General features: G+C 67.3%; 60 protein-coding genes (1 of these 60 running past the window's edge). 39 read left to right on the top strand and 21 right to left on the bottom strand.

Annotated elements, in window-relative coordinates; translation table 11 throughout:
• Window positions 1–524 carry the start of a PLP-dependent aspartate aminotransferase family protein gene (locus NMD1_RS04460; protein ID WP_125953866.1) on the bottom strand. It extends 685 nt beyond the left edge of the window, so the window shows 524 of its 1209 coding nt (coding positions 1–524); the start codon lies at window positions 522–524; the stop codon falls past the left edge of the window.
• 96 nt (window positions 525–620) lie between these two features.
• Between NMD1_RS04460 and NMD1_RS04455 the strand changes: the two genes are divergently transcribed.
• Window positions 621–1952, top strand: a complete 1332-nt coding sequence (locus tag NMD1_RS04455; protein WP_125953865.1) for a phospholipid carrier-dependent glycosyltransferase — start codon at window positions 621–623, stop codon at window positions 1950–1952.
• A gap of 21 nt (window positions 1953–1973) precedes the next feature.
• On the opposite strand, the gene NMD1_RS04450 is transcribed toward NMD1_RS04455, so the two are convergent.
• The 4 genes from NMD1_RS04450 to uvrB all read right to left on the bottom strand — a co-directional run bounded on the left by NMD1_RS04450 (window position 1974) and on the right by uvrB (window position 5502).
• Window positions 1974–2582, bottom strand: a complete 609-nt coding sequence (locus tag NMD1_RS04450; protein WP_125953864.1) for a hypothetical protein — start codon at window positions 2580–2582, stop codon at window positions 1974–1976.
• 21 nt (window positions 2583–2603) lie between these two features.
• Complete coding sequence (locus tag NMD1_RS04445; RefSeq protein ID WP_125953863.1) at window positions 2604–2888, bottom strand: addiction module antidote protein; 285 nt, start codon at window positions 2886–2888, stop codon at window positions 2604–2606.
• Complete coding sequence (locus NMD1_RS04440; RefSeq protein ID WP_125953862.1) at window positions 2869–3237, bottom strand: type II toxin-antitoxin system RelE/ParE family toxin; 369 nt, start codon at window positions 3235–3237, stop codon at window positions 2869–2871. Before NMD1_RS04440 ends, NMD1_RS04445 begins: the two co-directional genes overlap by 20 nt.
• 75 nt (window positions 3238–3312) lie before the next feature.
• Window positions 3313–5502: an excinuclease ABC subunit UvrB gene (uvrB, locus tag NMD1_RS04435; RefSeq protein WP_125953861.1), complete on the bottom strand. Its 2190-nt coding sequence runs from the start codon at window positions 5500–5502 to the stop codon at window positions 3313–3315.
• Window positions 5503–5677: 175 nt separating this feature from the next.
• On the opposite strand from uvrB, the gene NMD1_RS04430 reads away from it, so the two are divergent.
• Window positions 5678–6247, top strand: coding sequence for a DUF3617 domain-containing protein (locus NMD1_RS04430; protein WP_158453909.1), 570 nt, complete (start codon window positions 5678–5680; stop codon window positions 6245–6247).
• 128 nt (window positions 6248–6375) lie between these two features.
• A complete protein-coding gene (locus tag NMD1_RS04425) occupies window positions 6376–7188 on the top strand; it encodes an esterase/lipase family protein (protein WP_375600788.1) in 813 nt (270 codons plus the stop codon).
• A gap of 24 nt (window positions 7189–7212) precedes the next feature.
• Here the strand turns inward: NMD1_RS04425 and NMD1_RS04420 are convergent, their stop codons facing one another.
• Window positions 7213–9291 carry a molybdopterin oxidoreductase family protein gene (locus NMD1_RS04420; RefSeq protein WP_125953859.1) on the bottom strand — a complete coding sequence of 693 codons (2079 nt, stop codon included), beginning with the start codon at window positions 9289–9291 and terminating at the stop codon, window positions 7213–7215.
• A 208-nt stretch (window positions 9292–9499) separates the two neighbouring features.
• Between NMD1_RS04420 and NMD1_RS04415 the strand changes: the two genes are divergently transcribed.
• The 6 genes from NMD1_RS04415 (at window position 9500) to NMD1_RS04390 (ending at window position 15239) form a co-directional block, all read left to right on the top strand.
• A complete protein-coding gene (locus NMD1_RS04415) occupies window positions 9500–10942 on the top strand; it encodes a circularly permuted type 2 ATP-grasp protein (protein ID WP_124810962.1) in 1443 nt (480 codons plus the stop codon).
• Between the two features lie 48 nt (window positions 10943–10990).
• A complete protein-coding gene (locus NMD1_RS04410) occupies window positions 10991–11938 on the top strand; it encodes an alpha-E domain-containing protein (RefSeq protein WP_125953858.1) in 948 nt (315 codons plus the stop codon).
• Between the two features lie 13 nt (window positions 11939–11951).
• On the top strand, window positions 11952–12836 hold the full coding sequence (locus tag NMD1_RS04405; protein ID WP_125953857.1) for a transglutaminase family protein: 885 nt from the start codon (window positions 11952–11954) through the stop codon (window positions 12834–12836).
• 120 nt (window positions 12837–12956) lie between these two features.
• Window positions 12957–13724 (top strand): proteasome-type protease, encoded by a 768-nt coding sequence (locus NMD1_RS04400; RefSeq protein ID WP_125953856.1) that lies wholly within the window; start codon window positions 12957–12959, stop codon window positions 13722–13724.
• A 254-nt stretch (window positions 13725–13978) separates the two neighbouring features.
• Window positions 13979–14599 (top strand): response regulator transcription factor, encoded by a 621-nt coding sequence (locus tag NMD1_RS04395; RefSeq protein WP_124810966.1) that lies wholly within the window; start codon window positions 13979–13981, stop codon window positions 14597–14599.
• Window positions 14600–14750: 151 nt separating this feature from the next.
• Window positions 14751–15239 carry a CHAP domain-containing protein gene (locus tag NMD1_RS04390; RefSeq protein WP_124810967.1) on the top strand — a complete coding sequence of 163 codons (489 nt, stop codon included), beginning with the start codon at window positions 14751–14753 and terminating at the stop codon, window positions 15237–15239.
• A 42-nt stretch (window positions 15240–15281) separates the two neighbouring features.
• Here the strand turns inward: NMD1_RS04390 and NMD1_RS04385 are convergent, their stop codons facing one another.
• The gene (locus NMD1_RS04385) at window positions 15282–15956 is read right to left on the bottom strand and encodes an extensin family protein (protein WP_124810968.1); all 675 of its coding nucleotides are present in this window, start codon (window positions 15954–15956) and stop codon (window positions 15282–15284) included.
• A gap of 238 nt (window positions 15957–16194) precedes the next feature.
• Here NMD1_RS04385 and NMD1_RS04380 point away from each other — a divergent pair, with 238 nt between their 5' ends.
• From NMD1_RS04380 to NMD1_RS04360, 5 genes are all read left to right on the top strand, one after another.
• Window positions 16195–17322, top strand: coding sequence for a phosphoserine transaminase (locus tag NMD1_RS04380; RefSeq protein WP_125953855.1), 1128 nt, complete (start codon window positions 16195–16197; stop codon window positions 17320–17322).
• A gap of 121 nt (window positions 17323–17443) precedes the next feature.
• Window positions 17444–19027 carry a phosphoglycerate dehydrogenase gene (gene serA, locus NMD1_RS04375; protein ID WP_124810970.1) on the top strand — a complete coding sequence of 528 codons (1584 nt, stop codon included), beginning with the start codon at window positions 17444–17446 and terminating at the stop codon, window positions 19025–19027.
• Window positions 19028–19223: 196 nt separating this feature from the next.
• Entirely contained in the window at window positions 19224–20348 is a 1125-nt protein-coding gene (locus tag NMD1_RS04370) for an ATP phosphoribosyltransferase regulatory subunit (RefSeq protein ID WP_125953854.1), read from the top strand.
• Between the two features lie 14 nt (window positions 20349–20362).
• Window positions 20363–20914 (top strand): hypothetical protein, encoded by a 552-nt coding sequence (locus tag NMD1_RS04365; RefSeq protein ID WP_124810972.1) that lies wholly within the window; start codon window positions 20363–20365, stop codon window positions 20912–20914.
• 166 nt (window positions 20915–21080) lie between these two features.
• Window positions 21081–21890 carry a mechanosensitive ion channel family protein gene (locus NMD1_RS04360; protein WP_199558067.1) on the top strand — a complete coding sequence of 270 codons (810 nt, stop codon included), beginning with the start codon at window positions 21081–21083 and terminating at the stop codon, window positions 21888–21890.
• Between the two features lie 175 nt (window positions 21891–22065).
• Here the strand turns inward: NMD1_RS04360 and NMD1_RS04355 are convergent, their stop codons facing one another.
• On the bottom strand, window positions 22066–22998 hold the full coding sequence (locus NMD1_RS04355) for an alpha/beta hydrolase (RefSeq protein ID WP_125953853.1): 933 nt from the start codon (window positions 22996–22998) through the stop codon (window positions 22066–22068).
• Between the two features lie 258 nt (window positions 22999–23256).
• Between NMD1_RS04355 and NMD1_RS04350 the strand changes: the two genes are divergently transcribed.
• The 3 genes from NMD1_RS04350 to NMD1_RS04340 all read left to right on the top strand — a co-directional run bounded on the left by NMD1_RS04350 (window position 23257) and on the right by NMD1_RS04340 (window position 26166).
• A complete protein-coding gene (locus NMD1_RS04350) occupies window positions 23257–24546 on the top strand; it encodes an adenylosuccinate synthase (protein WP_124810974.1) in 1290 nt (429 codons plus the stop codon).
• 1 nt (window position 24547) lies between these two features.
• Window positions 24548–25048, top strand: coding sequence for a murein L,D-transpeptidase family protein (locus NMD1_RS04345; protein WP_125953852.1), 501 nt, complete (start codon window positions 24548–24550; stop codon window positions 25046–25048).
• Between the two features lie 104 nt (window positions 25049–25152).
• Window positions 25153–26166 carry a winged helix DNA-binding protein gene (locus tag NMD1_RS04340; protein WP_125953851.1) on the top strand — a complete coding sequence of 338 codons (1014 nt, stop codon included), beginning with the start codon at window positions 25153–25155 and terminating at the stop codon, window positions 26164–26166.
• Between the two features lie 44 nt (window positions 26167–26210).
• Here NMD1_RS04340 and NMD1_RS04335 read toward each other — a convergent pair whose 3' ends face one another.
• Window positions 26211–28322, bottom strand: a complete 2112-nt coding sequence (locus NMD1_RS04335; RefSeq protein WP_233497354.1) for a TonB-dependent siderophore receptor — start codon at window positions 28320–28322, stop codon at window positions 26211–26213.
• Window positions 28323–28406: 84 nt separating this feature from the next.
• Here NMD1_RS04335 and NMD1_RS04330 point away from each other — a divergent pair, with 84 nt between their 5' ends.
• Both NMD1_RS04330 and NMD1_RS04325 read left to right on the top strand, forming a co-directional pair.
• Complete coding sequence (locus tag NMD1_RS04330; protein ID WP_233497353.1) at window positions 28407–28928, top strand: hypothetical protein; 522 nt, start codon at window positions 28407–28409, stop codon at window positions 28926–28928.
• Window positions 28928–29908, top strand: a complete 981-nt coding sequence (locus tag NMD1_RS04325) for a cytochrome-c peroxidase (RefSeq protein ID WP_125953850.1) — start codon at window positions 28928–28930, stop codon at window positions 29906–29908. Before NMD1_RS04330 ends, NMD1_RS04325 begins: the two co-directional genes overlap by 1 nt.
• Here the strand turns inward: NMD1_RS04325 and NMD1_RS04320 are convergent.
• Together NMD1_RS04320 and NMD1_RS04315 are read right to left on the bottom strand one after the other, a co-directional pair.
• Window positions 29905–30276: a winged helix-turn-helix domain-containing protein gene (locus NMD1_RS04320; RefSeq protein ID WP_124810978.1), complete on the bottom strand. Its 372-nt coding sequence runs from the start codon at window positions 30274–30276 to the stop codon at window positions 29905–29907. The two genes, NMD1_RS04325 and NMD1_RS04320, sit on opposite strands and share 4 nt — an antisense overlap.
• A gap of 42 nt (window positions 30277–30318) precedes the next feature.
• Window positions 30319–30948 (bottom strand): TlpA disulfide reductase family protein, encoded by a 630-nt coding sequence (locus NMD1_RS04315; protein WP_233497352.1) that lies wholly within the window; start codon window positions 30946–30948, stop codon window positions 30319–30321.
• A 16-nt stretch (window positions 30949–30964) separates the two neighbouring features.
• Here NMD1_RS04315 and argH point away from each other — a divergent pair, with 16 nt between their 5' ends.
• The 4 genes from argH to NMD1_RS04295 are packed head-to-tail and all read left to right on the top strand — an operon-like array spanning window position 30965 to window position 34697.
• Complete coding sequence (gene argH, locus NMD1_RS04310) at window positions 30965–32341, top strand: argininosuccinate lyase (protein ID WP_125953873.1); 1377 nt, start codon at window positions 30965–30967, stop codon at window positions 32339–32341.
• Window positions 32342–32351: 10 nt separating this feature from the next.
• Window positions 32352–32633 carry a hypothetical protein gene (locus NMD1_RS04305; protein ID WP_223806816.1) on the top strand — a complete coding sequence of 94 codons (282 nt, stop codon included), beginning with the start codon at window positions 32352–32354 and terminating at the stop codon, window positions 32631–32633.
• A 21-nt stretch (window positions 32634–32654) separates the two neighbouring features.
• The gene (gene lysA / locus NMD1_RS04300; protein WP_125953849.1) at window positions 32655–33917 is read left to right on the top strand and encodes a diaminopimelate decarboxylase; all 1263 of its coding nucleotides are present in this window, start codon (window positions 32655–32657) and stop codon (window positions 33915–33917) included.
• 6 nt (window positions 33918–33923) lie between these two features.
• Window positions 33924–34697, top strand: a complete 774-nt coding sequence (locus NMD1_RS04295; protein WP_125953848.1) for a bifunctional precorrin-2 dehydrogenase/sirohydrochlorin ferrochelatase — start codon at window positions 33924–33926, stop codon at window positions 34695–34697.
• Between the two features lie 12 nt (window positions 34698–34709).
• On the opposite strand, the gene NMD1_RS04290 is transcribed toward NMD1_RS04295, so the two are convergent.
• From NMD1_RS04290 to pyrE, 9 genes are all read right to left on the bottom strand, one after another.
• Window positions 34710–35159: a PaaI family thioesterase gene (locus tag NMD1_RS04290; protein ID WP_125953847.1), complete on the bottom strand. Its 450-nt coding sequence runs from the start codon at window positions 35157–35159 to the stop codon at window positions 34710–34712.
• The gene (locus NMD1_RS04285) at window positions 35144–35632 is read right to left on the bottom strand and encodes a PaaI family thioesterase (protein WP_375336184.1); all 489 of its coding nucleotides are present in this window, start codon (window positions 35630–35632) and stop codon (window positions 35144–35146) included. The genes NMD1_RS04290 and NMD1_RS04285 overlap by 16 nt, the downstream gene beginning before the upstream one ends.
• A 77-nt stretch (window positions 35633–35709) precedes the next feature.
• Window positions 35710–36177, bottom strand: a complete 468-nt coding sequence (gene ruvX, locus NMD1_RS04280) for a Holliday junction resolvase RuvX (protein WP_124810931.1) — start codon at window positions 36175–36177, stop codon at window positions 35710–35712.
• Complete coding sequence (locus NMD1_RS04275) at window positions 36174–37301, bottom strand: DUF3089 domain-containing protein (protein ID WP_125953846.1); 1128 nt, start codon at window positions 37299–37301, stop codon at window positions 36174–36176. The genes ruvX and NMD1_RS04275 overlap by 4 nt, the downstream gene beginning before the upstream one ends.
• A gap of 13 nt (window positions 37302–37314) precedes the next feature.
• Window positions 37315–38388, bottom strand: coding sequence for an AI-2E family transporter (locus NMD1_RS04270; RefSeq protein WP_125953845.1), 1074 nt, complete (start codon window positions 38386–38388; stop codon window positions 37315–37317).
• Between the two features lie 3 nt (window positions 38389–38391).
• Window positions 38392–39306: a signal peptidase I gene (lepB, locus tag NMD1_RS04265; RefSeq protein WP_223806802.1), complete on the bottom strand. Its 915-nt coding sequence runs from the start codon at window positions 39304–39306 to the stop codon at window positions 38392–38394.
• Window positions 39303–39737, bottom strand: coding sequence for a holo-ACP synthase (gene acpS / locus NMD1_RS04260; RefSeq protein ID WP_124810922.1), 435 nt, complete (start codon window positions 39735–39737; stop codon window positions 39303–39305). The genes lepB and acpS overlap by 4 nt, the downstream gene beginning before the upstream one ends.
• A 255-nt stretch (window positions 39738–39992) precedes the next feature.
• The gene (locus NMD1_RS04255; protein WP_125953844.1) at window positions 39993–40751 is read right to left on the bottom strand and encodes a pyridoxine 5'-phosphate synthase; all 759 of its coding nucleotides are present in this window, start codon (window positions 40749–40751) and stop codon (window positions 39993–39995) included.
• Window positions 40751–41335, bottom strand: a complete 585-nt coding sequence (pyrE, locus tag NMD1_RS04250; protein ID WP_124810920.1) for an orotate phosphoribosyltransferase — start codon at window positions 41333–41335, stop codon at window positions 40751–40753. Before pyrE ends, NMD1_RS04255 begins: the two co-directional genes overlap by 1 nt.
• 295 nt (window positions 41336–41630) lie before the next feature.
• Between pyrE and coxB the strand changes: the two genes are divergently transcribed.
• The 16 genes from coxB to NMD1_RS04175 all read left to right on the top strand — a co-directional run bounded on the left by coxB (window position 41631) and on the right by NMD1_RS04175 (window position 54473).
• Window positions 41631–42668, top strand: coding sequence for a cytochrome c oxidase subunit II (gene coxB / locus NMD1_RS04245; protein WP_233497351.1), 1038 nt, complete (start codon window positions 41631–41633; stop codon window positions 42666–42668).
• A gap of 22 nt (window positions 42669–42690) precedes the next feature.
• Window positions 42691–44382 (top strand): cytochrome c oxidase subunit I, encoded by a 1692-nt coding sequence (ctaD, locus tag NMD1_RS04240; protein WP_125953843.1) that lies wholly within the window; start codon window positions 42691–42693, stop codon window positions 44380–44382.
• Between the two features lie 125 nt (window positions 44383–44507).
• Window positions 44508–45419: a hypothetical protein gene (locus tag NMD1_RS04235; protein ID WP_125953842.1), complete on the top strand. Its 912-nt coding sequence runs from the start codon at window positions 44508–44510 to the stop codon at window positions 45417–45419.
• A 67-nt stretch (window positions 45420–45486) separates the two neighbouring features.
• Complete coding sequence (locus NMD1_RS04230; RefSeq protein ID WP_124810917.1) at window positions 45487–46404, top strand: heme o synthase; 918 nt, start codon at window positions 45487–45489, stop codon at window positions 46402–46404.
• Window positions 46401–46565: a hypothetical protein gene (locus tag NMD1_RS21190; RefSeq protein WP_158453908.1), complete on the top strand. Its 165-nt coding sequence runs from the start codon at window positions 46401–46403 to the stop codon at window positions 46563–46565. Before NMD1_RS04230 ends, NMD1_RS21190 begins: the two co-directional genes overlap by 4 nt.
• Window positions 46566–46567: 2 nt before the next feature.
• Window positions 46568–47143 carry a cytochrome c oxidase assembly protein gene (locus tag NMD1_RS04225; protein WP_125953869.1) on the top strand — a complete coding sequence of 192 codons (576 nt, stop codon included), beginning with the start codon at window positions 46568–46570 and terminating at the stop codon, window positions 47141–47143.
• A 132-nt stretch (window positions 47144–47275) separates the two neighbouring features.
• The gene (locus NMD1_RS04220) at window positions 47276–48100 is read left to right on the top strand and encodes a cytochrome c oxidase subunit 3 (RefSeq protein WP_124810916.1); all 825 of its coding nucleotides are present in this window, start codon (window positions 47276–47278) and stop codon (window positions 48098–48100) included.
• Window positions 48100–48474 (top strand): DUF983 domain-containing protein, encoded by a 375-nt coding sequence (locus NMD1_RS04215; protein ID WP_124810915.1) that lies wholly within the window; start codon window positions 48100–48102, stop codon window positions 48472–48474. Before NMD1_RS04220 ends, NMD1_RS04215 begins: the two co-directional genes overlap by 1 nt.
• On the top strand, window positions 48471–49064 hold the full coding sequence (locus tag NMD1_RS04210; RefSeq protein ID WP_199558066.1) for an SURF1 family protein: 594 nt from the start codon (window positions 48471–48473) through the stop codon (window positions 49062–49064). Before NMD1_RS04215 ends, NMD1_RS04210 begins: the two co-directional genes overlap by 4 nt.
• A gap of 35 nt (window positions 49065–49099) precedes the next feature.
• Window positions 49100–50521, top strand: a complete 1422-nt coding sequence (thrC, locus tag NMD1_RS04205) for a threonine synthase (protein ID WP_125953841.1) — start codon at window positions 49100–49102, stop codon at window positions 50519–50521.
• 18 nt (window positions 50522–50539) lie between these two features.
• On the top strand, window positions 50540–51433 hold the full coding sequence (locus NMD1_RS04200; protein WP_125953840.1) for a class I SAM-dependent methyltransferase: 894 nt from the start codon (window positions 50540–50542) through the stop codon (window positions 51431–51433).
• A gap of 195 nt (window positions 51434–51628) precedes the next feature.
• A complete protein-coding gene (locus tag NMD1_RS04195) occupies window positions 51629–52003 on the top strand; it encodes a dihydroneopterin aldolase (RefSeq protein ID WP_124810912.1) in 375 nt (124 codons plus the stop codon).
• Entirely contained in the window at window positions 52000–52776 is a 777-nt protein-coding gene (locus tag NMD1_RS04190; protein WP_125953839.1) for an SDR family oxidoreductase, read from the top strand. The genes NMD1_RS04195 and NMD1_RS04190 overlap by 4 nt, the downstream gene beginning before the upstream one ends.
• Window positions 52773–53789: a GTP 3',8-cyclase MoaA gene (moaA, locus tag NMD1_RS04185; RefSeq protein WP_125953838.1), complete on the top strand. Its 1017-nt coding sequence runs from the start codon at window positions 52773–52775 to the stop codon at window positions 53787–53789. Before NMD1_RS04190 ends, moaA begins: the two co-directional genes overlap by 4 nt.
• Window positions 53790–53791: 2 nt before the next feature.
• Entirely contained in the window at window positions 53792–54031 is a 240-nt protein-coding gene (locus NMD1_RS04180; protein ID WP_125953837.1) for a MoaD/ThiS family protein, read from the top strand.
• A gap of 1 nt (window position 54032) precedes the next feature.
• The gene (locus NMD1_RS04175; RefSeq protein WP_125953836.1) at window positions 54033–54473 is read left to right on the top strand and encodes a molybdenum cofactor biosynthesis protein MoaE; all 441 of its coding nucleotides are present in this window, start codon (window positions 54033–54035) and stop codon (window positions 54471–54473) included.
• Here the strand turns inward: NMD1_RS04175 and NMD1_RS04170 are convergent.
• Window positions 54474–55130 (bottom strand): hypothetical protein (locus NMD1_RS04170; RefSeq protein ID WP_233497350.1); only part of this gene is annotated, 657 nt, incomplete at its 5' end.

Below are 55130 nucleotides of genomic sequence, written 5' to 3'. Positions count from 1 at the left end.
ATGTCGACGATGTCCATCGTCGGGTTGGCCGGCGTTTCGAAGAAGAACACCTTGGTGTTGGGGCGGATCGCTGCTTCCCACGCCGCGTTGTCGCGGGAATCGATCACCGTGCCTTCCACGCCAAAGCGCGGAAGCAGGCTGTCCACCAGCCAGCGGCACGATCCGAACGCGGCCTTGGCGGCGACGATGTGATCGCCGGCGGAAAGCTGGCAGAGCAGCGCTGCGGTCATCGCCGCCATGCCGCTGGCCTGCGCGCGGCAGGCTTCGGCGCCTTCCAGCATGGCGATGCGTTCTTCCAGCATCGCCACCGTGGGGTTCTGGAGGCGCGAATAGGTCATGCCCGGCTGTTCGCCGGCGAAGCGCGCGGCAACCGTGGCGGCATCGTCGTAGCTGTAGCCTGATGTCAGGAACAACGCTTCCGACGTCTCGCCCATCTCCGAACGCCAGGTGCCAGCGCGCACGGCGCGGGTTGCGGGGCGCCACTTGGCGGTGATCGAGCGGTCCTGGCCTGTCGTCCGTTTCATGGCGCAGGGCCTTACGCCGCGCGCGTTGACGGTGCAAGGCGTGCCCCGTCACCTCCCATTGCGTGGTTCCGCGCATCGGCCTATCTGGCGATGGGCATGGCCTCGCTTCTCCACAACGCCCCCGCTTTCGATCGTGCCTACCGTTCCGGCCGGGACCGCGATCCGCTGGGCTGGTGCGTGCTGCTGGCGTTCGTGTTCTGGGTGGTGGTGCTGCACCGGCTCGGCATCCCGTCGAAGCCGATGTTCGATGAAATCCATTATCTGCCCGCCGCGCGCCGGCTGATCGAACTGTCCAGCCGGCTCAATCCCGAACACCCGCTGGTGGGCAAGGAACTGATCGCGCTGTCGATGAAGCTGGTGGGCGATACGCCGTTTGGCTGGCGTCTGCCCTCGGCGATCGTGGGCACGCTGGGCCTGTTCGCGGCCATGCGCGCGATGTGGTGGGCCACGCTCTCGCGCCGCGCGACGCTGGTACTCGGCGTGCTGATGGCCACCAACTTCATCTGGTTCGTGATCGCCCGCATCGCCATGCTGGACATGGCGATGGGCGGCGCGATGGCGCTGGCGTTCTGGCAATGGGCGTTGGCCTGGCGCAGGGGCGGGGAGGGCCGGCCCGGACGCGCGCGGCTGCATCTGGCGATGACGGGCGTGTTCCTGGGCCTTTCGCTCGGCGCCAAGTGGAACGGCGCGCCGCTGCTCGCCGCGCCGGGCCTGCTGTTCGCGTGGGACCGCTGGCGCGCGCTGGCCGGCCGGCGCGGGCACTTCCTGATTGCGCACGATGCCGCGCCGGTGCCGGGCGTCTCGCTGCTTGAAGCCGGGCTGTGGCTGGGCCTGCTGCCGATCCTGACCTACCTCGCCACGTTCGCGCCGGCCTTTTTCTACAAGGTCCAGCCGATGACGCTGCACGGGCTGCTGCCCTGGCAGAAATACATGCTGCAATTGCAGGACAGCGTGGTGAAGCCGCACACCTACATGAGCCGGTGGTGGCAGTGGATGTTCAACCTGCGGCCGATCTGGTTCCTTTATGAAAAGGTCGATGGTGCGCAGCGCGGCGTGCTGATGCTCGGCAATCCGTTCACGATGCTCGCCGGGTTGCCCGCGCTGCTGTTCTGCCTGTGGGACGGCCTGCGCGGCAACCGCCTGCGCGCAGGGCTGTTCGCGCTCTATTTCCTCAGCCTGGTGTTCTGGGCGGTGAACGGCAAGCCGGTGCAGTTCTACTACCACTACATGCTGGCCAGCCTGTTCCTCACCGCCGCGCTGGCGGTGGTGCTGGCCGACTGGTGGGATCTGGGCGTGCACTGGCCCGGCCGGATCGCGCTGCTGCTGGCGGTGGGCCTGTTCATCGGGTTCTACCCGATCCTGTCGGCGGGCCGGTTACCGGCGAAGAACGCCTATACCGCCTATACCTGGCTGCACAGCTGGCGCTGACCGCAACGGCTGCCGGCGTCCTCAGGTCGCCGCGTGTTCGGCCGGCTTCGGCGGGGGCGGCGCCGATGGCAGGGGCAGGGGCGATGGGTCCTCGTCGGCGGCCCGGCTCCGGCAGCGGCGCACCACTTCGCGCGCGACATCGCTGCCCGCTACGGTGATCTTGCCCGCGCCCGGAAGGGTGCCGTCGAAGCCGCTGCCGGTAAACACGGCGGCGCGCGGATCGTCGGCCGCGATCGTGCCCTGCCAGATGTAGCCGCGCTCGCCGGGCAGATTGGTGGCATCGACCGGCAGGCGCAGGATCTGCCCTCCGCCGATCAGCGCGAACAGCGCCTGCGCGCCGATCTCGGCGGGCACCGGGCGGGTGACGATCAATTGCCCGCCATGGCAGGCCAGCATCAGCAGCGGCGGCTGCCCCGGAAAACCATAGCGCGCCGCCTCCCCGCCGGCATGGGCGCTCCACCCCGCTTTGGCATCGGGTGCGGGTGGTCCCGGCATCGGCTCGTTGGCGGGAATGGAAAAACGCACCGCCCCCAGCGGCCCGCCTCCGTCAGCGGGCTGTGGCGCCGGTTTGGAACAGGCGGCAAGCGACAGGGCGAGAGCGGCGCCGAACAGCAGCGGACGGGTGAGCATGGTTGCGTTGGTGCTAGACGATCAGGCGGCGCGCTTCTGCACGGTGAGTTCCAGCCCGAGCGCATGAAGTACCGCGACCAGAGTTGCCAGCGTCGGATTGCCGTCTTCGGACAAGGCGGTGTAAAGCGCTTGCCGGCCCAACCCGCTCTTGCGCGCGATTTCGCTCATGCCCTTCGATCGGGCAACGTTTCCCAAAGCGGCGGCGATATGCTTGGGGTCGTTTCCTTCCATCGCGGCTTCGAGATAGAAGAGGATGTCCTCCTCGGTTTCCAGATAAGTGGCCGGATCAAATGGACGAAGTTCCATCGCTGCGCTCGATTTCTTCCTTCAGCCGCTTTGCGGAAGCAATGTCGGCCTTCTGCGTGCGCTTGTCGCCTCCGCAGAGGAGAATGACAAGCTCCTTACCCCGCTGGAAGAAATACACCCGGTAGCCCGGCCCGTAGTCGATGCGAAGTTCGTGAACGCCGCCTTTGACGGACTTGCAGTCACCAAGATTCCCATCGGCCAGGCGTTCAAGGCGAACCACGATCCTCGCTCGCGCCCGCCGGTCCCGCAAGGAGCCAATCCATCCCGAGAAGTCGGGCGTTTCCGACAGCTGGAAGGCTTGTCCTTTATGGAGGACGCTTTCGATTTTATCAATCGGCTTTTGCGACATGTTGCCTCGATACGTTTCCGTTCGAAGCATTTCAGGGGATCGGCAACTTCAGAACAAGGCGCTTTGAATGGCCCCCTACCGCCCCCACTTCGTCTTCTGGCTCTTCCCGAACCGCGTCTTGCGCGTCCCCGGCTTGCCCTCGTTGCTGCGGCCCACCAGTGGCGCTTTCCGTTCGTCCTCCGGCAGACCAAGCTCGGTCGCTTCCAGCTTGCGGATCTCGTCGCGCAGGCGGCCGGCTTCCTCGAACTCCAGGTCGGCGGCGGCGGCGCGCATCTTCTTTTCGAGTTCCTCGATATAGGCGCGCAGGTTGTGGCCGACGAGGTTGTTGGCGCCTTCCGCGTCCACTTCCACCAGCACGCCGTCGCGGCTCGCGGTATCGGCCACGATATCGTGGATGTTGCGCTTGATCGTGGCGGGGGTGATGCCGTGCAGCTGGTTGTATTCGTGCTGCTTCGCCCGGCGGCGGTCGGTTTCGGCGATGGCGCGCTCCATGCTGCCGGTCATGCGGTCGGCATAGAGGATCACGCGCCCGTCCACGTTGCGCGCGGCGCGGCCGATCGTCTGGATCAGCGAGGTTTCGCTGCGCAGGAAGCCTTCCTTGTCGGCATCGAGAATGCAGACGAGGCCGCATTCGGGAATGTCCAGCCCCTCGCGCAGCAGGTTGATGCCCACCAGCACGTCATAGACGCCCAGGCGCAAGTCGCGGATCAGTTCAATGCGTTCCAGCGTCTCCACGTCCGAATGCATGTAGCGGACTTTCAGCCCCGCCTCGTGCATGAACTCGGTCAGGTCCTCGGCCATGCGCTTGGTCAGCGTGGTCACGAGAGTGCGATAGCCCTTCGCCGCCGTCTCGCGGCATTCGTTGATGCAGTCCTGCACCTGGTCTTCGACCGGGCGGATCAGCACCGGCGGGTCGATCAGGCCGGTGGGGCGGATCACCTGTTCGGCGAAGACGCCGCCCGCCTGCTCCATCTCCCACGATCCGGGCGTTGCTGAAACGGCGATGGTCTGCGGCCGCATCGCGTCCCATTCGTTGAAGCGCAGCGGGCGGTTGTCGATGCAGCTGGGCAGGCGGAAGCCGTATTCGGCCAGCGTCAGCTTGCGGCGGTGGTCGCCGCGCGCCATCGCGCCCACCTGCGGCACCGTCTGGTGGCTTTCGTCGATGAACAGCAGACAGTTGTCGGGCAGGTATTCGAACAGCGTCGGCGGCGGTTCACCCGGCAGGCGGCCGGTCAGGAAGCGGCTGTAGTTCTCGATCCCCGCGCACGATCCCGTCGCCGCGATCATCTCGAGGTCGAAGTTGGTGCGCTGTTCGAGCCGCTGCGCTTCCAGCAGGCGGCCTTCCTCGGTCAGTTCCTTCAGCCGTTCGGACAGCTCGAAGCGGATCGCCTCGGCCGCCTGCTTCATCGTCGGCCCCGGCGTCACATAGTGTGAATTGGCATAGACGCGCACGTTGCCCAGCTTGGTCCCGGCCTTGCCGGTCAGCGGGTCGAACTCGACGATGCTTTCGATCTCGTCGCCGAAGAAGCTGATGCGCCAGGCGGTGTCATCGTAGTGCGACGGGAAGATTTCCAGGTTGTCGCCGCGCACGCGGAACGTGCCGCGCTGAAACGCGGCATCGTTGCGCTTGTATTGCAGCGCCACCAGCTTGCGGATGATCTCGCCCTGATCGACGCTCGTCCCCACCTTGAGGTCGAAGATCATCGCCGAATAGGTTTCGACCGAGCCGATGCCATAGATGCAGGAAACCGAGGCGACGATGATGACGTCATCGCGTTCCAGCAGCGCGCGCGTGGCCGAATGGCGCATCCGGTCGATCGCCTCGTTGGTCGAGCTTTCCTTCTCGATATAGGTGTCCGACCGGGGAACGTAGGCTTCGGGCTGGTAATAGTCGTAGTACGAGACGAAGTATTCCACCGCGTTTTCGGGGAAGAAGCTCTTGAATTCGCCATAGAGCTGCGCGGCAAGGATCTTGTTGGGCGCCAGGATCAGCGCCGGGCGCTGCAGTTCCTCGATCACCTTGGCCATGGTGAAGGTCTTGCCCGAACCAGTGACGCCTAGCAGGACCTGCGTCTTCTCGCCCTCCCGCGCGGTGGCCACCAGATCGGCGATGGCGCCGGGCTGGTCGCCCGCGGGGCTGTATTCGGACACGATCCGGAACGGCTTGCCGCCTTCGACCTTGTCCGGCCGTTGCGGCTTGTGCGGCACGAAGGTGCCGGATGTGTCGGGCTCTTCCAGCCCCCTGCGGATCACGAGTTCAGCCATGCAGGCAGATATGGCTGTTCATGCTGCGTTCCGCAACCGGTGCCGGCCGTCGCGCGCGGCTATCGGGCATTTTGGGTGATTTGCATCATTGGCGCGCAACACAACCGGGTTATAGCGTACCCGTGGTCATGGCGCCTCCCGCTGCGGAGGCCCGGTTGTTCCGAGGGGAATGTTCATGCGTCGAATCCTGTTGCCCGCGCTGGTCGCCGGTATGTGCATTTCGCTGGCGGCGTGCAGCGACGAGAAGAAGGTCGAGGCGAAGAACGAGAGCGTGGCGGAAGTAGCCAAGAAGGTGGCGGCATCGGATATCCGCTTCACCCCGGGCCGCTGGGAAACCACGGTGAAGATCGAGAAGATGGAAATCGACGGGATTTCGCCGGAAGCCAAGGCGGCGATGCAGCAGGCCATGGGGCAGGCGCGGACGATGTCGAGCTGCCTCACCAAGGAGCAGGTGGAAAAGCCCAACAGTGAATTTTTCGGCCAGGTGGGCGATGGCTGCAAGTATGATTCGTTCACGATGGCGGGCGGCAAGCTCGACGCCAAGATGACCTGCAAGACCGCGAGCGGCGAACAGGTGGTGACGATGGGCGGCACCTATACGCCCGAAAGCTACGACGCGACGATGAACATGGATGGCAAGGGGCCGAACGGCAAGGCGATGGCCATGGCCATGTCGATGAAGTCGAAGCGCGCGGGCGAATGCACCGGTGCGGAAGATGTGACGCCTCAGCCCCCTGCCAAGTAACGTTTCTGCCAGGTAGGCGCAGCTGACGGAAAATTGACGGCGGCGCGCAGCGATTGACGCGAAACTGAAACAATTGCGATTGCCGTGCGTTCATCGGAGGTTGATCCCGGTGAGTGCAGGAAGGCGCGATGATCCAGATGGCGGACTTGACGCGACAGGGCATGGACGGCTTTCGCCAGGCGGGCGAACGGCTGGCCGCCTGGCGCGCGGAAGTGGCGCGCCGGGCCGCGCTGGCGCGCCAGCCGCAGCCCGAAGGCGCGCGGCCGCCGTCGGTCCGCCGCCTGCTGGCGGAACTCGGCTCGCCGGCGGAACTGTGGCGCGAAGCGGGCAAGGTGCGCCGCGCCGGTGGCCTGGAACTGCCGCGCGGCACATCGCGCGCGGTCATGCTGGTGCCGGGCTTCGGCGCGCACCCCATGCGGATGCGCGGGCTGGCGCGTGCGCTGGAAGGCGCCGGGCACCGCGTCAGCGATTGGGGCATGGGCTGGAACCTCGGCGCGGACGAGGACCGTTTCGCGCGCCTGTGCGAACGGGTCGATGCCATGGCGCGCAAGGAACGCGAACCGCTCACGCTCGTCGGCTGGAGCCTGGGCGGGCTCTACGCGCGCGAAGTGGCCAAGATCATGCCCGAAAACGTGGCGATGGTGGTGACGATGGGCACGCCCTTTTCGGGCGACCGGCGCGCCAATAACGCCTGGCGCGCCTATCAGGCGGTCACCGGCCACACGGTCGATCACCCACCGGTAGGCGAAGACCTGGCCGAAAAGCCCCCGGTGCTCACCGTGGCGCTGTGGAGCCCGCGCGACGGCATCGTGGCGCCACGCTCGGCCTGCGGCTGGCCCGGCGAACGCGATCGCGCCATCGCCGTGCGCTGCACGCATCTGGGCTTCGCTGGCCATCCGGACGTGACCCGCGCGGTGGCGGCGCTTCTCACCGAAGGCTGACAGGCGGCCGCCGCGGGCTCCGGGTTATGCCGTTGCCTCCTCGAACGCGCTCACTTCCACGCGCACGCCCGATAGCGCCGCGTTGCCGGAAAGCGGATCGATCGCGGTTTCGTCGGTCAGGTCGTTCACGCTGACGCCGGCGTGGGCTTTCGCCGTCTGCATGGCGATCCCGGGCAGGCCGTGCCCCCAGCCATGCGGGATGGAGACGGTGCCGGGCATGATGTCCTCGGTCACTTCCGCCGGCAGGGCAATCGACCCGGCGCGGGAACGCACCGTGGCCGTCTCGCCATCCGCAATGCCCCGCGCGGTTGCGTCGTCGGGGTGGATCATCAGCGTGCAGCGATTGGGGCCCTTGGTCATGCGGCGGCTGTTGGCGAGCCACGAGTTGTTGGTGCGCAGATGTCTGCGTCCGATCAGCAGCAGCGCGCCATCGTGCCCGGCGGACGTTTCCGGCACTTCCAGCGCGGCCAGCGCTTCCAGGCATTCGGGATCGGCGCAGGCCACGGTCTTGTGCGGTGTGCGCAGCCTTTCGGGCAGGCGCCCTTCCGCGGGCGGACCGAAATCCAGCCCGGATGGGGCCGCTTCCACATCGGCCAGCGAGACGGCGTAAGGCCCCGAGCGCAGCAAGGCGTCTAGCGTCTCGCGCGGGGTGGGTGCCTGCACCGGCTCGCCCGTGATCGCGCCGGCCAGCCCGCGCAGGATTTCCCAGTCCTGCAAGGTGCCGTCTTCGGGCGCGAGCGTCGGCGGCGAATAAGCGGCGATGGTGCGCACGGCCATAGGCAGCAGGAACAGGCCATAGTGATCGCGTTCGAGCGGGCCGACGGGTGGCAGGATGTAGTGCGCGCGCCGGCTGGTCGCGTTGCGGTACATGTCGATCGACACCATCAGGTCCAGCTCGCTCAGCGCCTTGTCCAGACGGGCGCCGTTGGGCGTGGACAGCACGGGATTGCCAGCGACCACGAACAATGCGCGCAGCCGCCCCGGCCCGGGCGTCTCGATCTCTTCCGCCATCGCGGCGGCCGGCAGTTCCCCCAGCACGGAGCGGTGGCCCGAAACGCGCGAGCGATGCTTGCCGATCGAGCCGGGGGGCAGGATGGCCAGCGTGTCGAGCGCGGGCAGGGGGAACACGATGCCGCCTTCGCGGTCCAGTTGCCCTGCGGCGATGTTGATCAGGCCGATCAGCCAGGCGTTGAGCGTGCCGTGGGCCTGCGTGGCCACGCCCATGCGGCCATAGAGCACTGCCGGCCCTTGCGTCATCCGTTCGGCCAACCCGTCGATGTCCTCCGCCGCGACACCGCAGGCCGCGCCGCAGGCGGCGGCATCGAACCGTTCCAGCGCGGCGGCCACGTCCGCCAGCCCCGTGATGAAGTCCTGAACCGGCCTTGCCGGCCGGCGCGCCAGCACCGCCTTCAGCAGCGCGACAAGGAAGAAGGCATCGGTTGCCGGCCGGATGAACAGATGGCGGTCCGCCACGCGCGCGGTTTCGGTGCGTCGCGGATCGACCACGATCAGCGTTCCGCCGCGCTGGCGCAGTTCGCGCGCGCGGTTGCGGAAATCGGGCACGGTCCAGATGCTGCCGTTTGACGCCATCGGATTGCCGCCCAGGATGATCAGCGTCTGCGTGCGGTCGATATCGGGGATGCCGAACAGGCTGGCGTGCCCGAACAGGCGCAGGTTCGCCACCTGATGCGGCATCTGGTCCACGGTGCTGGCCGAGAACTTGTTGCGGGTGTGCAGCGCTTTGGACAGGTATTCGGCATTGAGCGCGTTGCCATAGCTGTGCGCGTTCGGGTTGCCGATATAGACGGCGGAGGCATCCGGATCTTCGGCCAGGATGGCGCGCGTGCGCTGGCCGATTTCGGCGAAGGCCTGTTGCCAGCTGATCTCGTGCCAGGTTTCGCCCACGCGTTTGACCGGCCGGCGCAGGCGATCCGGGTCTTCCTGAAGATCCTGCAGTGCGGTGGCCTTGGGGCAGATATGCCCGCGCGAGAGCGGATTGTCCGGATCACCCTTGATCGACAGCACGGCGCGGTCTTCCGTTTCGACCAGGATGCCGCAGTTCGCCTCGCAGATATGGCAGGTGCGGTGATGGATCCGGCGCATGGCCACTCTCCCGACTCTGTTTTAATTGACCGGTTAAGAATGCGGCGGGATCGGCATCAAGGCAAGCGGAAACCCCCGGGGCGCCTGCGGACCAACCTTCGTCGCAAATTGCACCAATTCGCGCCAAATTTATTTCGCAGGTGCAACATGAGAGCGCTTGGCAAAGCCCCAATCATATGCAAGCAATGGGCGCAGACGGGATGTGCTTATGACAAACTCCTCGCCCTCGTCCTATGACGAGATGCTTGACGCCGATGGCTCGGTGCGCGCCGCCTACGCGGGCTATTGCAAGTGGTACGAGGAGCAGCCGCCCGACCTGCTGAGACGCAAGAAGAGCGAGGCGGAAGCCTTCTTCCGCCGCACCGGGATCACCTTCAACGTCTATGGCGCGGAAGATGCCGAGGAACGGCTGATCCCGTTCGACATGGTGCCCCGGATCATCACCGCGAACCAGTGGCGCAAGCTGGCGCGCGGGATCGAACAGCGCGTCCGCGCGCTCAACGCCTTCCTGCACGACCTTTATCACCGGCAGGAAATCGTGCGGTCGGGGCGTTTCCCCGAACGGCTGCTCAAGGGCAACGCGGCGTTCCTTGCGGAAATGTCGGGCTTCACGCCGCCGGGCGGGGTCTATACCCACATTGTCGGCATCGATCTTGTCCGCACGGGCGAGGACGATTTCATGGTGCTGGAAGACAATGCCCGCACCCCCAGTGGCGTCTCCTACATGCTGGAGAACCGCGAAACGATGATGGCGATGTTCCCGGAACTGTTCACCCGCGTGCGTGTGCGGGAAGTTTCGGACTATCCGCGCCGCCTGGCCCGCAGCCTTGCCGCCTGCGCGCCACCGGCCTTCGATGCGTCGGGCGGGCGCAAGCCGGTGGTCGCGGTGCTGACGCCGGGCATCTACAACAGCGCCTATTTCGAACACGCCTTCCTGGCCGACCAGATGGGCGCGGAACTGGTCGAAGGCAGCGACCTGCGCGTGGAGAACGGCCGCATCGCCATGCGCACCACGCGCGGGTGGAAGCCGATCGACGTGCTCTACCGCCGTGTCGACGACGAATATCTTGATCCGCTGACGTTCAACCCGGACAGCGTGCTGGGCGTTTCGGGCATCATGGACGTCTATCGCGCCGGCGGCATCACCATCGCCAACGCGCCGGGTACCGGCATCGCCGACGACAAGGCGATCTACAGCTTCATGCCCGAGATCGTGGAGTTCTACACCGGCGAGAAGCCGATCCTCCAGAACGTGCCCACCTGGCGCTGTTCGGAGCCGGAGGCGCTGGCCTATGTGCTGGAGCATCTGGCCGAACTGGTGGTGAAGGAAGTCCACGGCTCGGGCGGCTATGGCATGTTGATCGGGCCGACCTCCTCGCGGAAGGAAATCGCCGCGTTCGAGGCCAAGCTGCGCGCACGGCCGGACAACTATATCGCCCAGCCCACGCTTTCGCTGTCGACCGTGCCCATTCTTGCCAAGGCCGGTCTCGCGCCGCGCCACGTGGACTTGCGGCCCTTCGTGCTGGTTTCGCCCAACGGGGTGGACATCACGCCGGGCGGGCTCACCCGCGTTGCGCTGAAGAAGGGGTCGCTGGTGGTGAATTCGTCGCAGGGGGGCGGCACCAAGGACAGCTGGGTTCTGGATGATTGACGCTGCTCTCGGGTCGGGGGCGACGGATCGGACGGTCATGGAGACGGAATGCTAGGCAGATCGGCAAACGGTATTTTCTGGCTCTTCCGCTACCTGGAGCGCGCGGAGAACACCGTGCGCCTGGTCGAGGCGGGATTCCGCATGGCGCTGACGCGCGATGCCAAGGATGCCAGCGACGAATGGCGCTCGGTCATCGTCACGCTGGGCCTGCAGGAGTTGTTCGAAGCCAAGTTCGGCACGGAATATACCGGCCCGCACGTCTTCAATTTCGTCCTGCGCGACAAGGAGAATCCCGGCAACGTCCTGCTGATGTGCGAACTGGCCCGCACCAACGCGCGCATGGTCCGCACCGGCATCACGCGCGAGGTGTGGGAAGCCGTCAACGAAAGCTGGATGAAGGTGAAGGAGCTGCTCGCCCGTCCGGTTACCGAAACGCGGCTGGGCGACGTGCTCGATTGCATCCGCCGCCAATCGACGCAGGTGCGCGGGGCGATGGAAGGCACCATGCTGCGCAACGAGATCTACAATTTCGCGCGGATCGGCAGTTTCATCGAACGGGCGGACAACACTGCGCGCATTCTGGACGTGAAGTATTACGTCCTGCTGCCGGCCGTGTCGTATGTGGGTTCCAGCCTGGACAATGTGCAGTGGGAAAACGTGCTGCGCTCGGTCGCGGGGGAGCGCGCCTATCGCTGGCTCAATGCCGGGCGGATGGACCCGCGCGGCATCGCGGAATTCATGCTGCTCGACGGGCGTTTCCCGCGCAGCCTGGCGTTCTGCTATTCCAAGCTGCGGTCGAACCTCGCCAGCCTTGCCCGCGAATATGGCGAGGAAATGGAAAGCCACCACATTCTGCGCAACGCCGACAGCGAACTGCATGCGCTGACGGTCGATGCGATCTTCGATCAGGGCCTCCATGAATTCATCGGCCGGTTCATCGCCCACAACACCCAGCTCGCGCTCCAGATTCAGCGCGACTACCGTTTCGTCGAATAGAGAAGGATCGCCGGTGCGCATCGCGATCGATCACACCACGCATTACCGCTTTTCGGAACCGGCCGCGCATGGTCTCCAGCGCCTGCGGCTCACGCCCAAGGCCACTTCGGGCCAGACGATCCAGTCCTGGGACATGGAACTGGCGGGTGCCGTGCTGGAAGCCGAATACGACGATCACAACTGCAATCACGTTTCGCTGATTGCCTTCACGCCCGGCGCCACCGATGTAACCATCCGCTGCCGGGGCGTGGTCGATACCGCCGACAATGCCGGCATCGTCGGCAAGCATTCCGGCCATCTGCCGCTGTGGCATTTCGCGGAACCGACAGAACTGACGCGCGCCGGTCCGCGTGTGCGCGCGCTGCTGGCGGCGCTGGGGCAGGCCCAGACTCAGACTCAGACTCAGGGCCAGTCGCAGGGGCAAAGCCAGAGTCAGAGTCAGGGCACGCGTCCGGGCGATGACCGGCTGGCGGTGCTGCACGATCTATCCGCGCTGGTGGCCGAACGGGTCGCTTACGCTGCGGGGCACACCGACGCGGCGACGCCGGCCGAAGCCGTGCTGACGGCGGGCCATGGCGTCTGCCAGGACCATGCCCACGTGTTCATTGCGGCGGCGCGGGCGCTGGGCATACCGGCGCGCTATGTCAGCGGCTATCTGCTGATGGACGACCGGGTGGATCAGGATGCCGGCCATGCCTGGGCCGAGGCCTTCGTCGCCAATCTCGGCTGGGTCGGCTTCGATATCTCCAACCGTATCTGTCCCGACGTGCGCTACGTCCGCGTGGCGACGGGCGCCGACTATCGCGATGCCGCCCCCATCACCGGCATCCGCTATGGCGATCTTGACGAAACCATGCACGTCAAGCTTGCCGTGGAACAGCAGCGTGTGGAACAATAATCAAGGATTCATCCGCAGCGGACGTTGACGGCGATTGCCCCCGCTGTGCGATAACCCGATAGACGGGTAATACCGGGGGACGGGGGCGGCTGGCTCCCTTTTGGCGTACACGGGGGAACGATGACCTATTGCGTGGGGATGGTGCTCGACAGGGGCCTCGTGATGATGAGCGACACCCGCACCAATTCCGGGGTCGATAACATCTCCGTATTCCGCAAGATGTTCAGCTGGCATGTGCCCGGCGAACGGATCATCACGATGATGACGGCGGGCAACCTTGCCACCACGCAGGCGGTGGTCAGCCAGCTGGAGGAACGGAACAAGGCGCCGGGCGAACGCCGCCCCTCGTTGCTGGAAGCGCCGACGATGTTCCAGGTGGCGACGATCGTGGGCAACTTGCTGCGCGACGTGATCGAACGGCGGCAGGACGATGGCGGGCCGTCGGGGGAAGGGCCGCGCTTCACCGCATCGATCATCATCGCCGGCCAGATCCGGGGCATGGAACCGCGCCTGTTCATGGTCTATCCGGAAGGCAACTTCATCGAGGCATCGTTCGACACGCCTTTCTTCCAGATCGGCGAGACCAAGTATGGCCGCCCGATCCTGCTGCGCGGCTATGAGCCGACGATGACGTTCGAGGACGCGGTGAAGCTGCTGATGGTCTCGTTCGATTCCACGCTGGCGGCGAACCTTTCGGTGGGGCTGCCCTTCGATCTGATGGTGATCGAGCGCGACCGGTTCGAGCCGCTGCACCAGCGCCGGATCACCAAGGACGATCCCTATTTCAAGCAGATTTCGTCAAGCTGGAGCGAGGCGCTGCGGCAGGCGTTCCATTCGCTGCCGGATTACTCGTTCGATCCGCCTGCGGTTCCTGCCGAAATAGAATAAGTAGTTTAACCAAGTATAGTTACGAACGCCTTATTTTATATCCGCTTGCATTTGCTGCTTGCTTCCGTGGTTTATTCAGATATTAGGGCGCAATATTTTCTCGAATTTGGATGAATATAGCGTAATTCAGTCCGGTTCGGATGTCGATTTACTTAGTGAAATTAGATATTAACTATCTTTCGGCGCCGCTTAAACTTCCGCTTTGAGGCCGGTCTGACTGGCGCAATCGGCCTGTTCGATGATGTGATGCCGTCATGGCTGAACGCATCACACTCCATGTCCTCGATAGTGACTCCGCCCGCCGTGCCCGGCTTGCCCGCCTCGCATTCGCCGCGGGGCATCACGCCGAAATCTACGCCAGTGCGGATGAGCTCCTGTCTCACGCGCCGTCCGGCGGGCTGGTCATCGCGCATGATGAACCGGTGGGGGAAGGCATCCCGTCTCTGCTCGGCCTGATGAACCGGTTCGGCCACTGGCTGCCGGTCATCGCGGTGGCGGAGCGTCCGCAGACGGAATCGGTGGTCCGCGCCATCAAGGCCGGGGCGCTTGACTATCTGGTCCTGCCGCACGAGATCGCGCCGCTCAACGAGGCGATCGAGCGCGCCGCGCGCGAGGCGGACAACCATCGGGCGCACCGCGCCCGCGCGGCGGATGCCCGGCAGCGCATCGCGCGCCTTTCCCTGCGCGAGCGGGAGGTGCTCGATCGCCTGGCCGATGGATGCAGCAACAAGGCCATCGCGCGCGAACTCGATATCAGTCCGCGCACGGTCGAAATTCACCGCATGAAGATGATGGGCAAGCTGGGCGCGCGGCACGCGGCGGAGGCGGTGCGCCTGCGGATCGAGGCGGACGGGCTTCATATCGCCGCCGCGTGATCGCGGCGAGGGCGATCCTGGCCATCCGGGAACCAGGTTTTCCACAGTGCGTTAAGTCACAGTTACCATCCCCGGGTGGGAGGTGTCTGCCGCACGACGACTCGTTGCGGCCAGAGGTTTGTGCGCTGCGGAAATTGGCTATGAAGCTGCCATGCTTCGCACCGCCTACGCTTCGATCCTCGCTCTGCTGGCTCTCATCGCCACCGCTGTCCCGGCCCAGGCTCGCCTGCAATGCGTGACCTACGCGCGCTCGGTGTCCGACGTGCAACTGTTCGGCAATGCGCGGACGTGGTGGGATCAGGCGGCCGGCACTTATGCCCGTGGCCACCGCCCGCGCGCGGGTGCGGTGCTGGCCTTCCGCGCCACCGGCGCAATGCCGATGGGTCATGTCGCCGTGGTGAGCAAGGTGCTCGACAGCCGCCGCGTGCTGCTCAACCACGCCAACTGGTCGCGCCCCGGTATGGTCGAGCGCGAGGCGCTGGCGGTCGATGTTTCCGAAGCGGGCGACTGGAGCAAGGTGCGCGTGTGGTACGCGCCCACACATTCGCTGGGCCTGCGCGAAGCGCCGGCTTTCGGCTTCATCTATCCCGACGGGTCGGATACGCTGGCGGGGAATAGTGTCCAGGACGCTAAGGGCTGATTGTCCGGGCCGCGCGAAGCGGTCCAGCCTATCCCTCCGGGATCAGCGACAGAACGGCCGGCTGGCTCCGATTTCCAGATGGAAGTGATTGCGGTGCGCGGCGTTGTAGTCCGGGCTGAGCACCGTGCCGAAGCGCTTGCAGGCGCTGGCGTGGATAACGCGCAGGAATTCGCGCTCCGCCGGCGTCCCGCCTGACCAGTTGTTGAGCACGCTCACGCGCCGGCCATCGGCCAGCAGGAAGGCGGCGATGTCGATCGCGTTGGCGGTGGCGTGGCCCGAAAGGCGCGCGGTGCCCGCCACGGTGCGGCAGGAATAAGTCCCCATCGTCTCGATGCGCAGCAGCGGGCTGCCCAGGATCTGCCGGGCGGCGCGGTCCACACCAAAGCGCGCCCAGCCCGAAAGCGTGGTGGCGAGCGGGCAACTGACCGGGCCGAGATTGGACAGCTGCAGCCGCCGGTCGTCGCTTTCCAGCCAGGTCAGGCGCACCGCGTTGAGCGTGGAGCAACCCGCGCCGTAATACTGATCGGGCAGGGGTGTGAAGCCGGCGTCGGATTGCCCGAGCCGCGCTAGGCAGGCCTGCGCGGCGGGGGCGGGCGAAAACGTGCCCAGCGCGCTGCGCGCGGGTTCGCGGTGCTGCGGTTCGGGCGCGCTGATACAGCCGGCCAGCGCCGAGGAAAGGCAGGCCGCCACGATCAGGGAAAGGCCGCGAATCTTCATGGGGCAGCTTATAACCGGGAATGGTTATTTTTCTGGTAACTGTCTGCAAAACAACGGTTGTTCATCTGGGGGAAAGGTGTGGCCAGCGCTTTCCGGTCTCCGCCTACCGGTGCCATATTTCCGCACGATAATTTTGCGGCGCGCCGGTTCCGGTTGACAATCCGCCCCGCGCCGTTAGGTGCGGCTCCGGGCCACGCGGTCCCAACGCCGCGCGAGCTCTCTGCAAGGAGAGTCAGACATGACTACGACTATTCCGGCGCGCAAGCCTGCGCGTCCGTTCTTTTCTTCCGGTCCCTGCGCCAAGCCGCCGGGCTATTCCCTCGACAAGCTGGCAACCGAATCGCTGGGGCGCTCGCACCGCGCCAAGATCGGCAAGACGCGCCTGCAATACTGCATCGACCTGATGCGCGAAGTGTTGGGCCTGCCCGACACGCATCGCATCGGCATCGTGCCCGGTTCGGACACCGGCGCTTTCGAAATGGCGATGTGGACGATGCTCGGCGCGCGCGGCGTGACGACGCTTGCCTGGGAAAGCTTCGGTGAAGGTTGGGTCACCGATGCGGTCAAGCAGCTCAAGCTCGAACCGACCGTGATGCGCGCCGATTACGGCCAGCTTCCCGATCTCGACAAGGTGGACTGGTCGGACGACGTCCTGTTCACCTGGAACGGCACCACCTCCGGCGTGCGCGTGCCCGATGGCGAATGGATCGCCGCCGATCGCCAGGGCCTGTGCTTCGCCGACGCCACCAGCGCGGTGTTCGCCTATGACCTGCCGTGGGACAAGATCGATGTCGCCACCTTCTCGTGGCAGAAGGTGCTGGGCGGCGAAGGCGCGCACGGCGTGCTGATCCTTGGTCCGCGCGCGGTCGAGCGGCTGGAAAGCTATACGCCGGAATGGCCGCTGCCCAAGGTGTTCCGCCTGATCTCCAAGGGCAAGCTTGCCGAAGGCGTGTTCAAGGGCGAAACCATCAACACCCCCTCGATGCTGGCCGTGGAAGACGCGATCTTCGCGCTGGAATGGGCCAAGGGGCTTGGCGGGCTCGAAGGGCTCAAGGCGCGCTGCACCGCCAATGCCGAGGCGCTCGACAAGATCGTCGCCGAACGGGCATGGCTGTCGCACCTTGCGGTCGATCGCGGCATTCGCTCGAAGACCTCGGTCTGCCTCTCGGTCGAAGGCGCGGACGCGGACTTCATCAAGGCGTTCGCCGGCCTGCTCGAAAAGGAAGGCGCGGCCTATGACATCGCGGGCTACCGCGATGCGCCTCCGGGCTTGCGCATCTGGTGCGGCGCGACCGTCGACACCGCCGACATCGAAGCGCTCGGTCCTTGGCTCGACTGGGCCTGGGAAACGCTGAAGGCCGCCTGAATCACGAAATTCCGTCATCCTGACGAACGTCAGGATCCCCGGCCGGATTGCGGAACACGCGGTTCCGTTTAGCCGCCTGCGATCCCGGCTTTCGCCGGGATGACGTCTGGAGACAAATGTCATGACCAAGCCCAAAGTCCTCATTTCCGACAAGATGGACCCCAACGCCGCCGCGATCTTCCGCGAACGCGGCTGCGAGGTGGATGAGATCACCGGCCTGAAGCCCGAGGAACTGATCGCGATCATCGGTCAGTACGATGGCCTCGCCATCCGCTCGTCGACCAAGGTGACCAAGGAAATCCTCGACGCCGCGACCAACCTGAAGGTCGTCGGCCGCGCCGGCATCGGCGTCGACAACGTCGATATCCCGGCGGCTTCGGCCAAGGGCGTCGTCGTCATGAACACCCCGTTCGGCAACTCGATCACCACCGCCGAACACGCCATCGCGCTGATGTTCGCGCTGGCGCGCCAGCTTCCCGAAGCCAATGCCCAGACGCAGGCGGGCCTGTGGCCGAAGAACGGCTTCATGGGCGTGGAAGTGACGGGCAAGACGCTGGGACTGATCGGTGCCGGCAACATCGGCTCGATCGTCGCCAGCCGCGCGCTGGGCCTGAAGATGAAGGTCGTTGCCTACGATCCGTTCCTCACGCCCGAACGCGCGGTGGAAATGGGCGTGGAGAAGGCCGATCTCGATACGCTGCTGGCCAAGGCGGACTTCATCACGCTGCACACGCCGCTGACCAGCGAGACACGCAACATCCTGTCGGCGGAAAACCTTGCCAAGACCAAGAAGGGCGTGCGCATCATCAACTGCGCGCGTGGCGGGCTGGTCGACGAGGCGGCGCTCAAGGACCTGCTCGATTCGGGCCATGTCGCCGGCGCCGCACTGGACGTGTTCGTGACCGAGCCGGCCAAGGAATCGCCGCTGTTTGGCACGCCGAACTTCATCTGCACCCCGCACCTCGGGGCCTCCACCACCGAAGCGCAGGTCAACGTCGCGCTGCAGGTGGCGGAACAGATGGCGGATTACCTCGTCACCGGCGGCGTTACCAACGCGCTCAACATGCCCTCGCTTTCGGCCGAAGAAGCGCCGAAGCTGCGGCCCTACATGGCGCTGGCGGAGAAGCTCGGCTCGCTCGTCGGCCAGCTTGCGCACGACAACCTGACCAAGATCGCGATCGAGGTCGAAGGCGCGGCGGCGCAGCTCAACCCCAAGCCGATCACCGGCGCGGTGCTGGCCGGGCTGATGAAGCAGTATTCGCAGTCGGTGAACATGGTCAACGCGCCGTTCCTCGCCAAGGAACGCGGGCTGGACGTGCGCGAAGTGCGCCATGACCGCGAAGGCGAATACCGCACGCTGGTGCGCGTCACCGTCGGCACCAGCCAGGGTGAACGCTCGGTCGCGGGCACGCTGTTCGGCAATGGCCAGGCCCGCCTGGTCGAGATCTTCGGCATCGGCATCGAAGCCGATCTCGATGGCGACATGCTCTACATCGTCAACACCGACGCCCCGGGCTTCATCGGCAGCATCGGCACGCTGCTGGGCAAGACCGGCATCAACATCGGCACGTTCCACCTTGGCCGCCGCGAGGCCGGTGGCGAAGCGGTGCTGCTGCTGTCGGTCGACAGCCCGGTCAGCGAGGAAGTGCTGGCCGAAGCGCGGCAGGTTCAGGGCGTGCGCATCGTCAAGGCGCTGAAGTTCTGACCTCGGCGCAAGGAAGAACGCGTCATCCCGGCGAAAGCCGGGATCTCGGGCCGCTGCAGGTAAATCTGCGAGAGGTCCAGCCCAGCCGAACGAGATCCCAGCTTGCGCTGGGATGACGGTTTCCTTGCAGGGATGACGCGCATTTCCTCCGGTGAGCGTTCGACATAACCGCCAATACCCCCTAAAGGCTCGCGCCATGGATACCAGCGACCCCGATCTGCTGCCCGAAGGGCTTGAAGACCGGCTGCCGCGCGAAGCGGCGACGGCGACCCGTGTGATGCGTGCCGTTCAGGACGTGATGCACGGCCACGGCTATGATCGCGTGCTGCCGCCGATGATCGAGTTCGAGCGCAGTCTGGCCGCGCGCATGGCGGGCATCCAGTCGCGGCGGATGTTTCGCTTCGTCGATCCCTCGTCGCTGCGGATGATGGCGCTGCGCAGCGATTTCACCCCGCAGATCGGCCGGATCGCCGAAACCCGCCTGGCCGCTGCGCCGCGCCCGCTGCGCCTGTGCTATGCGGGCCAGGTGCTGACCATCAAGGGCGACGGGCTGGACCCGGCGCGCGAGCGCTTCCAGTGCGGGGCCGAACTGATCGGCGCGGACAATGTCGCCGCCGCAAGCGAGATCGTCGCGCTGGCGATCGAGGCGCTCGCGGCCGCCGGCGGGCGCAACATCAGCGTCGATTTCACGCTGCCCGATCTTGTCGATACGCTGGCCGAGAAGGCCATGCCGCTTGCCCCCGGACAGATCGAGGCGGTGCGGCGCGAACTGGATACCAAGGATGCCGGCGGGCTGATCGATGCCGGCGGCGAGGCCTATGTTCCGCTGCTTTACGCAACCGGCGATTTCGATGCGGCTATTGAGAAGCTGGCCGCGATCGATGCGGGTGGCGTGCTGGCCGGCCGCATCGCGGCGCTGCGCCAGATCGCGGCGCGTCTGGGCGGAACGGCCCGGCTCACGCTCGATCCAGCCGAACGCCATGGCTTCGAATACCAGACCTGGTTCGGCTTCACGCTCTATGCCGAAGGCGTGCGCGGCGTGCTGGGGCGGGGCGGCACCTACCGCATTGCCAGCGCCAACGGGGGTGAGGGCGAGGCCGCGACCGGCTTCTCGCTCTACCCGGATGCGCTGGTCGGCCTGCTCGCCGCGTCGGAACGGCGCGAGGACATGGTGTTCCTGCCGCTGGGGCATGATCGCGATGCCGCCGCGCGGCTGCGCGCGATCGGCTGGCGCACTGCCGCCGCACTCAGCGAGGCCGACAGCGCCACCGCGCTCGGCTGCACGCATGTGCTGGGCAAGGACGGCCCGGAGGCACTCTGACCGCCGGCGCGGAAGTGCCCGTTATCGCCGGCCCGGCGGTGGCGCGCGCGCTTCTCGCTGGATGGCAGACCCGCTGGCGCGCTCCCTCTGACGGCCCTCTTTCGCGCTGTGCGCCGGGCGACAGCCTGATCGTGCGCGAAGCGTGCATTCCCGGCCGTATCCGCGATGGCGGGGAAGTCATGACCGATCTCGCCCGCGCCGAATTCGTCGTCTTTCCCGATGGCTGGCGTCGTTATCGCGACGGCTCCGGTCGCAGCGGCCCGCTGCCGCGCGATGCCGACGAGAAATGGATAGCGGCGGTGCACATGCCGCGCTGGGCGGTGCGCATCGAACTGATCGTCGAGCGTGGGCAGATCGAGCCGGTGCAGGCGATCACGCGCGCCGACATGCGCGCGGAAGGCTTGCGACCGCTGCTCGGCGGGCTGCTCTGGCGCGCGCCGGCGCATGGCATCGGCTTTTCCGCCCGGCGCCTTTACGCGCACCGCTGGAATCGGGATCATCCCACGCCGGGCTACCGCTGGCAGGACAACCCGGCGACCATCGTGCTGGATGTCCGCCGCGCGTGAACGCGGCCGAAAGGCGGGGAACGGGTCACTTTTGGACCGGAATCGCCAGTTTTCAGCCAGCTTTGCCGATAAAATGGAGAGAGTTCCGTTTTATCGGCCCGCCGCCGCCGGTCTATCCTGAGAGCAAGGCCTTCGTGCGAAGGCCGCTTGCTTCCTTGGAGAAGACATGATGGATCTCTCGGCGCTCTGGGCCAGTGCGGCACCGCTTCTTACCGCGGGCGCGATCAAGATAGGCGCGGCCTTCGTTCTCTATATGGTGGGCCGCTGGCTGATCGGCTTCGCGATCCACGCCTTGTCCGCGCTGCTGACCAAGCGGAACTTCGACGCGACGCTCCAGCGCTACATCGCCAACATGCTGGCGGTGGTGCTCAACATCCTGCTGGTCGTGGCGATCCTCGGCTACTTCGGGTTGCAGACCACCAGCTTCGCCGCGCTGCTCGCCGGCGTCGGCCTCGCCATCGGCGCAGCCTGGTCGGGCTTGCTCGGCAATTTCGCGGCCGGCGCCTTCATCATTATCTTCCGGCCCTACAAGCTGGGCGATTATGTCGTGGCCGGCGGCGTTGAAGGTACGGTGATCGAGATCGGGATGTTCAACACGATCATCAACACGCCCGACAACGTGATGTCGGTGGTGGGCAACGCGAAAGTCTCGGCCGACGTCATCAAGAATTTCAGCAGCAACGGATACCGCCGCGTCGATCGCACCGCGCAACTGGCGTTCGGCGTGGACCCGGTGGATGCGATCGGTCGGCTCAAGGCGGCGCTGGCCGGCGTTCCGAACGTGCTGACCGATCCCGCGCCGGATGTGGAAATCCTGGATTTCAACGAGCGCGGCACAGTGCTGTGCGTGCGCCCTTACTGCCACACCAACCATTACTGGCAGGTCTATTTCGATACCAACAAGCTGATCGCCGAAACCTTCGGCGCGGCCGCCTATGGTGCGCCGCATACGGTGCACCAGATCAGGCAGGGCTGAACCGCCCTTAGGGGTCGCGCGGGAAACGCTGGTGCGGGATGCCGCGCCGGCGCTTTCTTCTTGTCGACTATCCTGTTCGCGAACGACGGCGTAAGTCTCGCTCCCCTCCCGCTTGCGGGAGGGGTTGGGGGTGGGCATTCCCACGCCACGTTGCCTAGGGTCCTGACCCTGGGCGTTACTTCCCGAACGTCGCCTTCAGCCAGCGGTCGGTCAGCACTGTCGCGGGATAATCCGGATCGCCCAGTTTCGCGTTGATTTCGACATGGCCCTGCAACCCCGTGCCGGGGAAGCTGCCGGTCTCGACGCTGGTACCGCCAGCGCGCAGCGCCTTGGCCAGCTCCTCCGCCTGCGCCACGCCGTCCGGCCGCCGGACATGGAGCAGCAGGAAGCGCGGCGCGTTCGGCGCGGCGGCCTGCAAGGCGGGGGATAGCGCGCGCTGGCGGGCGGGGTCCGATCCGAACGGCGCGTCATAGATGCGGCGCTGATACTGCCCGACCGAGGCGATCTGCTGCGGCACGTCATAGGCCGCGCCGTCGACGGGGATCACGCCCGCCACATCCGCGAACGAAAGGCCGGCCTCCCGCAGATAGCGTTCGTCGGTGCCGACCAGCGCCACAAGGTGCGCCCCGGCGCTGTGGCCCATCAGCACCACGCGGTGCCGGTCGATCCCCAGCGCATCGGCTTGCGCCAGCAGCGCCGCCAGCGCGGCAGCGACATCGCTCGCCTGTTGTTCCACCGTCGCCTGCGGCACCAGCCGGTAATCGATCGAAGCGAAGGCATAGCCCAGCGCGGGGAAGTGCTCGACCTTGGCCTTGCCGGTCGCGTTCTCCTTGCTGCCGTGTGCCCAGCCGCCGCCGTGGACGAACAGGATCAGCGGCGCCGGGCCTGCCGCCTCGCGCGCCGGCCAGAACGCGATCGTCTGCGCGGCATCGTCGCCATAGCGGATCGTCCGGTCGGCCGCCGGCAGGGTGCGCCAGGCCTGATCGCCCTGTCCGCCGTTCTGGCGTCCGGCCATCATCGCGCGCAGGCGATCGCCGGGGCTGGCCTGCGCGGCGGCGGTCAGCACCAGGACCGTGCCGATGATCGTGCCAAGGAAGATGTTTCGCATGAGACAGCACTTCGCAATTGCAGACCGGACAATGCTATCGCGCGCCGGCCGTATCGCCAGCCTGAAGTGGTTACGAGGTGTGACATGCGCCGTGTGCGGTACGCGGTGTGACGGCGGCGGCATCGACACGCCGATTGTGCGTCATGCGTCTTTCCCGGCAGTGCGCTCTTGCCCTTGCACCCGGTGTCCCCTAGTGCGCCGCGGGAACTCCCCAAGACAATTTCAAGACACCGAGTCCGCGACAGGAAAGGCATCGTTTTGGCCAACGTAACCGTGATTGGCGCCCAGTGGGGCGATGAGGGCAAGGGCAAGATCGTCGATTGGCTGGCCAGCCGGGCGGATGCCGTCGTGCGCTTCCAGGGCGGGCATAACGCGGGCCATACGCTGGTGGTGGGCGATCAGGTCTACAAGCTCAGCCTGCTGCCTTCGGGCATCGTAACCGGCACGCTCTCGATCATCGGCAATGGCGTGGTGCTCGATCCCTGGGCGCTGAAGGCCGAGATCGAAAAGCTCGAAGGCCAGGGTGTTGACATCAACACCGAAAACTTCGCCATCGCCGACAATTGCCCGCTGATCCTGCCGTTGCACCGCGATCTCGACGGCTTGCGCGAATCGGCGGCGGGCGCGGGCAAGATCGGCACGACCGGGCGGGGCATCGGCCCCGCTTACGAGGACAAGGTCGGCCGCCGCGCCATCCGCGTTTGCGATCTGGCGCATCTCGACGCGCTCGACGCGCAGCTCGATCGCCTGTGCGCGCACCACGATGCGCTGCGCGCCGGCTTCGGCCAGCCGCCGGTCGATCGCGCCGCGCTGCTCGATGACCTGCGCGGCATCGCGCCGTTCGTGCTCCAGTTCGTGCAGCCGGTGTGGAAGCGCCTGAAGAAAGTGCGCAAGGCCGGCGCCCGCATCCTGTTCGAAGGCGCGCAGGGCGTGCTGCTCGATGTCGATCACGGCACCTATCCGTTCGTCACCTCGTCCAACACGGTCAGCGGTTCGGCGGCGGCCGGTTCGGGCCTTGGCCCCAACGCGGTCGGCTTCGTGCTGGGGATCGTCAAGGCCTACACCACCCGCGTCGGCTCGGGGCCGTTCCCGACCGAGCTGGAGGACGAAACCGGCCAGCGCCTGGGCGAACGCGGCCACGAATTCGGCACCGTTACCGGGCGCAAGCGCCGCTGCGGCTGGTTCGATGCGGTGCTGGTGCGCCAGTCCTGCGCGATCTCGGGCGTGACCGGCATCGCGCTGACCAAGCTGGACGTGCTCGACGGGTTCGAGAAGGTGAGGATCTGCACCGGCTATCGCCTGCGCGGGAAGGTGCTGGATTACTTCCCCAGCCACGCCGCCGATCAGGCGGAAGTGGAGCCGATCTACGAGGAAATGGACGGCTGGAGCGGCACCACCGCCGGGGCGCGCTCGTGGGCCGATCTGCCGGCGCAGGCGATCAAGTACATCCAGCGCGTGCAGGAACTGATCGAAACCCCGGTCGCGCTTGTCTCCACCAGCCCCGAGCGCGAGGACACTATCCTCGTGCGCGATCCTTTCGTCGATTGAGATGATGCGCCTGCGCCCGTTTCTTCCGCTGGGCTTTCTGCTCCTGGCGGGAGGATCGGCGCAGGCCGTGCCCGACAATCTTCCCGCCGCCGATTTCGTGGTGGTGGAAAAGGGCGCGCGGCGGCTGACACTGTTCGCCGATGGCCGGCCCTATCGGGTCTATGAACGCCTGCAACTGGGCGACGAACCCGTCGGCCCCAAGCGTTTCGAAGGCGACGAGCGCACGCCCGAGGGCCGTTATACGATCGATTATGGAAACGATCGCAGCGCTTATCATCTTTCGCTTCACATTTCCTATCCCGCGCCGGCGGACGTGGCGTTCGCACGGGGGCAAGGGCGTTCGCCCGGCGGGCTGATCTTCCTCCATGGGCAGCCCAACGCTCTCCCGATGGGCCGCGTTCCGGGCGACTGGACCGATGGCTGCATCGCGGTATCCAACGCCGAAATCGAGGAAATCTGGTCGCTGGTTGGCGATGGAACGCCGATCGAAATCCGGCCCTGAAGCCCGCCGGACGGGATTGTTGCGCCAAATCCGACCTATCCATTGTTGACCTCGACACGCTGTTGTTCCCTACTTGTTCCAGTCTCGCAGGGCGGAGATGAAGCATGGGGCAGAGCGTTACGCGGTTCGACTACGATGATTCCACGGCGATCCGGTCCGATCGCGCGCGCGCCCCGCTGGCGGTCGCGATCTTTGCCGATCAGCCGTTCCTGCGTGCCGAACTGGCGGAAGATGTCACTGCCGCCGGCTTGCGCGTGGTCCGGTCGCACACGCTTGGGGCGCTTCTCGACGATCCCGAAGATCGCGGCGTCGATGATCTCGTGCTGGTCGATTGCCCTGTCGTCGATGCGGCGGAACTGGCCGCCTTGTCGCGGTTGGATATGCTGGCGGCGCGGGGCGGTGCGCAGGTGGTCGTGTCGACCAGTCTCGATTCGCTGGAAGCGGTGTTCGGTTGCCTCGATCAGTCGCAACCCGATATTCTGGTGGCGCCCAGCCGCGCCGATCGCATGATCGCGCTGGGTAGCGGATTGGCGCGGCGGGGCAAGCGGGTGCGCGAACTGGATGACGAGGATCGGCTGACGCTGCTGCGCCTGACCGAGCAGGTCAGCGAGATCGCGCGCACGCTCGCCCGCTTGTCGGGGGAAGGCGATGCGGAGGGGGCAGGCGGCGGCACCGTGGAGGACAAGGTTTCCGCGTTTCGTTTCGATGGAGCGGAAGCGGGCGGCGCGCGTGATCGCGACAACGGCCGGCTGGCGCGGGCGACCCGGCCGCCCTTGCCCGATCCGCGCCTGATCCGGCGCATCGCCCGCCAACGCCAGTTGCGCGCCCGGTTCTTTCAAGGAGACCTGTTCGCCGATCCGGCGTGGGACATGCTGCTCGATCTGACCGCCGCGCGGGCGGAACACGCGCGCGTTTCCGTCACCTCGCTGTGCATCGCCTCGGGCGTGCCGCCCACCACCGCGCTGCGCTGGATCGCGCAGATGACCGACGCCGGCCTGTTCCGCCGGGTGGAGGACGATACCGACCGCCGCCGCGCGTTCATCGCGCTGACCGATCGCGCCGCCGATGCCATGGCCCGCTATTTCGCGGAGATCGGGGTGTCCGCGCCCATGGTGTAGAAGGGCCGGGATATTCCCCTGGCCCGGAACGGATCGTTCGCTGCTCAGAATGCGACGCCGGCCGTGGCGTAAAAGCTCCGTCCCGGTTCGGGGAAGCCATCGACCAGTGCATAGTTGTCGTCGAACAGATTGCGCGCGCCCACGCCCACTTGCAGCCCCTGGCGCACCGTCCAGTCCGCGCGCAGGTTGGCGAGCACGTAGCGGCCGGTGTCGTAGTACTGCGTGACGGCGGTATTGGCGGTCTTGCGGTCGGAGGCGATGTCGAGGCTGGGCGTGATCCGCAGCGCTGGCACCGGCTTCCATTCGGCGTAGAGGAACGCCTTGTGCGTCGGCACGCCGGTCAACGCGAACAGCGGTACGGTGACGCCAGCCGCTGGCGTGATGTCGAAATCGCGATGGATGTACGTGTAGTTGGCGCCGACCGAGAGCGTTTCCCCCAAAGCGGCGTTGAGCGCAATTTCGGCGCCATAGTAGGTGCCGTTGCCCAGGTTCTGGCGCTGCGTGGTGCCGGAAGGGAAGCCCGCCGACCGCACGGCCACGATCGCGTCTTTCACGTCGCTGTAGAACAGCGCGCCTTCCACGTTCACCGGGCCGAACCGGCGCTTGCCCCCCAGTTCCACGTTGGTCGCGCGTTCGGGCTTCAGCGCGGGGTTGGATGCCGCCGTGCCGAACTGCGTGCTGAACCGCTCGAAGATCGTGGGAAAACGCACGCGCGAGGAGACGCTGGCGTTGATCCGCGTGTCGGCGTCGGATTGCCAGACAAGCTGCCCCTGCGCGTTCCAGCCATCGGCGTTCTTGTGCGGATACTGGAATATCCGCGCCGCGCCTCCGCCGGGCGGCGTGCCATATTCCTCCGCCTGTTTCATGTCGCGCCAGTCGAAGCTGGCGCCGGCCACGAAGGTCAGCTTCGGCGTCAGCATCAGCCGGTTTTCCACCGCGATGCTGTAGGTGTCCTCGATATTGGTCTGCTTCGGCTCGGTTGCGCCGGAAGGGAAGCCCTGCTGCCATTCCACGTGCTTGTCGCGCCGGTAATGCACCGCCAGCGTCAGGTGGTCGGCATGGCTCGCGTCCACGCCGAGTTCGGCCGATCCGCCCCAGGCTTCGTCCGCGTAATAGGAGTTGAACGCCCGCCCGAGGGTCTGCTTCGTCTGCGCGGCATCGTCGAACGAACGCAGCAGGTTGTCGAAGGTGTTGCGATAGACGCGCGTCTTCAGCGTCGCCACGTCGCCCAGCGCGGTGGTGGACAGGAAATAGAGGCTGTCGATGTTCCAGTATGGCCAGCTCCAGTAGCGCTGGCTCGACGGCGCGTCGGTAACGTGCAGCGGCGCGTTCTTGGAGCCTTCCTGCCGGGTATAGCTGATCGCGTATTCGTCCGTGGCGTTGGGCGTGAAGCCGGCCTTGACGTTGACGCGCCAGTCCTCGCTGCGGGAAAGGCCGCGATGCCCGCCGTCCTCGGCCGAGGTTGCAGTGGGCTTGTAGTCGCCCGACAGGTCCCAGTGGTCCTGGAAATTGCGCGCATAGGACACCTGCGCATACCACTTTTCGTGCGCGGTGCCGAGCCGGCCATAAACCGTGTAGCCGGCATACTCCGCTTCGCGCCCCAGGTTCAGCGTGCCGCGCACATCGCCTTCCAGCGCGCGCGTAGGCTTGCTGGTGACGAGGTTGATCGCCCCGCCGATCGCGCCCGGCCCGTCGAGCACGGAAGGATAGCCCTTGGCCACCTGGATCTGCGCGATGTCGGGCGTCAGGAAGCGGCCATAGTCCAGCCGGTTGTCGGCGGGCAGGTACACGCGGATGCCGTCGATCGACAGCGGCACCTGGAACCGGTCGAACCCGCGCACGAACACCAGCCGTTCGTTGCGCGTGCCGCCGGAATTGGAGCCGTTGATGCCGGGCATCAGGTTGATCGCATCGTCCAGCGTATTGCGGTTGAACAGGCCGATCGCGGCGGCGCTCAGGGTTTCGCCGCTGATCTCCACGCCGTCGGCGGGCGCGGCCGTCACCACGATCTGGCCCAGCGTGAACGCTTTCGTGCTGTCATCGGCGGGCTGCGGGGCATCTTCGGCATGCGCCTGGGCGGAGGCGAGCGCGATCAGCGAAGCCGCCACGGCGGGAACGCGGCGCATGGATAGGGCGGACGCGGGAAAGCGGCGCATGGAAGACTCCCTGTTGATCGTTCTTGCGGTTTGCGGCGAAGCCTATATTCAGTGAAATATAGCATGGCAATGCGGGGATCGATCGTGAAGGGATTTAGGGTGGGGTGCGTGCTGCTGGCGTCGATGGCCTCGGCCGGTCCGGTTCTGGCGCAGGAACGGCCGCCGGTCTGCGCGGCGCCGATTGCGCTCAGCGGGGAACTGGCGGCATGGGCCAGCCCCGGCGACCGCACTGCCGCGACGGATGTGGCCGGGCTTGCCGCCGCCACGCTGGCCATCGGCGAGGCCGCGCGGGTGAAGCTGCTGCCGACGCCGGCGGTGCGCTATCCGTTGCGGCCGGAAAAGCCGGGCGGCTCGGTCAGCTTTGGCGGGCTTGTCCGCCTGCATGTCACCGCGCCGGGCACCTACCGCATCGCGCTGGGATCGGGGGCGTGGATCGATCTCGTGGCCGGGGGCAAGGCGGTCGGCTCCACCGCACATGGCCACGGGCCGGATTGCTCGGGCATCCGCAAGATGGTCGATTTCCCGCTGACTCCGGGGGACTATACCCTGCAGATCGCCGCGAACGGCGCGGATACGATCACGGTTCTTGCGGTGAAACTGCCCTGATGCCGTTGGCAAGGCTGGCGGCGGGCTTGCTAGCGCTGACCGCGTTGGTCGCGGCGGGCAAGCCATCGTGGCCGACGGGACTGCCCGTGCCCACCCGGCCTGCGGGAGAGCCGGTCGCGCCACCGGCCATCGAACAGGCGCGGATCGAGCTGGGCCGCCGCCTGTTCTACGATGCCGACCTGTCGCGCGATGGCACGATGGCCTGCGCCACCTGCCACGAACAGAAGCACGCCTTCGCCGATGGCAACCGCACGCATCCGGGCGTTACCGGCGAGCCGGGGCGGCGCAACGTGCCCGGCCTTGCCAACGTGCGCTGGATCGCCCCGCTGACGTTCGCGGACCCGGCGCAGACCACGCTGGAAGCGCAGGTCGCGGTGCCGGTGTTCGGCACGCACCCGGTCGAGATGGGCATGAAGGGGCTGGAAGGGGATATCGCTGTGCGCCTTGGGCGCGACGATTGCTATATCCGCCAGTTCCGCAGCGCCTTTCCGCACGACGGGGGCCGGATTGATCCCGTCAATGTGGCACGCGCGGTGGCCGCGTTTGAACGGACGCTGGTTTCGTTCGGCAGCGCGTTCGATCGCGGCGCGCTGTCACCGGATGCGCGGAAGGGCAGGGCGGTGTTCGCGCGCGCTTGCGCGGGATGTCATGCCGGCCCGCTGTTCACCGACCGGGCTTATCACCGCCTCGATCCGGTCGATCCCGCCGCGCCCGATCAGGGGCTGTTCGAGGCGACCGGCCGGGCCGAGGACCGCGCGCGGTTCCGCACGCCGTCGCTGCGCAACGTCCTGCTGACCGGGCCGTGGTGGCACGATGGCAGCGCGGGCACGATCGACGAGGTCATCCGCCGCCACCGCCGGCCGGTCACGTCGGCGGACATGGCCGTGCTGGTCGCCTTCCTGGGGGCACTGTCCGACCCCTCCTTCACCACCCGCGCCGACCTTGCCATGCCGGACAAGGCTTGCGGCCGCGCGCTTTAGTCCTTCTGAGTGGCTTTGGGCTCGCTGCGCAGTGCGGCGGAAAGCGCGGCGAAATCGGGGCCGCGCGCGCCGGTGTCCACCCTGGCCTGCAACTCGCGGTAATGCGCCAGCACGTCGGTTCCGAACGGGGTGACGCGCGCGCCGCCGCCGTGCGCGCTGCCGGGGGAGGTGATCACCAGCGGTTCGTTCCAGCAGCGGTTCATCACGTCCACCAGTTGCCAGGCGCGGCGATAGCTCATGCCCAGCAGCCGCCCCGCGCCGGAAATCGACCCTTCCCGCGCGATCGCGTCCAGCAGATCGGCCTTGCCTGGCCCCATGGCGATTTCCGCGCCGCAGGTGATCTGGATCTTGAGCTTGAGCGCGGTCATGCGGCGAACGTACTCCGCTTGCCGCAGCCTCTCAAGCCGGCGTCACTTGCCCGCCAGCGTATCCGCCAGCAGCGCGTCGGTGCGCGGGCCGGACCAGTCGTGCGCGCCGATCATCCGCCACACTTCCTTGCCGTCCTTGTCGTAGAGCACGGTCGTGGGCAGCAGGCCGGTGTTGTAGTGGAAGCCCAGATCGTTCTTGGGATCGAGCCAGGGTTCCAGCCGCGCGAACTTCTTCTCCGCGAACAGCGCCTTGACCTTTTCGGGCTGGCCCATGTCCTGCGAGATGGTCAGCACGCGCAGCTTGCCCTCTTCCTTGGTGGCCAGCTGGTCCAGCATCGGCATTTCCAGCACGCAGGGGCCGCACCATGTCGCCCACAGGTTGACCAGCACCGGCTTGCCCTTGAGGTCGGCGGTGCGCAGCGTCTTGCCGCCGGTGTCGGAGAAGGTCAGGTCCGGGATCGCCTCGCCGCGCTTGCTGATGTCGAGCGTGCCGTTGAACTCGCCCTTGATTTCGCCGCCCGATCCGTCCTTCGCGGCATTTTCGCCCCCGCTCTGCGGTTGCGCTGTCTCCGGGCTTTTCCTATCGCACCCGGCAAGCGTCAGGCCCGCCGCCAGCGTGGCCGACAGGATCAACACCTTTGACGAACGGAAGATGACTGGGATGACGGGCAATTCAGGCTCCAACCAGATGTGGGGCGGGCGTTTCGCCGCCGGCCCGTCGGCGATCATGCGCGAGATAAACGCCTCGATCCCGTTCGACAAGGCGCTGTGGCGGCAGGACATCGCCGCGTCGAAGGCCCATGTCGCCATGCTGGGCGCGCAGGGCATCGTCTCGGCAGACGACGCCGCGTTGATCGCGGACGGGCTGGACAAGGTCGCCGCCGAATACGAGGCGAACGGCGTGCCCGAGGACTGGGACCTCGAAGACATCCACATGACCACCGAAAGCCGGCTGGCCGAACTGATCGGCGCGGCGGCGGGGCGGCTGCACACCGCGCGCAGCCGCAACGACCAGGTGGCGACCGACTTCCGCCTGTGGGTGCGCGATGCGTGTGAACAGGCCGATGCCGGGCTGCAGGCGCTCCAGGTGGCGCTGGTGATGCGCGCCGGGGAACATGCCGACAGCATCATGCCCGGCTTCACCCATTTGCAAACCGCGCAGCCGGTCACGCTGGGCCATCACCTGATGGCCTATTACGAGATGATCGGGCGCGACCGGTCGCGCTTTGCCGATGCGCGCGCGCGGATGAACCGCTGCCCGCTGGGCGCGGCGGCGCTGGCCGGTACCGGCTTTCCGATCGACCGCTTCCGCACGGCCGAGGCGCTTGGCTTCGATGGGCCGACCGACAACAGCCTCGATTCGGTGTCCGACCGCGATTTCGCGCTGGATTACCTGATGGCGGCGGCGCAATGTTCGCTGCACCTGTCGCGGCTGGCGGAAGAGTTCATCATCTGGGCCAGCCAGCCGTTCGGCTTCGTCACCCTGCCCGACAGCCTTTCCACGGGCAGCTCGATCATGCCGCAGAAGAAGAACCCCGACGCGGCCGAGCTGGTGCGCGGCCATTCCGGGAGGATCGCCGGCTGCCTGACCGCGCTGATGATCACGATGAAGGGCCTGCCGCTCGCCTATTCGAAGGACATGCAGGACGACAAGCCGCCAGTGTTCGAGGCGGCCGGGCTGCTCGCGCTGTCGATCGCGGCGATGACGGGCATGGTGGCCAAAGCCGCGTTCCGCACCCCGCGGATGCGCGCGGCCGCCGAACTCGGCTATGCCACGGCGACCGACCTGGCCGACTGGCTGGTGCGGCAGGCAAACATCCCGTTCCGTGAGGCGCACCATATTACCGGCAGCGCGGTGAAGCTCGCCGAAAGCCGGGGCGTGGCGCTCGACCAGCTGCCGCTGGCGGACCTCAAGGCGATCGACACGCGGATCGACGAGCGCGTCTATGCCGCGCTGTCGGTGGAGGCATCGGTCGCCGCGCGCGCCAGCCATGGCGGAACCGCGCCGGTGGAGGTAAGGAAGCGCGTGGCCGAGGCGCGCGTGGCGCTGGGGCTGGAGGACTGACGGTATGGAAATGGGCGAGATCAGGCGCCTGCGTCGGGCTGCACCAGTGATCCGCGCCGCGCTGGCGCTGGGCGTGGCCGGGCTTGCCCTGTCCGGCTGCGGCAACCAGCGTCCGCTGAAACCGCTGGCCGACCAGCAATTGCCCAAACCGCCTTTCGGGCGCGAGGACCGTCCGGTGGCCGACGAATTGCTGCGCGCGCCGGTGCAGGCCCGGCCCGAACGCGGCATCGAACCCCGGCAGCGCTCGCAGGAGCGCGAGGACGATCCCTTCGACCTCCCGCCCGAGCAGTAATCTCTCTTTCAAGGCCGAATCATGGACCATTTCGAATATCGCGACGGCGTTCTCCACGCCGAGGACGTGCCTCTGCCCGCGATCGCGCAGGCGGTGGGCACGCCCGTCTATGTCTATGCGCGCGCCACGCTGACGCGCCATGCGCGCGTGTTCCGCGATGCGCTGGCGGTGCTGCCACGCGTGAAGATCGCGTTTGCGGTCAAATCCAACCCCAACCTGGCCGTGCTGCGCGTCCTCGCCGCCGAAGGCTATGGCGCGGATGTCGTGTCCGGCGGGGAACTCGAACGCGCGCTGGCGGCGGGCATGGCGGCGGACGGCATCGTCTTTTCGGGCGTCGGCAAGACCGAGGCGGAAATGCGCCGCGCGCTGGAAGCGGGGATCGGCCAGTTCAACCTCGAAAGCGAGGAGGAGGGGCTGGAACTCGCCGCGCTCGGCGCGTCGATGGGCACGGTCGCGCCGGCAGCGCTGCGCGTCAATCCGGACGTGGACGCGGGCACGCACGGCAAGATTTCCACCGGCAAGGCCGAGAACAAGTTCGGCGTGCCCTTTGACCGCGCCGGCGCGATCTATGCCCGGCTGGCGGAGACGCCCGGCATCGCCATGCGCGGGCTGGCGCTGCACATCGGCAGCCAGCTGGCGAAGCTGGAGCCGCTGGAGCAGGCCTTCACCAAGGTCGGCGGCCTGATGCGCGCCATCCGCGCGGCCGGCCACGCGGTGACGCACATGGACCTGGGCGGCGGCGTGGGCGTGCCTTACCGCGAAGGCGAGGTATTCCCGCAGCCGGCCGACTACGCGGCGATGGTCGAACGCGTCACGCGCGATTGGGACGTGACGCTGATGTTCGAGCCGGGCCGCGTCATCACCGGCAACACCGGCGTGCTGGTGACGCGCGTGGTCCGCGTCAAGGAAGGCGCCAGCCATCCCTGGGTGGTGGTCGATGCGGCGATGAACGATCTTGCCCGTCCCGCGCTCTACGATGCCTGGCACGATTTCGCGGCGGTCACGCCCGATGGCGAACGCTTCACCGCCAACATCGTCGGGCCGATCTGCGAATCGAGCGATACCTTTGCCATGGCGCGCGACATCGATCGCGTGACGCGGGGCGATCTGGCGGTGTTCCGCACCGCCGGCGCCTATGGCGCGACGATGGCCAACACCTACAATTCGCGCCCGCTGGTGCCCGAAGTGATGGTGGATGAAGGCCGCTGGGCGGTGGTGGCCGACCGCATCGATCCGGCCACGATCCTCGCGGCCGAGCGCGTGCCCGATTTCCTGAAAGGCTGAAGCGCCATGCAATCGCTGCCCCTGTTCCACCGCATCGCCGGCCAGCCGGTTGTCGTGCTGGGGCAGAGCGAGGCGGCGGCGGCCAAGCGACGGCTAGTGCAGCGGGCCGGCGGCGTGGTGGTCGACGATCTGGCGGAGGGCATCGATACCGGCGCGCGGCTCGCGTTCATCGCCCACGACGATGACATGGCAGCGCGCGCCGACGCCATCCGCGCGCGGGGCGCGGGCCTGCTGGTCAACGTCACCGACCGCCCGGAGCTGTGCGATTTCACCGTGCCCTCGCTGGTCGATCGCGATCCGGTGCTGATCGCGGTGGGCACGGGCGGGGCTTCCGCCGGGCTCGCCAAGGCGCTGCGCCTGCGGCTGGAACGCTTGCTGCCGCAAGGGCTGGGCGGGCTCGCGCTGGCGCTCCATGCCGCACGCGAAGCGGTGCGCGCGCGCTGGCCCTCGCCGGGCGAACGCCGCCGGGCGCTCGATGCCGCGCTGGAGCAGGGCGGGCCGCTCGATCCACTGGCGGAAGCGCCGGCCTATGCCGTGGAGCGCTGGCTTGGCGGTGCCGCCGCCGGCCTGTCCGGGCGCTTTGTCATCGCCTTGCGGTCCGACGATCCGGACGATCTCACCCTGCGCGAGGCGCGCCTGCTGGGGCAGGCCGACGCGGTGATCGCCGGCCCGGATGTGCCGCCCGCCGTCCTTGCCCGCGCGCGCGCCGATGCCGTTCGCCTGCCGCCTGGCGCGGAAGCGCCGGACCAGGGAATCGTGATCGACCTGACGCTGGGATAGCGCTGGGCGGCGCTATTCGGCCTTCGGCGCGAGCAGGAAGTTCATCCAGCAGCTGGCCACCGGCTTGTCGCGATCGGCCTGCCACGCTTCCACGCGCACGTTGGCCACGCGCCGGCCCGCGCGGGTTACGCGGCCCATGGCGTAAGTGCGATGGTCAACCCCGCCGCGCAGGTATTCGATGCTGATGTTGACCGGCTTGATCCGCATCGCCGCGCCGGTGCGGTCGAGCTCGGCCCGCAGCGCGGTGAACGCCGCCATTTCCAGCATTCCGCCGATCGCGCCGCCATGGAGATAGCCCGGACGGCCCACCGCCCGTTCGGTATAGTCCATCCCGATCACGGGCACGCCGTCTTCGATCCGGTCGATTTCCATGCCCATGGCGCGGGCATAGGGGGGCAGATGCAGCGGATGGTCGGCGGGCAGGGGTGTGCCTTCCTCCGGGCTGGTCACGCTTTCATCCATCCGCTCGCCTCCACCAGCATGAAGATGCCCGCGGCGTGCGCCACCGGATCGGTCAGTTCGCCATCGTGCGCGATGCCCCGCACGAAGGCCATGCTGCGGCGCAGCTGGTAGCATTCGGCGCGGGCGATGATCGTTTTGCCCGGCGTGGCCGCACGCACATAGTCGATGCGCAGGTCCAGCGTCACTTGCGGCTGGAATTCGCCGCGCCGCGCCCAGACCGACATCGAGGTGCAGTTGTCGAGCAGGCTGATGATCGGGCCGGAAGCCAGCACGCCGGTTTCCTCCACGCCCACCAGATCCTCGCGCCAGGGCAGCGCCAGTTCGAACCAGTCTTCGCCGTGGCCGACATATTCCATGCCCAGAAAGCCGCTGTGGCCGTGGCGCGTGATGGCCTTGCTGCCCTGTACCGGGTCCATGCCAACACCCGGCGGGATGTTGAAGCGCGGCGGGAATTTGTTTTTGGTATCCTCCATCCCGGATGCTGTGCCGGTCGCCGGAAACAAAGACAAGTGGCAATGCAGGACTGGTCCGGGCCGGCCGCGTCCCTGTCCTACAGCACGCCGCCCGCCAGCGCGTCGATCGCGCCTTGCAGGATCAGCGCGGCCGCGTGCGAATCGATGCGCTCGGCGCGTTTGGCGCGGCTGAAATCCTGCTCGATCATCGCGCGTTCGGCCGCCTGCGTGGTCCAGCGTTCGTCCCACAGCAGGATCGGCAGCCCCAGATCGTCAAGATTGCGCGCCATCGCGCGGGCGCCCTGGCTGCGCGGGCTTTCGCTGCCGTCCATGTTCAGCGGCAGCCCGATCACCAGCCCGCGCACCTGCCGTTCGGCCACCAGCGCGCGCAATTGTTCCTTGTCCTGCGCGAACTTGCGGCGGACGATCGTCTTGCCGGCAGTGGCGAAGCGCCAGCCGGCGTCGCACAGCGCCACGCCGATCGTCTTCGTGCCGGTATCCAGCCCCAGCAGCACGCCGCCCTCCGGCAGCGCGGCGCGGAAATCGGGCGTGAACGTGGTGATCATGGCGTCGGTACCGAGTGCGACTTTTCCCACGCCGCCGTCCGCCGCGCCACGTCCGCGCGCAGGTTCATCCAGAACAGCGGGATGTCATAGACGTGATAGTTGTTGCCCGGCAGTACATAAGGGCCGACGCTTGGCGGATCGCCGATCAGCAGCAGCCCGCGTTCGTCGCAGCGCGCGGGCGCGGCGCCGGAGATCAGCTTCCCGCCGGTCGGGTCCTCGTCCATCTGCAGCGTGCCGAGATTGGCCGCGATCGGGGCGCTTCCGCCCATGCGGCCGGTCAGCGGGTTGGTGCAGAGCGGGGCTTCGTTGCCCACGCGCTGCCCGTCCAGCCCGGTGCGGCCGTGAAAGGCGTCCAGCACCAGCGCCGGTTCCGCCGGTTCGGCAAAGGTTTCCCAGCTGATCGCGCAGCCGGTGTCTTCCGGTCCGGCGCAGGCCGGCAGGCCCATAGCCGGCAGATCGTGCCGGGCGGAGATCGGCCAGCCGATCGCGTAAGCGGCGATCAGGCGTTGCTGGATCGGCGTGCCCTTCACGCTGTCGCGCAGCAGGTGAATCAGGTGCAGCGATCCCTGGCTGTGGCCGGCTAGGATGATCGGGGCGTCGGCCGGCACTTGCTGCAGGAAGCTGGCGAACGCGGCCTTCACGTCCTGATAGGCCACCGCCAGCGCCTGCGCGCTTTCCGGCTTGTCGGTCAGGAACGCGCCGAACGTCGCCTGGCGATAGCGCGGCGCCCACACTTGCGCGGCGCCATTGAAGGCGCTGCCCATGGCGCGGATGAACGAAGCGGCGCGCCGGTTTGCGTCGGCGTCCTCCAGCGATCCGTTCCAGTGATCGCGTGCCAGATAGCTGGTGGGATGGACGAAGAACACCACCGCGCGCGAACGGTCGCCTTCGGCCTTCATGCCTTGCGGGCGGAGCTGCGCCGGATCGTTGGCGATGCCGGGCCGTGAAAACCACATGCCCGGTGCCTTGTAGGCTCCATCGGGCAGCGGCCCTTTCTGCTCGAAGCCGGTCCTTGGCACGAAGGCGAACCGCGTCAGTTCCAGCGACCAGAGGCGCAAGGCGGCCAGCGCCACGATGACCAGCACAACCAGAACGGCGATGAGATACAGGAACTTGCGCGCCATTTCGGAGACCTTCTCAGCCTTCCCCGCCGGAGCCGCCGACAGAAGGGCGGCCGTTGCGTTCGGCTTGCCGTTCCAGCGCGATCTTCAGCATGGCCACGATCGGATCCGCGAGCAGCAGGCCCAGCAGGCCGAACATCACGCCGAAGATCAACTGCGCGCCCAGCACCAGCGCGGGGGCAAGGTCGGCCGTCTTCTTCGCCACCATCGGCACGATAATATTGCCGTCCACCGTCTGCACCACGACATAGACGATGATGCAGAAGATGCCCATGTCGGTGCCACCCGAAAAACCGACCAGCACCATCAGGATGCCCGAGATCGGCGCGCCGATGTTGGGCAGCGCGGCGAGCAGGCCGGTGAGCAGCCCCAGCAGCGCGGCCATCGGCACGCCATAAAGCGCGAGCAACGCCCAGGTCGCCACGCCTTCCACCGCCATGCCGATCAGCCGCCCGAACAGCAGCATCCGCAGCGCCTTGCCCATGCGATGGGCAGTGCCGTGGAAATGTTCGCGGCTTCCCTCGGGCAGCATCCAGGCGATGCCGCGCCGGTAGAGGTCCGGCTCCAGCACGAAATAGATGCCCAGGATCATGATCAGGAACGCGGTGCCGAAGCCGCCGAAGATGCCGCCCAGCGCGCGGGTGACGGGGCCGACGCCGCCGATCAGCTTCTCGGCAACGTTGGAGAAGTCGGCCTGGTTCACCGAGATGCCGTGGGCATGGCCCCAGGCCAGCACGCGCGCGGTCTGCGTTTCGATCACCGCGGGCATCTGCGCGGCCTGCGCGGCGATCTGGCTACCGGCGAACATCACCAGCCAGATCAGGAAGGCCAGCGCCGCCAGCAGCACGATCAGGATGCGAAAGCCCCGGCGGATCGGCAGTACGCGGCTTAGCAGCCGCTGCCCACCGTCGATCATCGCGGCGAAAACCACGCCGCCGAATATCACCAGCAGCGGTTGCGCCAGATAGACCGCCAGCGCCAGCAGCGCGGCCACGCCCAGCCAGACGAAGGCTTTCTTCGCTTCGCTCCGCACCAGATCGTCGCGGATGTCGGTCGGGCCGGACCGTCCTTTTTCGTCACCCTCGGCCATGGTCTATCGGTCCTTCTGCGCCGTCTTCGCGATTTCGGGGCGCAGACTGGTCCAGGCGCGCCCTTCGCGCAAGGCGCGCCACCACGACAGCGGGTTCCACCCCTCGCTGCCATCGAGCGAGAAGGTGAGGAATTCGGCGCGCCCGCCCACGTCGGCCAGCGGGACGGGGCCGCCCAGACCCTTTTCCTCGATCGGCGCGCGGCTGTCGGCGGAATGGTCGCGGTTGTCGCCCATCAGGAAAACGTAACCCTGCGGCACCTTCACTTCGGCGTAGTTGTCCAGCGGCTGCTGACGGTGATCGATCACGCGATAGGTCGCGCCATTGGGCAGCGTTTCGCGCAGGATCGGCAGTTCGCAATACCAGCGCCCGTCGTTCGCGCGATAACGCAGGCCGGGGAAATCGTCGGGATCGCACGGCTGGTTGAGGTCGACCGGCAGCTCCAGCGGCGGTTCGACCTGCTGCGGCACGGGCTTGCCGTTCAGGATGATCTGCCCGTTCACCACCGCGATGCGATCGCCCGGCAGCGCCACCACGCGCTTGATGTAGTCCTCGTCGCGATCGGGTGGCACCACGATCACGATGTCGCCATAAGCGGGCGTGCGCGGCAGGATGCGCGTCATCCCGCGCGGCAGGATGTGGAAGCTGGCGGAGACCCACGACCAGCCATAGGGATACTTGCTCACCACCAGCCGGTCGCCCACCAGCAGGTTGGGCATCATCGAGATCGAGGGGATGTAGAACGGCTTGGCGATCAGGCTGTGAAAGCCCACCACGGCCAGCAGCATCAGCGCCAGCCCGCGCAATTCCAGCAGCCAGTTGACGCCCTGCGTGTCGTCCGCGGCGGCCGGCTTCGCTTCGGCTGCGGGAACAGCGGACGTTTCAGGCAGGTCCGGTCCGGATTCGGTCGTTTCGTTCAAGCGTCACCTTGCGCGCTGGGGGCGTCGGGGCGGAGCGGGCGGGCCTCGATCACCACGAAGGCCTGCGCCCAGGGATGATCGTCGGTCAGCGTCAGGTGGATCACCGCCTCGTACCCGGCGGGCGTGATCCTGGCCAGCCGCGCCGCCGCGCCGCCGGTCAGCGCCAGCGTCGGCGCGCCGGAGGAGGCGTTGACCACGCCGATGTCCTTCATGAAGACCCCGGCCTTGAACCCGGTGCCCACCGCCTTGGAGAAGGCTTCCTTGGCGGCGAAGCGCTTGGCCAGCGTGCCGGCGCGGGTGAAGGGACGGCGGTTGGCCTTGGCCATTTCCACGTCGGTGAAGACGCGGGCCTCGAATCGTGCGCCGAAACGGTCCAGCGATGCCTGGATGCGCTCGATGTTGCAGAGGTCGGAGCCCATGCCGATGATCATATCAGAGCTTTTCGTTCCCGCTGGACACAACGCCTAGGACCAACCGGTAGATGATCCACATGAAGCCGAACAGCACGCCGTCAAACGCGATAAATCCAACTAAGGCGTAGAGGTGCGTCGGATTGAATGGCCGGCCCTCCTGATGGTCGGTCCAAATGTTAATGGCCGAAATCAGCAAGATAGCCGCTGGGAACAGATAGATGACGAAAATTCTCGATTGGCGCCATGATCTCCGCACGCTTTTGGCTCTCTCGTTCACCGCGCTTCGTCCATCAGGTCGCGCATCCGGCGCACCGCGTTTTCCAGCCCGACGAAGATCGCCTCGCCGATCAGGTAGTGCCCGATGTTGAGTTCGGCGAGCTGGGGAATCGCCGCGACCGGCTGGACGTTTTCGTAAGTCAGCCCGTGCCCGGCGTGCGGTTCGATGCCGTTGCGCGCCGCCAGCGCGGCCATGTCGGCGATTCGCTTAAGTTCGATCGCGCGCGTTTCGCCTGTCGCATGGGCGTATTCGCCGGTGTGCAGTTCCACCACCGGGGCGCCCAGCCGGATCGCCGCCTCGATCTGCCGCGCTTCGGGCGCGATGAACAGGCTGACGCGAATCCCCGCGTCGGACAGGCGCGCGACGATCGGGGCGAGGCGGTTGTGCTGGCCGGCGGCGTCCAGCCCGCCCTCGGTCGTCCGCTCCTCGCGCCGTTCGGGCACGATGCAGGCCGCGTGCGGGCGGTGGCGCAGTGCGATTTCCAGCATTTCCTCGGTCGCCGCCATTTCCAGGTTCAGCGGCAGGTCGGTGGCGGCCTGGATGCGGGCGAGGTCCTCGTCGCGAATGTGGCGCCGGTCCTCGCGCAAGTGCGCGGTGATGCCGTCGCCGCCCACCGCCGCGACGATTTCCGCCGCGCGCACCGGGTCGGGATGATCGCCGCCGCGCGCGTTGCGGATCGTGGCGACGTGATCGATGTTGACGCCCAGCCGCAGCCGGCCCGGCGTGAGCGCCGCGTTGGCCGCTGCCCCGGCCATCAGGGCTGCGCCCGGCTGCCCGGCTTGACCGCCGGAGTCGCGGCCAGTTCGGGCGGCAGTTCGTCGGGCGCGTAAGTCGGGAAGTTCAGCGCCACCAGCGGGAAGAACGGCACGCCCAGATCGACCGCCCCGGCCGACCGGTCGACCAGCGCGGCAGCAGCGATCACTTCGCCCCCGGCCGCTTCGATCGCCTTGATCGCCTCGCGGCTGGAAAGGCCGGTGGTCACTACGTCCTCCACCATCAGCACCTTTTCGCCCGGCTGCAGCGTGAAGCCGCGCCGCAGCTCGAACGTGCCGGTGGGGCGTTCCACGAACAGCGCCTCCACGCCCAGCGCGCGGCCCATTTCATGGCCGATGATCACGCCGCCCATCGCGGGGGAGACGACCTTCTGGATCTGCTGGCGCAAGTCGCGCGGCAGCTTCTGCGCGGTGGCGGTGGCCAGGCGCGCGGCCCGCATCGGGTCCATCAGCACGCGCGCGCATTGAAGATAGAAGGCGCTGTGCCGGCCCGAGGAGAGCAGGAAGTGGCCTTCGAGCAGGGCCTGGCTGGCCCGGAATTCGGAAAGGACGTCTTCTTCCTGCATGATGCCTCGCACGATGATGCCGGATTCGGCCTTGTTGGTCGCCTGTACCGCCGGCCCGCAAGCCGTGGAACGGCGAACCGCGCAAATGGCCCGCGCGCGCCCGCGCGGCAAGCATTTTCGCATGGCAAAGCGGCGCTGGCCGGGCCGTCGGAAAAATATGGGTCTAGGCGCTTGAGGGATGGTGAGGTGCCGCGTATAGGCGGGACAAATTGTCCTACTTGGGGCGATTAGAGGGGATACGCTTTGGTCCTTAGGTCAAGGGCGGGGCGTACACAGGGAAGCGGAACTTTCGACGATGAGTCTAGCCGATACAGCCCAGGCCATGGGCAAAGCGATCCGGGCCCTTGGCGTCGCAGCGGCGCTGGCGTTCGCCCCGCAGGTCATGGCGGCGCCTGCCGCCGCGCCTGTCGCGGCCGCCACGGCGCCCGCCGCCGATGCCGTCCAGCCGGCCGCCAAGGCCGACGCCGGTGCCGAAAAGAGCAGCTACGTTCCGGCCAAGCCCACGCCGGGCAAGGGCCAGCCAGTTGCCGGCGCGCTGTCCTTCCAGGACCAGTATTCGATCACGGGCCAGCAGGCGCTGCGCATGTACGATTACGTGCTGATGCCGATCATCACCGTGATCACCCTCTTCGTGCTGGTGCTGCTGCTGTTCGTGATGGCGCGCTTCCGCCGCGGCGCCAATCCGGTCGCGTCGAAGACCAGCCACAACACGCTGATCGAAGTGATCTGGACCCTGCTGCCGGTGCTCATCCTGGTGGTCATCGCCGTGCCGTCGATCCGCCTTCTCGCCGCGCAGTACACGCCGGCGCCGAAGAACGCGCTCACGGTCAAGGCCACGGGCTACCAGTGGTACTGGGGCTATACCTATCCCGATAACGGCGGCTTCGAAGTGATCTCGAACATGCTGCCGGACGAGGAAGCGCTGAAGCGTGGCGAGCCGCCGCAGCTTGGTGCCGATGCGCGCATGGTCGTGCCCTATGGCGAACCGATCCGCATGCAGACGGTGGGCGCCGACGTGATCCACTCGTTCGCCGTGCCCTCGCTGTGGTTCAAGCTGGACGCGGTGCCGGGCCGGATCAACGAGAAGGAACTCTTCATCAAGGAACCGGGCGTGTACTACGGCCAGTGTTCCGAACTCTGCGGCGTTCGCCACGGCTACATGCCGATCGTGGTCGAAGCCGTCAGCCGGCCGCAGTTCGAAGCCTGGGTGAAGGCTCAGGGCGGCACCGTCGGTCCGAAGGAAGCGGCGCCCGCCGCCGCTCCGGCCGCCGCCGCTCCCGCCGCGGATGCGTCCGCTCCCGCTGCCGACGCTTCCGCGTCGCCGGCCGCGTAATTCAGGAAAGGGGTAGACCGTCATGGCCACCATTCCCGCAGACCACGAAGGGTTCGATGCGCATCACCACCACGATGCGCACGATCACGATCACAAGCCGAGCTTCTTCGCTCGCTGGTTCATGTCCACCAACCACAAGGACATCGGCACGCTCTACCTGATCTTCGCGATCTTCGCGGGCATCGTAGGCGGCGCCGTGTCGGGCATCATGCGCGCCGAACTGGCCCAGCCGGGCATCCAGTATCTCGGCGCCGTCGCCAGCTTCCTGGGCGAAAAGAATCCCAGCTTCGACCAGCAGCTCCACCTGTGGAACGTGCTGATCACCGCGCACGGCCTGATCATGGTGTTCTTCATGGTCATGCCGGCGATCATCGGCGGCTTCGGCAACTGGTTCGTTCCGATCATGATCGGCGCGCCGGACATGGCCTTCCCGCGCATGAACAACATCTCGTTCTGGCTGACCTTCGTCGGTTTCTGCTCGCTGATGTTCTCGGCCTTCGTGCCGGGCGGCGTGGGTAACGGCGCGGGCACCGGATGGACGGTCTATGCCCCGCTCTCGACCTCGGGCTCTGTCGGGCCGGCCGTCGATTTCGCGATCTTCTCGCTGCACCTTGCGGGCGCGGGTTCGATTCTGGGCGCGATCAACTTCATCACCACCATCTTCAACATGCGCGCGCCGGGCATGACCCTGCACAAGATGCCGCTGTTCGTGTGGTCGGTGCTGGTCACCGCGTTCCTGCTGCTGCTGTCGCTGCCGGTTCTCGCCGCCGCGATCACCATGCTGCTGACGGACCGCAACTTCGGCACGACGTTCTTCGATCCCGCCGGCGGTGGTGATCCGATCCTGTACCAGCACCTGTTCTGGTTCTTCGGCCACCCCGAAGTGTACATCATGATCCTGCCGGGCTTCGGCATCATCAGCCAGATCATCTCGACCTTCTCGAAGAAGCCGGTGTTCGGCTATCTCGGCATGGCTTACGCCATGGTCGCGATCGGCGTTGTCGGCTTCATCGTGTGGGCGCACCACATGTACACCACCGGCCTCGACGTGAACACGAAGATGTACTTCACCGCGGCGACCATGGTCATCGCGGTGCCGACCGGCATCAAGATCTTCTCGTGGATCGCGACGATGTGGGGCGGCAGCCTCGAATTCAAGTCGCCGATGGTCTGGGCGATCGGCTTCATCTTCCTGTTCACCCTGGGCGGCGTGACCGGCGTGGTGCTGGCCAACGGCGGCATCGACGATAACCTCCAGGATACCTACTACGTGGTGGCGCACTTCCACTACGTGCTGTCGCTGGGCGCGGTCACGTCGCTCTTCGCCGGGTTCTATTACTGGTTCCCGAAGATGAGCGGCCGGATGCACTCCGAATTCCTGGCGCACCTGCAGTTCTGGGTGTTCTTCGTCGGCGTGAACCTGATCTTCTTCCCGATGCACTTCCTGGGCGCGAACGGCATGCCGCGTCGCTACCCCGACTATGCTCCGGCGTTCGAACACTGGAACAAGGTCGCCACCGACGGCTACATGATCATGTCGGTCAGCATCGTGATCTTCCTGATCAACATCGCCTACGCCTTCCTGGCTGGCAAGAAGGCCGAAGCCAACTACTGGGGCGAAGGCGCGACGACGCTGGAATGGACCCTGTCCAGCCCGCCGCCGTTCCACCAGTTCGAAACCCTGCCGGTGATCGACGCCAAGGCGGCGCACTGATCGGCGGTTTCGCCTGAACCATGACAAGAGGCTCCGGAGCGATCCGGGGCCTCTTTTCTTTTGCGCTGGCCTTTTTCACGCGGCGTGGGATTATAACTTTCGTTGCAGCAGTCGGGGGCAAGGCGATGCGGCGGATCGGGTATGCGGTGGCAAGCGTTCTCGCGATGGGGCTGGCCTTTTCCGCGCCCGCCCGCGCGGCGATGGCGCGGGCGGAAGCGATGCAGCTCTATGCCGCCGGCGGATTTCCGATCAGCGCGAACGGCGATCACCCGACCAACCGCTGCGGCGCGGCCGCCAGTCCGCGCATCACCTTTGTCGACATGAACGCCGACGGGCGCAAGGAAGCGCTCTTCATCGATGCCGGCCCTTGCTACAAGCCCGACGGGCGCTGGTACGCGATCGCCACGCAGGCGCCGGATGGCCGGTGGCGCCGCATTCTGGAAGGGCAGGGCACCGTTGCCACCACCGGCACCGCATTCGGCGGCTGGTTCGTGCTGTCCACCACCAGTGGCGGGCGGACCGGGCAACTGCGCTTCGATGGCACGGTCTATCGTCCGGCCGAGACGGTCACCGCCGGAGCGCCGCCCCGGCCTCAGGCGGCACCGCGCGGTCCGGTGACCGGCGACGCCGCGATCTTCGCCGCCGCCGGCTTCCGGCAGGTGCACGGGCGCTGGGAAAGCGGCTGCAACGATGGCAACGACGATGGTGCGACCTACGAACCCGGCCGGATCGACCAGCGCCGCGATCTCAACGGCGATGGCCACCCCGATGCGGTGATCGTGGAAGGCGGGCTGTTCTGCTATGGCAATACCGGGGCCGCCTTCTGGATCGTGGCCGGGCAGGCGAACGGCGGCTGGAAGCTGATGGCGAACGAGGTCGGCATCCCCGATTTCAAGGCGGCCCGTGGGGTCGGTGGCTGGCCGGACATCGAGGTCGGCGGCCCCGGCTTCTGCTTTCCGGTGATCCGCTGGAATGGGGCGGTCTATGCCCGCAACCGCCTGGAGTACGACGGCAAGCCCTGCAAGCCACCGCGCTGACGCGCGGGTGGCGCATTGTTCTCACCCGCTTTCCCTTCCGCGCGCGCGGGACTATAGCGCGCGCACGATGGATGCCGCCAAGACCCTGACGCTGCCTGCCGACTGGCGGGATTTCTTCGCGCTGACCAAGCCGCGCGTGATGACGCTGGTGATATTCACCGGCCTGTGCGGCCTGCTCGCCGCGCCGGGTGACATCCATCCCGTGCTGGGTTTCACCGCGATCCTGTGCATCGCCGTGGGCGCGGGCGGGGCCGCCGCGCTCAACCAGTGGTGGGAAGCGGATATCGACGCGGGGATGAAGCGCACGCGCGAACGGCCTTTGCCGGCCGGGCGCATGGATCGCGAATCCGCGCGCGATTTCGGCTTTGCGCTGGCCGGTGCCTCGGTCATGGTCATGGGGCTGGCCAACGGCTGGCTGGCGGCGGCGATCCTGGCGGTGTCGATCTTCTACTATGCGTGGATCTACACCGTCTGGCTCAAGCCGCGCACGCCGCAGAACATCGTCATCGGCGGCGGGGCGGGGGCCTTTCCGCCGCTGATCGGCTGGGTGGCGGTCACGGGCCATGTCACGCTGATGCCGGTGCTGCTGTTCCTGATCATCTTCTTCTGGACGCCGCCGCATTTCTGGGCGCTCGCGCTGTTCGTGCAGACGGACTACGCCAAGGTCGGCATTCCGATGATGCCGGTGGTGGCGGGCGAAAAGGCCACGCGCCGCCAGATCCTGGCCTATGCCGTGTTCCTGCTGCCGCTGACGCTGGTGCCATGGTTCATCGGCGGCACGGGGCTGGTCTATGGTCTGTCGGCGCTGGTGCTGGGGCTGGTGTTCGTGGCGCTCTCGGTCCGCGTCGGCCTGCGCACCAGCGTGCCGGACGATGGCATGAAACCCGAAAAGCGCCTGTTCGGCTATTCAGTGCTCTATCTCTTCGTGCTTTTTGCGATGCTGGTTGCCGATCGCATCGCCACGGTGCAAGGCTGGCAAGCATGAACCCCAACGACGATCACCTGAGTCCCGCCGAAAGCGAAGCCTATCGTGCGCGGCAGCGTGCCCGCAGCAAGGTGCTGGGCCTGATCCTTGGCGCGCTGGCGGTGCTGTTCTTCGCGATCACGATCGCGAAGATGAGCGTCCACGCATCGGGGCAGATGTGAGCGTGGCCACCGCGACGCAAGGCCGCGGCAGCAACCGCAAGGTCGCGCTGATCGCGGCGGGCGGGGCGCTGGCGATGCTGGGGCTGGGCTATGCCTCGGTCCCGCTCTACCGCCTGTTCTGCCAGGCGACCGGTTTCAACGGCACCACGCAGCGCTCCACCGCCGCGCAGGCCGATTCGGTCAAGGTCACCGCGCGGCCCGTCCGCGTGCGCTTCGATGCCAACGTGGCCAGCGGCATGCCCTGGCAGTTCCGGCCGGAACAGGTGACGCAGGACGGGCGCATCGGCGAACGCAAGATGGCGTTCTTCATCGCGAAGAACACTTCCGCCCACCCGATCATCGGGCGTGCCACGTTCAACGTCACGCCCGAACAGACCGGCGCCTATTTCCACAAGATCCAGTGCTTCTGCTTCAACGAACAGCGGCTGGAGCCGGGGCAGGAAGTGCGGATGCCGGTGATCTACTACGTCGATCCGGCGATGCTGGACGATGCCAACGCCAAGGATATCGGCGAAATCACGCTGAGCTACACCTTCCACGAGGCGGCCGGGACTGCGCCCGTGCCGGCGGCGAAGTAGGGTGGTGGCGCTAAGTCGGGAAAGGGGCCGAAAGCCACTGGACCGCGCCGTTCGCTGGCGATAAAGGCCGAAATTGAGTTGCGTCTGGATCATGTCCGGATGCCATGAGAAATTTGGGGGAATCAGACCATCATGGCTGGCGCTAAGAACCACGATTACCATATTCTGCCGCCGGATATCTGGCCGCTCACCGGCGCGCTTTCGGCGCTGACCATGACCAGCGGCGGCGTGCTTTTCATGCACAGCCTGCCCGGTGGCAAGGCGGTGATGCTGCTGGGCCTCCTGGGCGTTCTCCTCACGATGTTCTCGTGGTGGGGCAAGGTCATCAAGGAAGCGCACGCGGGCGATCACACCCCGGTGGTGCAGCTGCACCAGCGCTACGGCATGATCCTGTTCATCGCTTCGGAAGTGATGTTCTTCGTCGGCTGGTTCTGGGCCTTCTTCGATTTCTCGCTGTTCCCGTCGACCATCAACGTCGACGTGATCGGTGGCCAGTGGCCGCCCAAGGCGATCGAGGCGGTGATGGACCCGTTCGATCTGCCGCTGCTGAACACGCTGATCCTGCTGTGCTCGGGCTGCACGCTCACCTGGGGCCACCACGCGCTGATCCACGGTGATCGCGATGGCCTGAAGAAGGGCCTGTGGGCCACGATCCTGCTGGGCCTGCTGTTCAGCTCGATCCAGGCTTACGAATACGCGCACGCGCCGTTCGCCTTCGGCAAGAACACCTATGGTTCGGCCTTCTACATGGCCACCGGGTTCCACGGCTTCCACGTCATCGTCGGCACGATCTTCCTGATCGTCTGCCAGGTGCGCGCCTACAAGGGCGATTTCACCCCTCGCCAGCACTTCGGCTTCGAAGCCGCCGCGTGGTACTGGCACTTCGTCGACGTGGTGTGGCTGTTCCTGTTCGTCGCGATCTACGTCTGGGGCGGTTGGGGTTACCCGACCCACTGATGCCGCATCCGGCCGATCAGGCGGAATCGAAAGGGCAGTCCGGAATTCTCCGGGCTGCCCTTTCCGCATCCTGCCCCCGCTGTGGCGCGCGCACGCTGTTTGCCGGGCCGGCGACGTTCGCGCCGCGCTGCCGCGCCTGCGGGCAGGATTTCGCCAGCCATGAACTGCAGGGGCGCCAGCTCTACCCGGTGATGCTGCCGGTCACGGTGCTGCTGATCCTGGTGGCGCTGCGGCTGGACGATATGGTGCGCTTTCCGGTCTGGGTGCTGGCGCTGGTCTGGCCCCTGCTGGCGGCCGGCGTGGTCACGCTGGCGCTGCGCGTGGCCAAGGCGGCGCGGCTGGTGCGCCGCTTGCGCCGGGAGGGCGGCGCATGATCCGCCGCATCCCCATCGTGCCCACGCTGGTCGTGCTGGCGGCGGTCGCCACGATGATCGGGCTGGGCGTGTGGCAATTGCAGCGCCGGGCGTGGAAGGAAGCGCTGATCGCGCGCTACGCCGCGGTGCGCGTGGATAGCGCCGAGGTGCCATGGCCGCGCGATCCGCAGGCGATCGAAGCCGCGCTGTATCGCCGCAGCACGGTGTGGTGTGACCAGGTGCTGGCCACCACCGCCATCGCCGGCCGCAGCGCGCGGGGGGATCAGGGCGTGGCGCAAGTTGCCACCTGCCGCATCGACGGCGGCGGGCAGGTCGATGTCGCGCTGGGGTGGGCGTTGCAACCAGCGCCGGTATCGTGGACGGGCGGCAAGGTCAGCGGCATCGTTGCCTCCGGCGCGGGGCACAGCGCGCGCCTGATCGCCGATCCGCCGCAGGCCAGGCTGGCGCCGCTGGCCCGTCCGGACCCGCGCGACATTCCCAACAATCACCTGGCCTATGCCGTGCAGTGGTTCCTTTTCGCCACGGTCGCGGCGGTAATCTATGCCCTTGCGCTTGCGAAGCGGCTTGCCGGGCCGGGCCGGCGCGGCTAACCGCGCCGCAAGCCGGGGCATGTAAGGATTCTGCCATGAAGTACATCAGCACGCGCGGCAACGCGCCCGCGCTCGACTTCCAGGGCGCTACCCTGGCGGGCCTCGCGTCCGATGGCGGGCTTTACGTGCCGGAAACCTGGCCGACCTTCACCGAGGCGGACATCGCCGCCATGGCCGGGCTGCCCTATGCCGAACTGGCGGCGCGGGTGATGCAGCCCTTCGTCGGCGATTGCCTGACGCCGGAGCGGCTGTTGGAGCTGTGCCGGCAGGCCTATGGCCGTTTTGCCCATGTCGCGGTCACGCCGCTCAAGCAACTCGATGAAAAGCAGTGGGTGCTGGAACTGTTCCATGGCCCCACGCTGGCGTTCAAGGACGTGGCGCTGCAACTGCTGGGGCTGCTGTTCGAGGAGTTCCTCAGCCGCCCGAAGGCCGATGGCGGCGATCAACATATCACCATCGTCGGCGCCACCTCGGGCGATACCGGTTCCGCCGCGATCGACGCGGTGGCGGGTCGCGCCGGGGTCGATATCTTCATGCTGCACCCGCACGGCCGGGTCAGCGACGTGCAGCGCCGGCAGATGACCACGGTGCTGGCGCCGAACGTCTACAACATCGCCATCGACGGCAGCTTCGACGATGCGCAGGCGATGGTGAAGCGCATGTTCAACGATGCCGCGATGACCGGCCGCTTCGCGATCAGCGCGGTCAATTCGATCAACTGGGCGCGCCTGATGGCGCAGGTGGTGTACTACTTCGCCGCCGCGCTCCAGCTTGGCGCGCCGCAGCGCAAGGTGGCCTTCAGCGTGCCGACCGGCAATTTTGGCGATGTCTTCGCCGGTTATGTCGCGGCGAAGATGGGCCTGCCGATCGAGCGGCTGATCGTCGCCACCAACGTCAACGACATCCTGCACCGCGCGCTGTCGAGCGGGGACTATTCGGCCAGCACCGTTACGCCCACCGCCGCCCCTTCCATGGACATCCAGGTTTCGTCGAACTTCGAACGCCTGCTGTTCGATGCCGCCGGGCGCGATGGCGCCGCGCTGGCCGCGCAGATGAAGGGCTTTGAAGCGACGAAGGCGATGCAGCTGACCAACACCCAGCGCGAAAGCATCGCCGCGCTGTTCACCAGCGCCCGCGCCGACGCCAACGACATGGCCCATGCGATGCGCTGGGCGCACGAGGCGACGGGTGAAGTGCTCGATCCGCACACCGCGATCGGCCTGCACGGTGCGCGCACGGCGCAGGGTATCCCCGCCGGGGTTCCCGTGGTGACGCTGGCGACCGCGCATCCGGCCAAATTCCGCGATGCGGTGGAGCGCGCCACGGGCGTCCGCCCCGCGCTGCCGACGCGGATGGGCGACCTGTTCGAGCGCGAGGAATCCTGCGCGCACCTGCCGGGCGATTACGATGCCGTCGCCGCGTGGATCGCCGAACGCGCCACGCCGCGCCACGGCTGACGGGACGCGGGAAAGCGCATGGCCCGGCTCGATTCCGCGCCCCGCCTGATGATCGGGCAGGGCTGGCCCGATTTCGGGCTGGTTGACAGCGGACACGGGCGCAAGCTGGAACGCTATGGGCGTTACCGCTTCATCCGGCCCGAACCGCAGGCGCTGTGGACGCCGCGCCAGGCCGACTGGACGGCGGACGGGGAGTTCGTCCCCGGTTCCGACGAGGACGGCGGCGGGCGCTGGATGTTCGACCGGCCGGTGCCGCGCGAAGGCTGGGACCTGACGCGGGGCGAAGTGCGCTTCACCGCCTCCTGCACGCCGTTCCGCCATCTTGGCTTCTTCCCCGATATGGCCCCGGTGTGGGATTGGATGGGGGACCGGCTGGAAGGCAAGTCCGACGCCTCCACGCTCAATCTGTTCGGCTATACCGGCGTGGGCACGCTGTCCCTGTCGGCGTTCGGGCCGGTCACGCACGTCGATGCCTCGAAGAAGTCGGTCGCGCAGGCGCGCGCCAATGCCGCGCTTTCGGGCATGGCCGAGCGGCCGGTGCGCTGGATCGTCGACGATGCCGCCAAGTTCGCCGCGCGCGAAGTGCGGCGCGGGCGGCGCTACGACGGGATCATCCTCGATCCGCCCAAGTTCGGCCGGGGGCCGGATGGCGAGGTCTGGCGGCTGGAAGAGAACCTGCCGGGCCTGATCGCCGATTGCCGGCACCTGCTCGATGCCGAAAGCCGCTTCCTGTTCCTGACGGTCTATGCGGTGCGGATGTCCTCGCTCGCCATCGCCGGCCTGCTGGCCGAAGCGCTGGCCGATCTGCCCGGCACGATCGAACACGGCGACCTCGCGATTCGCGAGGATGGCGACGACGGACGCCTGCTGCCGACCGCGATCTTCGCGCGGTGGAACCCGCAAGGCGCGTAACCGAGGCCGGCCTGATCTGGACGGCACCGTTCTCCATCGTCATTGCGAGGGGCAAAGCCCCGCAGCAATCCAGAGCGGCACGCGGGACTCTGGATTGCTTCGCTACGCTCCCAATGACGAAGCGGCGTAACACTGCCAGGGGCCGCCAGCGCGTAACGGTGGACTTTTCCCGCGCGCGCTGCCAAATGCCGCGCCGTGTCTGACAGCCTCATCCTCGAAGTCGCCAACATCGAAACCGACGTGCTCACCGGGATCTACTCGGAGGAGACCGGGCGGCCGCAGCCGCTGCGCATCTCCATCCAGGCCTGGCTGACGCCGCGCGACGGCTATTCGCCCGATTGCCCGCTATCGGCGAGCAAGAACTACATGGACCTCAAGTTCGCCGCCTCGGACGGGCTGCCCAAAGACGTCCATTTCAAGCTCATCGAGGCGGTGGCCGACCACATCTGCGAAACGCTGTTCCTGCAGGATACGCGGATCGAGCGGATCGCGGTGAAGATCGTCAAGCTGGCGATCAGCGAGAACGGCGAGGAAATCGGCATCACGCTCACGCGCGAGCGGCGCGGTTGAGCGAGGACGGACCAGCGCCAAGACCGCTTGCGCTGGTCACCGGCGGCTGGCGCAGGATCGGCGCCGCCATCGCGCGCAAGCTGGCATCTGCGGGGTGGGACCTGGCGCTCCACGCGCACCACGCCGGCTCGTTCGACACGGAATTTGCCGCCCAGCTCGAATGGATCGGCGCCCGCGTGGTGCCGCTGGCGGGCGATCTCGACGATCCGGCCTGCGCGGAACGGCTGCTGGCGGACTTGCGCGAACAGGCCGGGCGCGCGCCGCGTCTGCTGGTCAATTCGGCCTCGGTGTTCCACGACGACACCATCGCGACGATGACGCCTTCCGCGCTGGAGCATCATTTCCGCGTCAACCTGTTCGCGCCGATGCTGCTGACCCGCGCCTTTGTCGAGGCGCTGGGGGAAGGCGATGGCTCGGTGGTCAACATCCTCGACCAGCGCGTGGTGAACCCCGTGCCCGATCAGCTCAGCTACACGCTGTCGAAGCAGGCGCTGCACGCATCGGTGCGCACGCTGGCGCGTTCGCTGGCGCCGCGCGTGCGCGTGAACGGCGTGGCGCCGGGCCTGATCCTGCCCACGCAGGATTACGATGCCGAACAGTGGCGCCGGCTGGAAGAGATCATGCCGCTGCGCCGCCTGCCCGGCGCCGACGAGATCGCCGACGCGGTCCACTACCTGGCGACCGCCTCCTCGGTCACCGGACAGACTATTTTCGTCGATGCCGGCGCGAACCTTGAATCTTATCCGCGTGATTTCGTATACTTGGAAAAGTGAGCACGCCCGCACCTCTCCCCGCACCCCTGGTTGACCGCTTCGCGCGGAGGATCACCTACCTCCGGCTGTCGGTTACCGACCGGTGCGATCTGCGCTGCGCCTATTGCATGCCGGAGCGGATGGAGTTCCTGCCCCGGGCCGAAGTGCTGACGCTGGAGGAACTCCACCGGCTGGCGCTGACCTTCATCGCGCGCGGCGTCACCAAGCTGCGGCTGACGGGTGGCGAACCGCTGGTGCGGCGCGACATGATCGAGCTGGTCCGCGCGCTGGGGCGCAAGCTGGGAGACGGGTTGGAGGAGCTGACACTCACCACCAACGGCACGCGGCTGGCGGAATTCGCCGAGGATCTGGCGGCGGCGGGGGTGCGGCGCGTCAACGTCTCGCTCGATACCCGCGATCGCGCACTGTTCGAGAAGCTCGCCCGGCGCGACAGCCTGCCCCAGGTGCTGGAAGGCATCGCGGCGGCGAAGGCGGCGGGCCTCCGGGTCAAGCTCAACACCGTTGCGCTCAAGGGGCTCAACGAGGCGGAAATCCCCGATCTCGTCGCCTGGGCACACGGGCAGGGCCATGATCTCACGCTGATCGAGGTCATGCCGCTGGGCGAGGTCGAGGGAGACCGCTTCGATCACTACCTGCCGCTCGATTCGGTGCGCCGCGATCTGGCCGCGCGCTGGACCCTGACGGCGAGCGAGGCGCGCTCCGGCGGCCCGGCGCGCTATGTCGATATCGCCGAAACGGGCGGGCGGCTGGGCTTCATCACCCCACTGACCGGCAATTTCTGCGACGGCTGCAACCGCGTGCGGGTGACGGCCACTGGGCAGCTGTTCATGTGCCTGGGCGGCGAGGGCAAGGTGGACCTGCGCGCCGCGCTGCGTTCCCACGATCCCGATGCCGCGCTCGCGGTCGCCATGGCGCGCGCGATGGGCGAAAAGCCCGAACGCCACGGCTTCGTGATCGATCGCCCCGGCGCGCCGCCCGCGCTTTCGCGCCACATGTCGATGACCGGCGGCTGACCATGGCGGCGCGGCTGGTGTTTCTCGGGCGTCTGGAAGACGTGGCCGGCGCGGCGGAGCGCGCGGTCGCGCCCGGCCCGCTCGAGGCCATCCTGGCCACGCTCGATAAGGCGCTTGCCGTGGAGCTGCTGGGCGATCGCGTGCGGATCGCGCTCAACGGGCGGCTGCTGACCGACCACGGCGGGGTCACGCTGGCGGACGGCGACGAACTGGCCTTCCTGCCACCGGTTTCGGGCGGCTGACGTGGCCGAGATCGTCTTGCGCGAATCGGCGTTCGATCCCGCGGCGGAAATGGACGCCTTCATCGGCCGTCACGCACAGGCCGGCGGCGTCGTCAGTTTTCTCGGGCAAGTGCGCGGGGACGGCGGCGTGGAAGCGCTCGAACTGAAGCACTATCCGCCGATGACGCAGCCGGGCATGGCCGATCTCGCTGTCACGATCGAACGGCGCTGGCCGCTGGAGGGGCTGCTGTTGCTGCACCGCGTGGGCCTGATGGTGCCGGGCGATCCGATCGTGCTGGTCGCCGCCGCCGCGCGCCACCGGCGCGATGCTTTCGCCGCCGCCGATTTCGCGATGGACCACCTGAAAGGCGAAAGCTGGTTCTGGAAGCGCGAGAAGACCGCCGCCGGCTGGCGCTGGATCGAACCGCGCGCGCAGGACCACGCCGACCTGGCGCGCTGGTAGCTATCCGCGCACGCGGCCGCGCAGCGAATCGAGCGAGCGGTTCTCGGCCGCCAGCCAGCCATCCACTTCGTCGCGCACCTTGCGCACGGCCTTGAGGTCGGCATCGGGGCCGTCGACGGCGGCTTTGGTGGCTTCCACCAGCAGGGTGTCGAGATCAGCCAGCGGCAGCAGCAGGCTGGACCGCGCCGAATCGAGCGCTGCCAGCGCGCCCTGCGCTACCGACCAGTTCTCCGCGCCGGGCGCCGCGCCCGCCGCTTGCGCCGCCGCGCGTTCTCCGGCGGGGCGCAGGGCTTCGAAATCGCGGTGCGCCTTGGCGGCGGAATCGCGCAGCGTGGCCAGGCGGGCGAGCAGCGCGGGGCTGGCGGCCGATGGCGCGGGGGCAGGGGCCGGCTGCGGCGCGCTAGCGCCCGTGCCATAGGCGCTTTCGGCGGGCCGGCGGGCCAGCGAGGGATAGTGCCCGCGCGCGGCGCATCCCTGAATGGCCAGTGCGGCGATGGCGAGGATGCCGATGCGGAGGGCGGCAGGCGAGAGCGGGGGCTTGCGGAATGGATCGGGGCGAAGCATGGCGCCGCCATAGCACGGGCGCGGCCGCTGGCCAGCATGTGCCGCTGCCTTGGGCGGGCCTTCGCGGTGTTTCCGCGCCCGCGCATGCAATTT

Source organism: Novosphingobium sp. MD-1, assembly GCF_001014975.1.
GTDB lineage: Bacteria > Pseudomonadota > Alphaproteobacteria > Sphingomonadales > Sphingomonadaceae > Novosphingobium.
Note: the sequence above shows the minus strand (reverse complement) of the source record. Positions and strands in the feature narration are given on the sequence as shown.

Bases quoted from the DNA above. Each gene is read 5' to 3' on its own strand.
- NMD1_RS04455 (WP_125953865.1), top strand. From the start codon at position 621: ATGGCCTCGCTTCTCCACAACGCCCCCGCTTTCGATCGTGCCTACCGT.
- NMD1_RS04450 (WP_125953864.1), bottom strand. From the start codon at position 2,582: ATGCTCACCCGTCCGCTGCTGTTCGGCGCCGCTCTCGCCCTGTCGCTT.
- NMD1_RS04445 (WP_125953863.1), bottom strand. From the start codon at position 2,888: ATGGAACTTCGTCCATTTGATCCGGCCACTTATCTGGAAACCGAGGAG.
- NMD1_RS04440 (WP_125953862.1), bottom strand. From the start codon at position 3,237: ATGTCGCAAAAGCCGATTGATAAAATCGAAAGCGTCCTCCATAAAGGA.
- uvrB (WP_125953861.1), bottom strand. From the start codon at position 5,502: ATGGCTGAACTCGTGATCCGCAGGGGGCTGGAAGAGCCCGACACATCC.
- NMD1_RS04430 (WP_158453909.1), top strand. From the start codon at position 5,678: ATGCGTCGAATCCTGTTGCCCGCGCTGGTCGCCGGTATGTGCATTTCG.
- NMD1_RS04425 (WP_375600788.1), top strand. From the start codon at position 6,376: ATGATCCAGATGGCGGACTTGACGCGACAGGGCATGGACGGCTTTCGC.
- NMD1_RS04420 (WP_125953859.1), bottom strand. From the start codon at position 9,291: ATGCGCCGGATCCATCACCGCACCTGCCATATCTGCGAGGCGAACTGC.
- NMD1_RS04415 (WP_124810962.1), top strand. From the start codon at position 9,500: ATGACAAACTCCTCGCCCTCGTCCTATGACGAGATGCTTGACGCCGAT.
- NMD1_RS04410 (WP_125953858.1), top strand. From the start codon at position 10,991: ATGCTAGGCAGATCGGCAAACGGTATTTTCTGGCTCTTCCGCTACCTG.
- NMD1_RS04400 (WP_125953856.1), top strand. From the start codon at position 12,957: ATGACCTATTGCGTGGGGATGGTGCTCGACAGGGGCCTCGTGATGATG.
- NMD1_RS04395 (WP_124810966.1), top strand. From the start codon at position 13,979: ATGGCTGAACGCATCACACTCCATGTCCTCGATAGTGACTCCGCCCGC.
- NMD1_RS04390 (WP_124810967.1), top strand. From the start codon at position 14,751: ATGCTTCGCACCGCCTACGCTTCGATCCTCGCTCTGCTGGCTCTCATC.
- NMD1_RS04385 (WP_124810968.1), bottom strand. From the start codon at position 15,956: ATGAAGATTCGCGGCCTTTCCCTGATCGTGGCGGCCTGCCTTTCCTCG.
- NMD1_RS04380 (WP_125953855.1), top strand. From the start codon at position 16,195: ATGACTACGACTATTCCGGCGCGCAAGCCTGCGCGTCCGTTCTTTTCT.
- serA (WP_124810970.1), top strand. From the start codon at position 17,444: ATGACCAAGCCCAAAGTCCTCATTTCCGACAAGATGGACCCCAACGCC.
- NMD1_RS04370 (WP_125953854.1), top strand. From the start codon at position 19,224: ATGGATACCAGCGACCCCGATCTGCTGCCCGAAGGGCTTGAAGACCGG.
- NMD1_RS04360 (WP_199558067.1), top strand. From the start codon at position 21,081: ATGATGGATCTCTCGGCGCTCTGGGCCAGTGCGGCACCGCTTCTTACC.
- NMD1_RS04355 (WP_125953853.1), bottom strand. From the start codon at position 22,998: ATGCGAAACATCTTCCTTGGCACGATCATCGGCACGGTCCTGGTGCTG.
- NMD1_RS04345 (WP_125953852.1), top strand. From the start codon at position 24,548: ATGATGCGCCTGCGCCCGTTTCTTCCGCTGGGCTTTCTGCTCCTGGCG.
- NMD1_RS04340 (WP_125953851.1), top strand. From the start codon at position 25,153: ATGGGGCAGAGCGTTACGCGGTTCGACTACGATGATTCCACGGCGATC.
- NMD1_RS04335 (WP_233497354.1), bottom strand. From the start codon at position 28,322: ATGCGCCGCTTTCCCGCGTCCGCCCTATCCATGCGCCGCGTTCCCGCC.
- NMD1_RS04325 (WP_125953850.1), top strand. From the start codon at position 28,928: ATGCCGTTGGCAAGGCTGGCGGCGGGCTTGCTAGCGCTGACCGCGTTG.
- NMD1_RS04320 (WP_124810978.1), bottom strand. From the start codon at position 30,276: ATGACCGCGCTCAAGCTCAAGATCCAGATCACCTGCGGCGCGGAAATC.
- argH (WP_125953873.1), top strand. From the start codon at position 30,965: ATGTGGGGCGGGCGTTTCGCCGCCGGCCCGTCGGCGATCATGCGCGAG.
- NMD1_RS04305 (WP_223806816.1), top strand. From the start codon at position 32,352: ATGGGCGAGATCAGGCGCCTGCGTCGGGCTGCACCAGTGATCCGCGCC.
- lysA (WP_125953849.1), top strand. From the start codon at position 32,655: ATGGACCATTTCGAATATCGCGACGGCGTTCTCCACGCCGAGGACGTG.
- NMD1_RS04295 (WP_125953848.1), top strand. From the start codon at position 33,924: ATGCAATCGCTGCCCCTGTTCCACCGCATCGCCGGCCAGCCGGTTGTC.
- NMD1_RS04290 (WP_125953847.1), bottom strand. From the start codon at position 35,159: ATGGATGAAAGCGTGACCAGCCCGGAGGAAGGCACACCCCTGCCCGCC.
- NMD1_RS04285 (WP_375336184.1), bottom strand. From the start codon at position 35,632: ATGGAGGATACCAAAAACAAATTCCCGCCGCGCTTCAACATCCCGCCG.
- ruvX (WP_124810931.1), bottom strand. From the start codon at position 36,177: ATGATCACCACGTTCACGCCCGATTTCCGCGCCGCGCTGCCGGAGGGC.
- NMD1_RS04275 (WP_125953846.1), bottom strand. From the start codon at position 37,301: ATGGCGCGCAAGTTCCTGTATCTCATCGCCGTTCTGGTTGTGCTGGTC.
- NMD1_RS04270 (WP_125953845.1), bottom strand. From the start codon at position 38,388: ATGGCCGAGGGTGACGAAAAAGGACGGTCCGGCCCGACCGACATCCGC.
- acpS (WP_124810922.1), bottom strand. From the start codon at position 39,737: ATGATCATCGGCATGGGCTCCGACCTCTGCAACATCGAGCGCATCCAG.
- NMD1_RS04255 (WP_125953844.1), bottom strand. From the start codon at position 40,751: ATGGCCGGGGCAGCGGCCAACGCGGCGCTCACGCCGGGCCGGCTGCGG.
- pyrE (WP_124810920.1), bottom strand. From the start codon at position 41,335: ATGCAGGAAGAAGACGTCCTTTCCGAATTCCGGGCCAGCCAGGCCCTG.
- coxB (WP_233497351.1), top strand. From the start codon at position 41,631: ATGAGTCTAGCCGATACAGCCCAGGCCATGGGCAAAGCGATCCGGGCC.
- ctaD (WP_125953843.1), top strand. From the start codon at position 42,691: ATGGCCACCATTCCCGCAGACCACGAAGGGTTCGATGCGCATCACCAC.
- NMD1_RS04235 (WP_125953842.1), top strand. From the start codon at position 44,508: ATGCGGCGGATCGGGTATGCGGTGGCAAGCGTTCTCGCGATGGGGCTG.
- NMD1_RS04230 (WP_124810917.1), top strand. From the start codon at position 45,487: ATGGATGCCGCCAAGACCCTGACGCTGCCTGCCGACTGGCGGGATTTC.
- NMD1_RS21190 (WP_158453908.1), top strand. From the start codon at position 46,401: ATGAACCCCAACGACGATCACCTGAGTCCCGCCGAAAGCGAAGCCTAT.
- NMD1_RS04220 (WP_124810916.1), top strand. From the start codon at position 47,276: ATGGCTGGCGCTAAGAACCACGATTACCATATTCTGCCGCCGGATATC.
- NMD1_RS04215 (WP_124810915.1), top strand. From the start codon at position 48,100: ATGCCGCATCCGGCCGATCAGGCGGAATCGAAAGGGCAGTCCGGAATT.
- NMD1_RS04210 (WP_199558066.1), top strand. From the start codon at position 48,471: ATGATCCGCCGCATCCCCATCGTGCCCACGCTGGTCGTGCTGGCGGCG.
- thrC (WP_125953841.1), top strand. From the start codon at position 49,100: ATGAAGTACATCAGCACGCGCGGCAACGCGCCCGCGCTCGACTTCCAG.
- NMD1_RS04200 (WP_125953840.1), top strand. From the start codon at position 50,540: ATGGCCCGGCTCGATTCCGCGCCCCGCCTGATGATCGGGCAGGGCTGG.
- NMD1_RS04180 (WP_125953837.1), top strand. From the start codon at position 53,792: ATGGCGGCGCGGCTGGTGTTTCTCGGGCGTCTGGAAGACGTGGCCGGC.